Below are 57,129 nucleotides of genomic sequence, written 5' to 3' on the forward strand. Positions count from 1 at the left end.
GAATTTGCGCCTGCACCGGAGCCCCCATCACCAGGAGGGAACTCACCAGCAGCGGCCATCTGCAGCACTTGGTCATCAACACCCCCACGGTGTGGCGGCCCGGATCGCTCGCCCCTACGGCACGCACTAGGGAATCCTCGTGCCGCGCCCGATGACGTTGTCGCTCGGCCCGCGGATGTCAAACCCGGTCGCCCGCCCGTTTACGACGGTGAACTCGAAGACGACGTCGGTCACCACGTCAAACAGGCTGCCGTCCACCATCGCGCCGAGATCGAACCAGTCCTCGGCCACCGGGACGAAGGTGAGATTGTTCCAGACCGGGAACGGAGCCCCGCTCCACTTCCCGAGCAGTCGCCCCTCCTTTGCGGTCACCGTCAACTCGCTCGCATTCGACTCCGCCACCCACCACATCTTGTACCGCCCGACATACCGTTCCCCCACCCCGGCCGCGAGCGGCGGGATCTCGACCGGCGGTACCGTGATGTGCAGCGAGACCGCCTTGCCGGCCCACGCCATCTCCAGCGTCGTCCCCGTCGGCGAGAAGGAGGTGAACGACCAGGTCAGCACATCCGGCCCCTCGATGTCGGTGGGCGTAACCTGGAAGCGGATCTGGGCGCTGTCCGGCTTGGGATGGGCGATATGGAAGAGCTTGGCCCGCGGGTCGAGAATAACGGTCCATTCGGTCGGCTGCACCTCCATCCAGACCGAATACTTTCCCTTCTTCAGGGGATGGCCGTCGATGGAGACGTCGTGATCAACCTCGAGGGTGGTGGCCCAGTTGGCCCCCGGCGTCCACACCTCCCCCCAAGGGATTTGCCCGCCATACATGGGAGACCGCCCCCGCAACACCGGCCGGCTGTATTCGACCGTGATCCTGGTGCCGTTCACCACCTGGAAGGTGCCGCCGCGCTCGCTCGCGCGCACCTGTGCCTCTCCCGCCGACGCACCTGTCAGCAACGCAATTGTCACGACGCTCCAAGCCCTGGTCCACCGCATCGCGCCCTCCCGGGTCAGGTCAACCGTACCGCGCGTCCACAGCTTCGCGGATCTCATCGAGGGACTTTCCAGCCTTGTGGAGGCGGGCGGCCAGACGGCCCTGTCCCTGGCAGATTTCGCAGATGCGGGCCATGCCGGCCCCCTCGTAACACGAGAGGAGAGAATAGAACCCCGGAATGTCCGCGCAGCCGCAGTGACACCGAATCCCGTCGACGATCTGGGGAATCTCGCGAATCGCCTCGAAGGCCGATTGGCACGAGGGATACTCCACCAGTTCGGAATCCGGCAGGACATTCGCAGCCGTAATGCCCGGCCGGGGGGTCGGATGTGTGGGGTCCCCACCCCGTCGACGCGAGGCACCCCAGAGGGGGCCCGCCATGCCGACAGCGGCGGCGCCGCAGCAGGCGGCGAGGAAGTGACGTCGGGAGCAGTTGGAACCGTGCTTCACAAGTCCTCCGCCGGTATGCGTGCGGTATCGTGGGCGAGCGATCGAGGATTGGGCTATTCCTGCAACATACGGCGCGCGCGCGCAAAGCGAAACCGGCGCCCCAGCAAACCGTCAGGCCAGGTCGACGGTGACGACCGTGCCCCGCCCCTCCTCGCTCTCAACCTGCACCGCGCCTCCCCAGCCCTCCACCAGCCGCTTCACAATCGCCAGCCCCAACCCCGACCCGCTGGTCGTCGTCGAGAATCGTGGTTCGAAAATCCTCGGCAACAGCGCCTCCGAAATGCCTCGCCCGTCGTCGTGCACCTCCAACCGTTGCGGCAGTACCTTGACCACGATGTGATGGGCACCGGCCTGCCGGGCGTTTTCGAGCAGATTGACGAGGACTTCCTTCACCTCATCTGGATGCGCCCGACCCCAGGCGGCGGGGTCGGACTCGAGCAGGACTTCGGTTCCCTCCCCGGCCAGCCGGTAGAGGTGAACGACCTCGTTGGCGATCGGCGCCAGCCGCATCTGGTCCGGGGCGATCGTCGGCCCTGACGGGGCGGCGAAACGGCTGAACGCCCGCGCGATGGTGTCGAGTCGCTCGATCTCCGAGAGAATGCGCTCGGAGGTCTCGTCCAGCGCCGACCCGAGCGCCTCGGGCCGTTCCCGGTGGACCCGGCGCAGGTGCTGGATGCCAAGCCGGATCGGCGTCAGCGGGTTCTTGATCTCGTGGGCCACCTGCCGCGCCATCTCTCCCCAGGCCAGCACCCGCTCCACCCGGGACAACTCCGTCACGTCGTTCACGGCAAGCACCGCCCCCCCGATTTCGGGGCCGAGCGGAGCCAGGGCCACGGCGAGCCTTCGCGTGCCGTCCGCGAGCTCCGCCTCCGTGGGTGCCGAGTCCGGCTGAGCCAGGAAGGCATCCACCGCCACCACCAGTGAGGGCCACTCGCCGCGGAGCGCGGCGTTGAAGTTCGCCCCCAGCGCGAGGGGGCCACCGAGCAACTCCTCGGCGCGCGGGTTGGCCACCATCACTTCGCCGCCCGGCCCGATGCCGACGACCCCGGTGGAGACCGTGGCAAGCACCGCCGCCGTGGTGCGCCTCGACTCCTCCAGGGCGATCCGACTCTGCCGGATGTCCTGTGTCATTCGCGCGAACGCCGCAACCACCGGCTCAAACTCCAGGGGCGGAGGAGCCGAGCTCCTGGGTTGCGGTTCGCCCCGACCGAGGGCGAGCGCCGCGCGTCGCAGGTCTGCGACGGGCCGGGCGAGTGCCTCGGCAACCCCGCGGGCCGCGGCCACGGCGGCGGCCAATCCAAGGACGGTCGCCAGCAGGAGAAGCCAGCCGAGGTCGGCCTGGCTTGCGGCGAGACGGGTCACCTCGGCGCCCCGGGGGGCAGCCAGCACCACGAGCTGGTCTCCCCGACCGGGACGCTCGACCCGGTAGCCCACCCGGCCGCCGCGACCGAGCAGCGGTTCGTCGGCGGCCGATTCGACTTCGCCGTCGAACGCCATGACCTGAAAGGCCGCGGCATCCTGCAGCGGCGCCAGGATCGCCAGGTCCGCGAGCACCGAATCGGTGGCGGCGATCCGCGCCCCACCCCGGTACACGGCGAGGTCGGAATGGAACCGCCCCGCCAGACGGTCGAGCGCCGCCCCCGGCGGCACCGGGGCGGCGGTCGGGTCGGTCGAGACCGCCACGACGTCCCGCAGCACCTGCGTGATGGCGTCGTCCCGTTGCCGGGCTGCCTCGGTGTTGAGCCGTGAAAGCTCCCAGACCGAAAAGCCGACGGCTGGAACGAGGAAGAACCCCGAGAGGGCGATGGCCACGCGGACACGGAAGGAACGCCGGAGGCGCTGCCAGCTCGGGAGTGCGGGTGGCATGCCGGCGATGGCCTCGGCGAGCAGCCAGATCAGTGCGAGCACCACGGCATCGAGCACGACAACCAGCGCGCCACGGACCAGCAAGGGGAACGGGCCGCGCAAGTCAACGTCGGCGTGGGCGCCGCGCACCCCGTCAGGCATCTGCACGGCGCGCTCACCGTGGACCGACCACCCTTCCCGCCGCCACCGGAGGCGCCGTGCATCCGGCGTCAGCCCGGGGGTCGGTGGCGAAAGCGCCATCCGGTACGACGGCTGTGCCAGCGCCGTGGGATCGAGGAGCGAGCCGAGTCGGTCGGGGACGAGCAAGTTGGTCTTCGGCCCGATGGAGACGGTCAGCAGGTCCTCCGAGGCCAGCCGAAGCGTCAGCACCTGGTAGACCCCCGGTACACCCCGCACGGTGGAGATCCGCATCGAATCGCCGAGCGGCAGCCCGGTCGCCAGGGCCGCCACCGAATCCTCCGGCAGATCAAGCGAATCGAGCGCGAGGGTGGCGGAGACCGTGCCATCCGGCCGCCGGAGCGCAAGCCGGACTGGATACCCAGCCAGATCGGTCCGCGCCTCCAACCACCGAACGTAAAGTTGCGACGCGTTTTGCGGCGCCGGCGTTTCCCGGAGCCTGGCCCCAGCGCGATCGAGCAGCGGGACCACGACAGGATCCACGCTCGGGCCCTGGCGCATGGCATCCTGCTGCGCGGCCTCCAGACGGCTGTCTGTGATAGCGCCCCACGTCAGCAACGCGGCCGCACTGCCCGCCACCGTGGCAATGCCGATGATCGTCACCATCCGCGCGGCCGGCCTCGTCACCAGCAGCAGCCCGGGGAGCCAGAGGAAGATGTACCACCCCTCCCAGCCGGTACCCGGCTGCCAGACGTACAGGCCCGCTGCCGCCGCAACGATCGTCAACGCCATCCCGATCCCGACCGCCATCGGCGAGCCGCTCCGGTCGGTCGTCCCTCGGAGGAGCGCCGCCGCGATCACCGCGGGCGCCATGGCGGCCAGGGCAAGCGTCAGCTGCCAGCCGAGCCAGAGGCCGAGCGAGACGCCCGCGGCCGGAGGCGTGATGCCGCGCGAGAAGTAGCGCAACACGACGGGAGCCACGAGCAGGAGCAGGATGCCCACCGGAAGGGAGAACCACCGGCGACGCAGGGGACGGTTCCAGAGCGCCACGGAGAGGAGCGTGCAGAGGAGGGCCAGGATCGCCAGCGAGCCCGCCGAACTTCCCATCGGCCCGAGCGCGGGGCGGTAGAACGACATCGGGGAGAAAAAGTCCTCGAGGCCCAGGAGGGAGCCGATCGGCGCCCGCGCGAGAACCCCCACGCCGAGCGCGAGCACCGCATACCGTGTCACCGCGGTCGCTGAGACGACCACGATGAGGATGAGGGCGAGCAGCAGAACGCAGGCCGTGACCCGGGCGCCCTTTTCTCGCGCCGCCGCCGTGGCCTCCTCGAGGACCGGCGGCACCGGCTGCACGCTGAAGAGCAAGCGGGGGCCGGCGGTGGTGGGTTCCGAATAATCGAAGACGTCAGGCGTGTCCGGCGCAGTGCCGACCGGATACACGCGGAGCCCGACGCCCGTCCGCGCCCGGAAGTCCTCCGTCACGGATTGCACCCGTTCCGGGACCGCCGAGGAGGCCCAGACCACGACGGAGCCCACGGCTCGCCGCTCGAGTGGCGCCTCGCGGGTGACCTCGAGCACCAGGTAGAACGGGTTGTCCGTGGTCGACACCGGGCGGCCGTCGCCCTGTGGGGCCAATCGATGCGAGCCTGCCCATGCCTGGACCTGGCCGGCTTCGTCAAGCAGCGCGACGCCGGCCTCCAGGTCGGTGTGGCCCACCGCGTGTTCGAGCGCCGGGAAGGTTGCCTGCAGATTGGAGGGGGCGGCGCTCGCTTCATCCGCGAGGCGGTTCGCAAGCAGGTACGCGGCGTGGAGGTCGCCGGCCAGCCGGTCGGTGGCCCGGTCGACACGCGACTGCTGGATCGTTGACCAGTGGGTCTCGAGTTGCGCGAGTCGCCACTCGGTGATCAGCGGGATGAGGGCGAGGAGGGCGAGCGCCGCGCCGACCACCCGGGTCCGCCAGCCGCTCCACGGGCGGCGCACCCAGAGGGCGAGGGCCGCGCTGAGGCATGCCACGAGCACCCACCCGAGCGTCGGCGTGCGCAGCCATTCCCCGGCGGCGATAACCGTCAGGGCGGCCGACGGCAGCCACCAGCGATGCGGGGAGGGGTTCACCCGCGTATTATACGCAGGATGAGTTCGACTTTGCCCTGCCGGCTCAAGGAAATGCTCCCTGCCGAGGTGGAGCGCTGCCTCGCCCGCCGGCCGACGCTGATCCTGCCGGTCGGATCCACCGAGCAGCACGGCGCCCACCTCCCGCTCGGGATCGACACGATTCTCGTTGAGCGGCTCGCGGACGACCTCTCCGCGCGCTTTGGGGTCGTGCGAGCCCCGGCGGTCGAGTACGCAGCCAACCGCGACCCGCATCGCCCCCTGCCGGGGAGCGCGCCACTGGGGCGGAAGACCCTCCATCGTCTCATGAACGAACTGGTGGAGGCGTGGGAGCTTGGGAGCGGTGTGTTGGAGTTCATCATCCTCACCGCGGAAGGGCACGAAGCCCACCAGGAGGCCCTGAGCACCCTTCTGGTCAAGAATGCAAAGGTTCAGGTTGTGGACATCTTCTCGCTCGATTTTGGCTCACTGCTCGAGGAACCGGGCATGCCGGCCCACGGCGGGGAACTCGACACCTCACTCCTGATGCACCTCGCGCCGCACCTCGTGCGCATGGAAGTTGCGGTGGATACACCTCGCGCGATGCCCTCGCTGTCGACACCCGAGAAGGGGGCCCGCCTCTACAAGTTCATCCTGGACCGGATTGCGGTCCGTTGCCTGCACCAGGAGTCGTGATGCGAATCTGGCACCTGCTGCTCTGCGCCCTCTGCAGCGCGTCCGTTCTCAGCGCCCAACAGGCTGACCGGGGAGTCTTCAGCATCCAGCGGGGCGAAACGCCGCTGGGACGGGAGGAGTTCACCTTCCAACCCGCCGCCGACACGAGCGGCGGGGGCATGCTGGCCTCACTCGCCCGCTACCCCGCCACCGCTCCGACGGTCCAGATCCAGGCCATGCTTGAGCAGGGTCCGGGGGGAGCGGTCGTCGCCCTCCAGATCGACACCCGCAGGCCGTCGGGAGTGAATCGTGTCCTCGGCGCGGCGCTCAAGGACAATCTCACGATCCGCCATTCGACCTCGGCGGCGGAGACCGTGCGCGAATACCCCCGGGCGGCGGGCATCGTCATTCTCGACGACAGCGTCTTCGCCCTGTACCAGGTCGTGGCCCGACGGGCCACGGCGGCGGGCGCGCGCATGCAGGTGCTCTTTCCAAGGTCGGGCCGCCGCGGGCAGCTCACGGCCACCCTCTCCGATCCGAAGACCATCGATCTTACCGGAGCGGTCGGCGGTACCCTCACCGTTGATGCCTCAGGCCGGCTGATGCGCGTCGTACTCTCCGACGGACTCACCGCGATTCGCCAGTCGAAGTAGCGCCCCCTTCGTAAGTCGTTATTTCGTAGTATCTTCCCTCCAGTTCGTCCCAAGCTGAAACTCAACCTGTGCCCCCTCCGTAGGGGGCGCACGATCTTCTCTCTGGCCTGACGACACTGGGGATTACTTCATGACGCATTGGAAGCGGTTGCTCGCGCTCGGCCTTTTCGTTCCGAGCCTGGCCCTCGCCCAGCAGCCCACGACGCCAACGGCGACACTGGAACCGGCCCCGACCGCCGGCATTTCGCTCCAGGACGCCATCAGTTCCGCCCTGGCCAAGAATCCCGGCTACCTCCAGTGGCTCAACAATGAGAGCCCGGCAAACCTCGCGGTGAAGAGCGCCTATGCGAGCTTCATCCCGAGCGCGAGTGTCTCGGGTGGCTTCAACTACACCGGGTCCGGCTCCTCCAACTTCGGCGGTACGAACGTCGTCAAGACGTCGGCGTCGGTCGGTTCCAACTACAGCATCGACCTCAATTGGACGCTCGATGGCCGCGTGCTGAACACCCCCGGCCAGACCCGGGCCAACCTCCGGGCCACCAAGGAGCAGATTGCGGCGGCCAACGTCCAGCTCCGCGCCGCGGTGAACACGGCGTACCTGAACGTGCTGCAGACCAACGCACGCATCGAGGTGGTCACCCAGCAGGTCGCCCGGAACCGCGTGTTCCTCGACCTCGCGAAGGCGCGCTACCAGGTGGGACAGGCGACGATGCTCGACACCCGGCAGGCCGAGGTGACCCTCGGCCAGTCGGAAGTGGACCTGCTGGTGGCCAGGCAGCAGAACGCCGACGCCCGGCTGGAACTCTTCCAGTTGATGGGCGTCACCGCGCCAGAGGGGTTCGAGACCATCGCCCTGACCGATTCCTTCCCGGTGACGGAGCCCTCGTACTCGCTCAACGACCTGCTCAGCAAGGCGTCAGAGGTGAATCCAAACCTCAAGGCTGCCGTGGCGTCGGCCGACGCGAGCGGGTACAACCTGAGCGCCGTCAAGAGCGAGTATTTCCCGTCGCTGCGGGCCAGCGCCAACTGGAGCGGCTACACGCAGGAGTACACCGACGATCAGTCGCTGGTGAACCAGGCGTACGCCAGCGCGAGCGGCGCGGCGGCCAACTGCACCTTCCAGAACCAGATCATCCAGGGCCTGACCTACGGCCCGGGCGGGATTCCCGGCCAGCCGAATGGCGGGATCATCCCCGACTGTTACGCCTATTCAGGGTTGAACGCCACAGGCACGGCGCTCGATCCGATCGTGTCCCAGCAGATCATCGACAACAACAACACCTTCCCGTGGAACTTCACCACGCAGCCGTTCCAGATCTTCGCCGGCATCTCGCTGCCGATTTTCAACGGCCTGCAGCGTGAGACCCGCGTCTCCCAGGCCAAGGCCCAGCGGGACGACGCCACCGAAGAGGTGCGGGCCCAGTCCCTGCTCGTCCGGAGGCAGGTGACGAGCCGCTACCTCGCCATCGGAGCCGCCTACCAGGCGATCGGCGTCGCGGAAGAGAACAAGGCCGCCGCCGCCGACCAGCTCCGGCTGGCGCAGGACCGGTACCGGCTCGGCCAGGGCACCGCGCTGGAACTCTCGGACGCCGAGGGTGCGGTGCAGCGCGCCGATGGAACGTATGTCGACGCCATCTATGGTTATCACAAGGCCGTGGTCGCGCTTGAAGAGGCGGTCGGGCAACCCCTTCGTTAATCCCGAGGATGCACATGTCACGTCGCACCAAGTTCGGACTTATCGCCGCCATCCTGATCGTCGTGGTCGGTGGACTGTTCTTCCTCACCGCGGCCAACCGCAACAAGCGGGCGGTCGAGGTCCGGTTTGACACGGTCCAGCCCCAGGACCTCGTCGCCTCGGTCACGGCCAGCGGTCGCATCGAGCCGAAGACGAAGGTGGACATCAGCGCCGACATCACCGGGCGTGTCACACAGATTGCGGTCAAGGAGGGCGACTGGGTCAAGAAGGGGCAGTTCCTGCTCCAGATCGACCCGGCCCAGTATGAGGCCGCCGTTGCCCGGACCGAGGCGTTGCTCTCGGCCTCCACCGCCTCGTACGTCCAGGCGAAGGCCAACTACGACCAGGCCAAGCGGACGGTCGATCGCGCCAAGGAACTGAGCGCCAGCAGCCCGAACCTGATCTCGACCGAGGCGGTCGAGCAGGCGCAGACGGCCTTCGAGGTGGCCGAGGCGAACCTGAACGCCTCCAGCGCCCAGATGGCGCAGAACCGCGCCACGCTGCAGGACGCCAAGGATCAGCTCTCGAAGACGCGACTCATCAGCCCCCTCGACGGCCGGGTCACCCGGCTGAACGTGGAAGTGGGCGAAGTCGCCGTCCCCGGTACCTTCTCGCGAGAGACGGCGTTGCTCATGACCGTGGCCGACCTCTCCGTGATCCTGGCCAAGGTGCAGGTCGACGAAACTGACGTGGTGCGCCTGGCCCTCGGCGACTCGGTGCGCGTGACCATCGACGCCTTCCCCGACACGGGCTTTGTCGGGCGCGTCACCAAGATCAGCAACAGCGCGCAGTTGACCGCCACGGCCACGGCCGGCGGATCCTCCGACCGCGCGGTGGACTTCGACGTGGAAATCACGCTCGAAAATCCGCCCGAGGACATCCGGCCCGACCTGAGCGCCACCGCGAAGATCGTCACCGACACCCGCACCCAGGTGCCCAGCGTGCCGATCATTGCACTGACGGTCCGCCAGCATGAAGTGATGCCGAACGAGAGCGCGCCGGCCGGCAACCAGGCGGCGGACAGCTCGGAGAAGAAGATGACGGACACCGAAGGGGTGTTCGTGGTGCGGGATGGGATCGCCACCTTCACGCCGGTCAAGGTGGGCATCGCCGGTGAGGAGTACTTCGAAGTGGTGTCGGGTGTGCAGCTCGGCGACTCGATTGTCGCCGGCACGTACCAGACGATCCGCGACCTGCAGGACAGCGCCAAGGTCCGCGCGGCCAAGATGCCCGCGCCGGGAGGCGTGAAGTAATGAGCGACCTCGTCATCGCCGTCCGCGCGCTCACCCGCTCCTATGAGATGGGCGCCGAAGTGGTTCAGGCCCTCCGGGGCCTCGACCTCGAGATCCGCCGCAACGAGTACGTGGCCATCATGGGGCCGTCCGGCTCGGGCAAGTCCACGCTGATGAACATGATCGGCTGCCTGGACACCCCGTCGAGCGGCGAGTACTGGCTCAACGGGCAGGAAGTGTCCCGCATGGGCGACGACGCCCTGGCCCGGGTACGGAACAAGGAGATCGGGTTCGTCTTCCAGACCTTCAACCTCCTGCCCCGCGCCACCGCCCTGCACAACGTGGAGCTGCCGCTGGTGTACGCGGGCACCACCGCCCGCGAGCGGCGGGCCCGTGCGGAAGAGGCGCTGACGCGGGTCGGCCTGAAGGACCGCATGCATCACCGGCCAAACGAGCTCTCCGGCGGCCAGCGTCAGCGGGTGGCCATTGCCCGTGCACTGGTCAACCGGCCCTCGATCCTGCTGGCGGACGAGCCGACCGGCAACCTCGACAGCTCCACCAGCGACGAGATCATGCAGGTCTTCGAGCAGCTCCACAGCGAGGGGCAGACCCTGGTCATGGTGACCCACGAGCCGGACATCGCGGCACACGCCGAGCGCGTCGTGGTGTTGCGTGACGGCCGGGTCGAAAGCGACGTCCTCAACCGGACGAAGGCGGCCTGAGCCGATGCCACTCTGGGAAGCGGTCACGATGGCACTCCGCACGATCCGGGCGCAGAAGCTGAAGAGCTTCTTCTCCCTCATCGGCGTGCTGATCGGGGTCATGTTCCTGATCGCGGTCGTCTCGATCGTGCAGGGCATGAACGTGTACATGGAAGACCAGTTCGCGAACCGGCTCATCGGGCTCAACGTCTTCCAAGTGCGTCAGCGACCGAACTTCACCACCGGCAACGTGACCCGGGAGACCTGGCTCAGCTGGCGGCGCCGGCCGCGGATCACGTACGCCGACGCGGACTACATCAAGGCGCGACTCAGGACGCCCGCGACCATCGCGATGTATTGCGCGGACCGGATGGCGCTGACCTACAATGGCAAGACGGCCAAGGATATCGACCTGGTCGGGACCGAGGAGACGTACTTCCAGATCAAGAATCTCGAGATCGCCAACGGACGGGCCTTCTCCGCCCAGGAGGTCCGCGCGGCGCAGACCGTCGTGGTCATCGGCGACCTGGTGGCCGAGAAGCTCTACCCCGGCCAGGACCCTGTCGGCAAGGAGGTCACGATCGCGGGCCTCCCCTACCGGATCGTCGGCGTCGCGGCCAAGCAGGGGACGATGTTCGGCCTCTCGATGGACAAGTTTGCGATCATGCCATACACCGCGCCGGCCCGGCGGTACATCTGCCCGATCAACATCCTGGACGACATCCAGATCCAGACGGCGGGTCCGAGTGACATGGTGGCGGCGATGGCGGAGGTCGAGGCGATGATGCGCATCCGCCGGCAGCTCAAGCCCGCGCAGGAGAACAATTTCTACCTCCAGACGGCGGAAGGTGCACTCGAGGGGTGGAAGCGGTTCTCCAAAATCCTCTTCATGGCGCTCCCAGGGCTGGTGGCGATCTCACTGGTGGTGGGCGGCATCGTGATCATGAACATCATGCTGATGGCCGTGTCCGAACGGACCCGGGAAATCGGCATCCGGAAGGCGCTCGGCGCCAAGCGGCGCGACATCCTTGCCCAGTTCGTGGTCGAGTCGGCCACCCTGTCGGTGGTGGGCGCCATCTTCGGCATCGGGGCGGGTATCGGACTGGCCTTCGCCGTGCGGGCGCTCTCTCCCCTGCCGGCCGCCGTGGCCCCCTGGTCCATCCTGGTGGGCGTCACGCTGGGTATCATCGTCGGCGTCGTGGCGGGCGTGTACCCGGCCACGCGCGCCAGTCGTCTGGATCCCATCGTGGCGCTCCGCGCCGAATAGCGAGGCGACTCCATGTCCCAGAGTTTCAGCCGGGCCTTCGAGGGCATCGGCATCGCACTCGACTCGCTGCGGGCGAGCAAGGTCCGCGCGGCGCTGACCATTCTCGGCGTGGCCATCGGCGTGATGGTGGTCATCGCCATGGCCTCGGCCATCACCGGTATCAACCGGGCGCTCGAAAAGGAGCTGGAGTCGGCTGGCCCACGGACCTTCTTCGTGCAACGCTTCTTTCAGGGCGGGATCAACATCTCCGACGGCTCTGATGAGCTCTCGCCGTGGCGAAAGAATCCCTGGATCACGGTGGAGGAGTCGGAGATGATCCGGCAGCTGCCAGCCATCCAGGAGGTGTCCATCGACGAGGGCACGCAGGGACCGGTGAAGTACGGCGACACCGAGCTGCCGAGCGTCGGCATCGCCGGGTTTGGCCCGGCGTGGGTGTACGTGACCGGCGGCGAGATCGTGGCGGGACGGAGTTTCACCGCCATGGAGTATGCGGCCGGCGCCCGGGTGGCCGTCATCAACGACAAGGTGGCGGAGGCGCTGTTCCCGGGGCTCGACCCCATCGGCAAGACGATCAAGATCTTCGGGCAGCCCTTCCAGGTGATCGGCCTGCACGTGGCCGCCGCCTCCCTTTTCGGCGGCGGCGACCAGGCCCGGCTCGCAATTCCGCACACAACGTTCGAGAAGGTCGCGGACTACTGGAAGGGCTGGATGAGCATCTCCGTCATGCCGGTCGACGAGGTGACGGTGGAGGAGGCGCAGGACCAGGTGGTGGCGGCGCTGCGAGGTAGCCGTGGGCTCAAGCCGTCGCAGGAGAACAACTTTGCCATCCTCACCCAGGACCGGATCCTCGAGACGTTCGACAGCATGACGAGCGCCTTCTTCCTGGTGATGCTGGCGCTCTCCAGCGTGGGCTTGATGGTAGGTGGCGTCGGGGTGGTAGCCATCATGATGATCTCGGTCACCGAGCGCACCCGGGAGATCGGCGTCCGCAAGGCCCTTGGCGCCACCCGACGCGAAGTACTCTTCCAGTTCCTGGTCGAGGCCGCTACCCTCACTCTCGTGGGCGGCGTGGTCGGCATGATGCTCGGCGGCCTGATTGCGCTGGGCATCAACAAGCTGACCCCCATCCCCGCCGCCGTCCCCCTCTGGTCGGTCGTGGTGGCGCTGCTGGCATCGATCGTGACTGGCATCATGTTCGGCATGTATCCCGCCAACAAGGCCAGCAAGCTGGATCCGGTGGAGGCGTTGCGGTACGAATAGCGATGGCGGGGAGGCGGGAAAGCGCGGGGAAGGCCGCCGTGCCCCGCCTCCCCCGCTTTCCCGCCTCCCCGGTGCCCCGCTAGTTTTCCGACATGCCCCTCCGTGAAGCCTTCCGCCTCGCCCTCCAGTCGATCCTCGGCAGCAAGCTGCGGTCGTTCTTCACCCTGCTGGGCATCATCGTCTCCGTCGGCTTCCTCGTGGCGGTGGTGGCGATCATCCAGGGGATGAACGCCTACGTGAAGGAGAACATCGCCGGCGCCGTCATCGGGACCAACGCCTTCCAGGTCCGCCGGACGCCGGTGTCCGTGGGGTTGATGGACGACGAACAGGTCCGAGCCATCGCGAAGCGCCCCCTCGTCACCACCGACGATGCCGAAGTGGTCCGGCGCGCCCTCCCCGACGCCCAGGCGGTCGCCTTCCAGTCCGGGTGGCCCACCCCGACGAGCGACCTGACCTACCGCAACCAGCGTATCGGCGACGTCCTCGTCTTCGGCATCACCCCGGACTACCAGATTGTCCGCGACTACGTGTTTGCCGCCGGCGAACCGATGAGCGACCCCGACGTGGACGGGCGCCGCATGGTGGCGGTGGTCGGCTTCGACGTCGCCGACAAGCTGTTCGGCGACGCGGAGAAGGCCATCGGCAAGTCGATCCGCATCGCCGGCCGCGAATTCACCATCAAGGGTGTGGTCGCGAAGAAGGGGAAGGTCCTCGGCCAGTCCTTCGACGGGTTTGCGCTCGTGCCCTACTCCACGTTCGAGTCCATCTACGGCCGCCGAAAGACGACCGTGGTCTCGGTCAAGATGCGCGACGCCGACGAGGTGGAGCCCGCCATGGCGCGCGCACAGGAAGCGATGCGGCTGGCGCACCGGCTGCGGCCCAACGAACCTGACGACTTCACGGTGGACAAGGCCGATGCGCTGGTCGCCTTCTGGAAGAGCCTGACACGGATCCTCTTCACGATCATCCCCGCCGTGGTGTGCATCGGCATCGTGGTCGGCGGCATCGTGATCATGAACATCATGCTCATGACGGTCAACGAGCGGACCAGGGAAATCGGCGTCCGCAAGTCCCTCGGCGCGACGCGCCGCGACATCCAGCGCCAGTTTCTCGTGGAGGCTGCCACGCTCTCCTTCTTTGGGGGCATTCTGGGCGTCGCCGCCGGGTGGTCGCTGGCGTTCATCGTCTCGTCCGTCACGCCGCTCCCGGCCCGGGTCACCCTCTGGTCGATTTCGGTGGCGCTGGCGCTCGGCGTCGGGACCGGCCTGCTGTTCGGCGTCTATCCCGCTTCGCGCGCCGCGAAGCTCGACCCGATCACCGCCCTCCGCGCGGAGTGACGCCATGATTCCGCTGAGCCGGGTCGGTGAGGGCGTCCTGATGGCGCTGGATGCCATGCGCGCCAACAAGTTGCGCTCCGCGCTCACGGTGCTGGGCGTGATCATCGGGGTCGCGACCGTGATGACCATGGCGTCGATCGTCCAGGGGGTGCGCTCGCAGATCTTCAACGCCATCGAGGTGGCCGGCCCCACGACGTTCTACGTGATGCGGTACTTCTCCCAGACGCCCCTCAATCCGGACAACCTGCCCTATGAAGTGCGCATCCGTCCGGTGCTCCGGGAGAGCGACGCCGAGGCGATCCGGCAGGTGCCCGAGATCCAGTACGCCGGCATGTGGATCCAGGTGTTCGCACGGCTGGAGTACCAGGGGACGCAGACGCAGATGATCACGGTGTGGGCGGCCGACGACCACTACATGGAGCTGCAGGGCGGGACCCTCCTCCGCGGGCGCTTCTTCACCCGGGCGGAGCTCACCGGCGAACAGGTGATGGTCATCGAGGAGAAGACCGCCGACCACCTCTTCGGGCGGCTCGACCCGATGGGGAAGACTGTCCGGGTGAACGGGGTGCCGTTCCGGATCATCGGCGTCTACCTGAAGCCGGACAACATTTTCGAGCCGCCCGGACAGGAGACGGCGGGCATCATCCCGTACCGCGCGGCGAAGTACAATCTGCGCTATGACGAGACGAACACCCTCTGGATCTCGGTCAAGGGACGCCCCGACGTCAGCGTGGCGAAGGCCCAGGATCTCGTGACGGTGGCCCTCAGGCGCGAGCGCAAGCTCCGCCCCGGCGTGCCGAACACCTTCGACCTCATCACGCAGGACCAGATTCTCGACATTATGGGCAGCCTGACCACCGCCTTCTTCGGTGTGATGGTGGCCCTGTCGGGCGTGGCGCTGCTCGTGGGCGGCATCGGCGTCATGGCCATCATGATGGTGTCCGTGACCGACCGCACCCGGGAAATCGGCCTCCGGAAGGCCCTCGGTGCCACCCGGCGGGAGATCCTGCTCCAGTTCCTCGTCGAGGCGGCCACCCTGACCCTCATGGGCGGGCTGCTCGGAATCGTGGTGGGGCTCGGCCTCGGCCAGGTGCTGAAGCACGTGCTCAACCTGCAGTCCTCCGTGCCGCTCTGGAGCGCCGTCGTGGCCACGGCCGTCTCGGTGGGGATCGGGCTCGGGTTCGGGCTCTACCCGGCCAACAAGGCCGCCGCAATGGATCCCATCGAGGCGCTGCGGCACGAGTAGGCGGGGAGGCGGGAATGCGGGGAGGACGGCAGACGGCTAAATTGTCACGCATGAGCGTAGATATCCTGGCCATTGCGGCCCACCGTGACGACGTCGAACTGACCTGTGCCGGTACCCTGCTCCGTGCCATCGATCAGGGGCACACCGCCGGCATTCTCGACCTGACGGCCGGCGAGAGCGGTACCCGCGGCAGCGCCGACCTGCGGGCCGCCGAGGCGGAAGCGGCCGCGACAATTCTCGGGGTGTCCGAGCGCCGGAACGCCGGCCTCCCCGACGCCCACCTCCAGAATTCGGAAGAGGCGCGGCGCCTCGTGGTCTCGCAGATCCGGCATTTCCGCCCGCGGGTGGTCATCCTCCCCTTCCCGGTCGGCCGGCACCCCGATCACCGGATCGCCTCCGAACTGGGCCGCGATGCCTGTTTCCTCGCCGGGCTGGCCAAGTACGATGCCGATGGCCCACCGCACCGGCCGCACAAGGTCCTCTATGCGCTCAGCTATCGCGAGGACCCGGTCAAGCCGACCTTTGTCGTGGACATCAGCGCGCAGTTCGAGCGGAAGCTGGCCGCCATCCGGTGCTATGCCAGCCAGTTTGACGGCGCCAAGGCGGCCGGCGAGATCTTCCCGACCGGCCAGGATCTCTACTCGCTCGTCGAGACGCAGAACGCGCACTACGGCTCGCTGATCCGCACCCGGTTCGGGGAGCCCTATTTCACCCATGAGACCGTGCGGATCGACGACGTGCTCGCGCTCGACGTCTCCAGCATGTAGGAAACGCGCCGACCATGACGCCTTCTCCCGTCTACCTCGACCACGCCGCCACGACACCCGTGCGCGCCGAGGTGCTGGAAGCCATGCTCCCCTATCTCGGAGCCTCGGCCTTCGGCAATCCCGCGAGCGCGCACCGGTTTGGGCGCGCGGCCCGCGCAGGGGTCGAGGAGGCGCGCCGCCAGGTGGCAACGGCCGTCGGTGCGGAACCGAGCCAGGTCATCTTCACCTCCGGCGGCACCGAGGCGGACAACCTGGCGGTGGTTGGCGCCGCCCTCGCAGCCGGAGCGGCGGGCCGCCCGATGCACGCGGCCGTGTGTGCCACGGACCACAAGGCCGTGCTCGCCGCCGCCCACGCCGTGGCACGGCTCGGCGGATCCGAGACGGTGCTCCCGGTGGACAGCCACGGCGTCCTCGACCTGGCCGCGCTCGACGCCGCCCTGACCAACGCGCCCGCCGTCGTGTCGGTCATGTGGGTCAACAACGAGGTCGGGACGGTGCAGCCGGTCGAAGAGATCGGCCGCCGGTGCCGTGCCGCCGGGGCGATGTTCCATACCGACGCCGTGCAGGCCTTCGGCAAGCTCCCGGTCTCCATTGATGCCGCCGACGCCACGCTCCTGACGCTGTCGGGGCACAAGATTGGTGCCCCAAAGGGCGTCGGCGCGCTCGTGGTGCGGAGCCGGGCGGCGGTCGAGGCCATCATTCACGGCGGCGGCCAGCAGTTCGGGCTCCGGCCCGGCACCGAGAACGTTCCCGGCTCCGTGGCGCTCGGCAAGGCGGCGGAACTCGCCGCCGCGGAGCAAGCGGCCAAGGCGACGCGGCTCGCCGCGCTCCGCGACGAATTGGCGGCGCGCATTCGGAGCGCCATCCCCGACATGATCTGGATTGCCGAGCGAGGCCCGCGCGCGCCGCATGTGCTGAGCGTGGCGATTCCCGGCGCCGACGCCGAGGCGCTGCTGATGCATCTCGACCTCCAGGGCATCGCGGCGTCGGGGGGCTCGGCGTGCAATACCGGCGCGGCGGAACCATCGCATGTGTTGACCGCCATGGGCGTCCCGCGCGAGGTGGCGCTCTGCACCATCCGCTTCTCGATGGGCGCCGAGACCACACAGGGCGACATCGACCGGACGGCCGAGGTGCTCCCGACGGTGGTGGCCAAGGTGCGCAAGCTGGCGGGGGTGCTCGGTCGTGCCTGAGCGGGTGCTTGTGGCCATGTCAGGCGGCGTGGACAGTTCGGTGGCCGCCGCCCTGCTCGTGGAGCAGGGGTATGACGTGGTGGGCGCCACCATGAAGCTCTTCTGCTACGGCGACTCGGTGCCGGACCGCCCCTGCTGCTCCCTGGATTCGATCAACGACGCGCGCGACGTGGCGGCCAAGCTCGGCATTCCGCACTATGTGCTGAACCTCGAAGACCGCTTCTCGTTGCACGTGATCCAGAACTTCGTGTCGGAGTACAGCCGCGGGCGGACCCCGATCCCCTGCGTGCGGTGCAACTCGTTCACGAAGTTCCGCGACCTCCTGGCCCACGCCGACTCCCTCGACTGCAACTACATCGCCACGGGGCACTACGCTGTGGCCCGGGACGGCGCGCTGTACCGGGGCCAGGACCTGAACAAGGACCAGAGCTACTTCCTGTGGGGCATCGACCAGGCGGTGGTGGCGCGGATGCTGACCCCGGTCGGAAGTTCCACGAAGGACGAGACCCGGGCGCTGGCGCGGCGCCTCGGCCTGGCCACCGCGGACAAGCCGGAGTCCGTCGAAATTTGTTTCGTGCCCGACGATGACTACGTCGGCGTGCTCGAGCAGCACCTTCCCGCGGATGCCCCTGCGCTGAGCCGGGGACCACTCACCACCGTCGCCGGCGACGTGATCGGTGAGCACGAGGGATTTGCCCGGTATACCGTCGGACAGCGCCGCGGATTGCCGGGCGGGTTTGCCGAGCCGATGTACGTCGTGGCCATCCGGCCCGAGGGTCGCGAAGTGGTCATTGGCCCGGAAGCGGCGCTGGAGGGAAATCGCCTGGCGCTGGCGGAGGTGAACTGGCTGGGCCCGGCGCTCGCCGTCGGCGACCGATGCGGCGTGCAGATCCGCTACCGCGCCCGGGCCATCCCGGCCACCGTGACGGCGCGGGGCGACGACGGCATTTCTCTCCTCCTCGATACTCCCGGGCGGGCCATCTCCCCGGGACAGTCCGGCGTCCTGTACGGCGCCGACGACCGCGTCCTTGGCGGCGGAGTGATCCAATGAGACGAACCCTGTGGTGCCTGGCGTCAGCGGGGGCGCTGGCGGCGACCGCCAGCAGCGCATCCGCACAAGCAGCGCCGGCCCCGATGACCATCGACAAGTTCCTCGAGGTGCGCGCGGTCTCCGACCCGCAACCCTCGCCGGACGGCCGGCTGCTGGCGTTCACCGTCTCCCAGCCATCGCTGGAGGACGACCGCAACCAGAGCCGCATCTGGCTTGCAGACCTCGGGTCGCGGGAGACCTGGGAAGCGACCTCGGGCTCGGGAAGCGAGCGGTCCCCGCGCTGGTCGGCGGATGGCAAGACGCTGTCCTACATCTCCACCCGGGAGGATGGCGCCCAGATCTGGCGCCTTCCCATCCGGGGTGGCGAGCCGACGCGCCTCTCGTACGTCCCCGGAGGCATCTCCGATTTCTGGGTGTCGCCGGGCGGCAAGGCGATGTTCTACGTCAAGGACGTCTCGTGGCCCGCGCAGCAGGAAGTCGTCCAGCGCAACGGCCCCTACCCGACCGAGGCCAAAATCTGGACGGAGCTCTTCTACCGTCACTGGAACGAGTGGCGCGTCGGCGTGCGGACCCACGTCTTTCGGCTTGAGCCGGGCGATTCCGTCGGAACCGACATCACCCCCTTTGACCGCGACGTGCCGACACTGGCTCTCGGCGGGGTCGGTGTGGCGCTGTCGCAGTTCGGCACCGAACTGGCCGTGGTCTACAACCCCGACTCGTCGCTCGCGACCAGCACCAACAACGACATCTTCGTGATGGGGCCCGACGGCACCGGCAAGCAGGCGATCACGACCAACCCCGCCAACGACAACTCCCCTGCCTACTCCCCCGACAGCCGCTACGTGGCCTACCTGGCCATGACGGTGCCCGGCTTCGAGGCCGATCGCCAGCAGGTGATGATTTACGAGCGGGCCACCGGGCGCCGGCGGGCCCTGACCCCGGAGTGGGACCTCTCGGTGGACGCCATCACCTGGACGCCCGACTCACGCGCGCTCATTGCCGAGGTGCCCGAGCGCGGCGGGGTGTCACTGTATCGTATCGACGCGGCCAGCGGCCGCCGGTCGCTCCTCGTCTCGGGAGGGGTCAACAGCGCCGTCCGCGTGCCGCCGCGCGGCGATGAGATGGTGTTCCTGCGAAGCACCGCGGACCGCCCGGCCGAGGTCTGGGCCGCGAACTGGAACAGCGGGGACGGCCTGCGCCAGGTGACCGCGCTCAACGACGAATGGCGGAACGGGGTGCAACTCACCCCGCTGGAGCCGTTCGGGTTTGTCGGCGCGCTCGGCGACTCGGTCTTCGGCTGGCTGATGAAGCCTCCGGGCTTCGATCCCTCGAAGACGTACCCCGTGGTGTATCTCATCCATGGCGGCCCGCAGGGCGCCTGGAACGACGAATGGCATCCTCGCTGGAACTACGCGATGTTCGCGGCGCGTGGGTACGTGGTGGCCGCGGTGAACTTTCACGGCAGCACCGGCTACGGCCAGGCGTTCACCAACAGCATCTCCCTCCACTGGGGCGACTATCCCTACGACGACCTCATGAAGGGGCTGGACGTCGTGGCGGCCAACCCCTGGGTGGACGGCAGCCGGGTGGGCGCGGCCGGCGCCTCGTACGGCGGGTACATGATCTACTGGATGGCCGGGCAAACGAACCGGTTCCGCACGCTGGTGGCGCACGACGGGATCTTCAATCCGGTGAGCTTCAGCGGCACCACGGAAGAACTCTGGTTCCCGATCCATGAATTCGGCGGGACGCCGCTCATGCCGTCGGCCCGCGCCACGATGGAGAAGTGGTCGCCAGCCAATTACACGTCGCGCTGGCAGACACCGATGCTGGTGGTCCACGGGCAGGAGGACTACCGCGTGGACCTGTCCGAAGGACTCCAGGCGTACACCGCGCTGCGGCTCCGGGGCTTGCCGGGGAAGTTCCTCTACTTCCCCAACGAAGGGCACTTCGTCCTCCGCCCGCGGGACCGGCGCCTCTGGTGGGGCACGGTGCTCGACTGGCTCGACACCTCGCTCCGCCCAACGCCGTAGTGCCGAACTCCTGACTTCGCCCGAGGTCCCATGAAATCGTTCTTGATCCGGTGGATGATCAACACCATCGCCCTGTCGGCGGCGGTGCAGGTCATTCCCGGCATTCACTTCACCGACGGCCCCCTGCAGCTCCTGGCGGTCGCGCTCGTCTTTGGGGTGGTGAACGCGGTCCTTCGGCCGATCCTGACCGTGCTTTCCTGTCCGCTGGTCCTGCTGACGCTGGGGCTCTTCACCCTGGTCATCAACGGGGTGATGCTGATGCTGACGGCGCGCCTGGCCGCCATCTGGAACCTCGGGTTCCGCGTGGACGGCTTCATGCCCGCGTTCTGGGGCGGGCTCGTGGTGGGTCTGGTGAGCCTCGCCCTGGCGCTGCTGGTCAGCGGCGACCAGCGACCGGGGCCGGGGTGATAGGAGGCGCTTAACGTTTCGGGGAGGTCCTCGTCTATGGGGCGTAGTGCCCAACTGACCTGACCAACTCGAGGAGTCTCTCCCATGCGAATCCCTACCACCGCCCTCCTGGTGGCCACGGCCTTCGCTGCCGCAGCCTGCAGCGACGCACCGACCGGCAGTTCCAGCGAAGAGACCGCGGTCCAGCAGGCCTATCTCGATGTCGATGCCGGCTATTTCGACGAAAACCCCGGCGGCGACGACATCCTCGCCTCCCCCATCCTGACCTCCAATTCCACCCTCTTCTCCGCTCCAGGCGACCCGTACATCGCACCCGAACGCTGGGGACGGCGCCGTGCCGACGAGCGCCCCAGCCGCGAGCGCGTCGTCGTCATCGAGGGCGACACCGCCAAGGTGGCGGTGGCGGTCCGGTTCCGCGGGGTGTTCCTCGTGGACACGACCTTCGACGGCGTGGTCAATCCCGGCGCCAAGCGGATGCATGAGACGTTGCGGCACCACGCCGTATTCGTGCGGGATGACACCGCACCACGCGGGTGGCGGCTCGTTGCGATGAGCATCGGCAACATCGTGGATACCGACCCTGCCCGGCGGACGGTGGAGATCACCTCCCTGACCGTGACCGTCAACGGCACCGACGTCGGCACGGTCTCCGACCCGAATCAGCTGTTCCGGGTGCAGGGTGGCGTTCCCGAACTGCACGTCGGTGACAGCGTGGTAGTTACCGCGGCGGTGCGCAACGCGACCGGTACGGACCTGGTGCCTCCGACCCAGGTGTTCCTGCACGTCCGCCACCACCGGGCCAACGCCGACACCTGGGGTCGCATCCAGATGCAGCCCAACGAGGATGGCACCTGGAGCATCGGGTGGACCGTTCGCCGACCGGGTATTGCCCGGATGGCGGTGGACGCGATCGACTCGGAGGCACTCCAGACCCAGTCCGGGGACAACTACCGCGCAAACATCTGGGCCTTTCCGTACCGCGCCATTCCCTGAGCGATCCACCGATCTGAGCGGCGCCGGTTCCGGGTAGCCCCCCGGGACCGGCGTTTCTCTGTCTAAGGGCTTTTACCACAATATGTTACACGTTTGTGACATCGCTTCCCGATGCCCTGCCGCCTCGCTACATTCCATGCCTGATGACCTCGCCAACGACCGTGCCAGCCAGCCCCACGCGGCCCGACCTCAAGCACGCCGGGCTCTATTTCAACCGGGAACTGTCCTGGCTGGAGTTCAATCGGCGCGTCCTGCATGAGGCGCAGGATCCGCGGACGCCGCTCCTGGAGCGCCTCAAGTTCCTGGCCATCTTCGCGAGCAACCTCGACGAGTTCTTCCAGGTGCGCGTGGCCGGACTCCGCCGCCAGGTGGACGCCGGCTACAGCGAACGCACGGCGGACGGCCTGACCCCCGATGAGCAGCTGCGCAGCATCGCGGAACTGGCGCGGGAGATGGTGGCGGCCCAGTACCGGTGCCTCCTGGAGGAGGTCGTGCCGGAGCTGGCCCGGGCGGGCGTGCATCTGTTGCTCGACCTCGCGGAGGCCACCGAGGAGGACCGCGCGCACCTGAAGGAGTACTTCCAGCGGAATGTGTTCCCGGTGCTGACGCCGCTGGCGGTGGACCCGGTCCATCCCTTCCCCTACATCTCGAACCTGAGCATCTCGATTGCCGTCTTCCTGCGCGGATCAGACGGCGAAGAGCGCTTCGCGCGGGTCAAGGTGCCGAAGATCCTGCCACGGTGGGTGGCGCTGCCCGGCACGCACCGGTACCTCCCCCTCGAACAGCTGATCGGCGCCCACCTCGAGTCGCTGTTCCCCGGCGTCGAGATCCTGAGCTGGCACTCCTTCCGCATCACGCGGAACACCGATCTCCAGATCGACCACGACGAGGCGGAGGACCTGCTGAGCCTGATCCAGGAGGAGGTGCGGAACCGGCGGTTCGCCGAGGTGTCCCGCCTTGAGGTCGGGGCCGGCACACCGACGGCGCTGCGCCAGCTGCTGCTGGCGGAGTTCAACGCCTCGCAGGAAGAGGGCATCGAGCTGACGCTGGACGACGTCTACGAGGTGCCGGGGCTGCTCGACTGCTCCGACCTGATGGCGCTGGCGACGCTGGACCTCCCGGAGCTCCGGGATCCGCCTTTCCTCCCGGTCACTCCCGCAAGGCTCGCCTCCGGCCGCAGCGTCTTCGACGTGATCCGGGAGGGCGATCTCCTGCTGCACCACCCCTATGACAGCTTCCAGACCTCGGTCGAACGATTCCTCCAGCAGGCGACCGACGATCCGGACGTGCTGGCCATCAAGCTTACCCTGTACCGGACCGGCGGCGATTCAAGCATCGCGCGCCTGCTGGCGCACGCCGCCGAGCGGGGGAAGCAAGTCGCGGTGCTGATCGAGCTGCAGGCCCGGTTTGACGAGGAGAGCAACATCATCTGGGCGCAGCGACTGGAGGACGTCGGGGTGCACGTCAGCTACGGCGTGGCCGGTCTCAAGACACACACCAAGATCATGCTCGTCGTCCGCCGCGAGGGGAACGACATCCGCCGGTACGTGCACATCGGCACCGGCAATTACAACCCGCGCACCGCGCGGCTCTACACTGACTTCGGCCTCTTCTCCTGCGATCCCGCCCTCGGTGAAGACCTGACGGACCTCTTCAATGAGCTCACCGGCTTCGGCGTGACGGAGCGGTTCCGGAAGCTGCTGGTGGCCCCGCGGACCATGCGTGATCGTTTCGTGGAGATGGTCCGCCGCGAGTGCGACCATGCGCGCGCCGGACGCCCGGCGCGCATTGTGGCCAAGATGAACGCCCTGGTCGATCCCGGCATGATCCACGAGTTGTACGAGGCGTCGCAGGCGGGGGTGCAGGTGCAGCTGATCATCCGGGGGATCTGCTGCCTCCGGCCCGGCGTGCCCGGGGTGAGCGACAACATCGAGGTCATCAGCATCGTGGGGCGCTTCCTGGAACACAGCCGGGCGTTCTGGTTTCACAACGGCGGGGCGGACGAGGTCTACATCGGTTCCGCCGACTGGATGCCGCGCAACCTTGACCGCCGTGTGGAAGCGGTCGCACCCGTGGAGGACCCCCACCATCGGCGGGCCATGTGCGACGTGCTTGAATTGATGTGGGAAGACAACCGCCAGGCGTGGGAACTCCTGCCCGACGGGACCTATCGCCAGCGCCAGCCGCCCTCGCCCGAGGAGGAGCGCTCGACACATCGGCGGCTCCTCGACTCAGCGGGCCACTGACCTCAGTACTTCAGACCCGCCGACTCCGCCAGCTGCCGCGCCAGCTCCTCCTGCTCCGGCGTCAGCTTCTCCGGCAGCTCGACTTTGACCGCCACGATCTGATCGCCGCGACGCCCACCACGCTCGAGCCCCTGCCCCTTGATCCGGAACTTCCGCCCTGGCTGCGTGCCGGCCGGGACCTTGAGCACGATCTTCTTGCCGTCGAGCGTGCGCACCCGGAGGCGGGTGCCGAGCAGTGCCTGGGCGAGGTTGACCGGAACTTCGCATAGCAGGTCGAGGCCGTCGCGCTGGAAGAACCGATCGGGCTCGACCGTAAAGACCACGATCAGGTCGCCGGCCTGCCCGCCCCCACGGCCCGGCTGCCCCTGGCCCTTGAGCCGGACCTTGGTACCGGTCTCCGTGAGCGGTGGCACCGATATCAGGACACGCCGCTCGGCTCGAATGTCGCCCGCGCCACCGCAAGTCGGGCACCGCTCCGACGGGACCGTGCCTTTCCCGCGACACTTCGGGCAGGGGCGGTTGACCGCAAATCCCCCCTGCCCAAACGAGATGGATCCGCGCCCGTTGCACTCGTCGCAGGTGGTGATCCTGGCTCCCGGCGCGGCGCCGGTGCCCTTGCAGGTGGGGCAGGCCTCCGTCACCGGCAGGGTGACAGGCACCTTGCCGCCGTACATCGCCACGCGGAACGGCACCTCGACGTGGGCCTCGAGGTTCTCCGCGACCGGCTCCTCCCGGCGTCCGCGTCCGAAGATCGACGAGAAGATGTCGCCCAGCCCACCGAGGTCCCCGAACTCGAAGCCCTCCATCCCCGACTGCCCCTGCCCGGCTGACCCCCTGGCACCCTGCCCCGCCCCGCGGCCGGCCGGCCGCGGTTCGAAGGCGCCCAGCCGCCGCATCTGATCGTACTTCTTCCGCTTCTCGGCATCGGACAGCACGGCGTGCGCTTCGGAGATTTCCTTGAAGCGCTCCGCGGCAGCTGGATTGTCGGGATTGGCGTCGGGATGGTGCTGCTTGGCAAGCCGGCGATAGGACTTCTTGATCTCGTCCGTCGTCGCCGAATCGGGGACGCCCAGGACCTGGTAGAAGTCCCGCTGCGCCACCTAGGCCTGCCCCGGATCGGAATAGACCTGGACGCGGGCCGGCCGCAGGAGGGTGCCCTTGAACCGGTACCCGACCTGGAAGGTGCGGCAGACGGTGTGATCCTGCTCCGGCTCGGTCGGCAACGTGGTGGCCACGGCCTCATGCTCCTCGGGATTGAAGGGGAGCCCGGCCGGGTCGATTCGCTCGAGGCCCACCAGCTCCAGCTCCTTCCAGAGCTTTCGCCCCAGCAGTTCCATCCCCTGGTAGAGCGACTCCACCGTCATGGCCGCTGGATCGCCAGAGAGGAGCCGCTCGATATCGTCCAGCTCATCGAGCAGGCGGCCGGCGAACGCCCCCTGGGCGCGCGACGTCAGTTCCTCGCGCTCCTTGAGCGTCCGCTTCCGGAAATTGTCGTACTCGGCGGCCAGCCGGGCGAACCGGTCCTTGAGCGCGTCGTTCTCTTCCTCGAGGCGACGAATCGCCTGCGCGGGAGGCTCGAGAGGCATGCCACCGGCGGGGGCCGGTTCGGTGACCTCTTCGAGGTCGTCCAGGTCATTCTGGCTGGCGGTCACCTTGGGATCCGTTGGAGTGTCCATAGACGAAAGCTAATAGCAACCGGCGTGCCTCGGAGGTGGGTCAATCTGGCAGGCATTTCAGGCGCCGCCACAGCTGAAAGAGCGCCTGGTGGGCCGCGCGCCCGCGAATTTCGGCCCGCGTCCCCACCAGCCGGGCCAGCTTTGCGTCCGCGCCACCGGGAAGGGCAAATCCGAGCCAGACCGTCCCGACGGGCTTCTCATCGGAGCCGCCGTCAGGGCCGGCGATGCCGGTAATCGAGACCGCCACATCGGCACCCAGCGCCCGGGTCGCCCCGATGGCCATCTCGCGCGCCACAGGCTCGCTCACGGCGCCGTGCGCGCCCAGCAGATCCCTCGGCACCCCCAGCAGCCGATGCTTCGTCTCGTCGGCGTACGCGATGATCCCGCCGAGGAACTGGCTCGAGCTTCCTGGGACGGCAGTCAGTCGGCCGCCGAGCAGGCCGCCGGTGCACGACTCCGCCACGGCGATGGTCCACTTGCGACGGCGCAATTCTGTGAGGACGACCGCGGCGAGGTCGTCGTCCCCCCGACCGTAGGCGTAACGGCCGGCGCGTTCGGCCAGGAGATCGGCGGCGGCCTCCAGCCGGCGGTCGGCCTCCTCGGGCGGGAGGTTCCACGCGGTGGCCCGCAGGTCGACGCTGCCGATTCCCGGGAGGTAGGCAAGCGTGAGAGGGGCGATGACCTCATCGATGTCCCCCAACTGCTCCGCCAGGGTGGACTCCCCGATGCCGGTGGTCCGCACCGTCACCGACCGGATCACGCCCCCACCCCGCCCCCGCTCGGCGAGTCGGGGCGCCACACCGGTGGCGAGCAGGTTACGCATCTCCACGGGCACCCCGGGCAGCATGATGACCAGCCCCGCCTCCCCTTCCAGCCAGAGGCCGGGGGCGGTGCCCCATTCGTTGACGAGCACGACGGCGCCCGTCGGGACCTCGGCCTGTCCCCGATTGCTGGGGGTCGGGGTGCGGCCAAAGCGCGCGAATCTGGCCTCAACCGCGGCCCAGACGGCGGGGTCGAAAACGAGGGGCGCCCCGAGGAGGTCGGCGACGACCGATTTGGTGATATCGTCGGCGGTCGGGCCAAGCCCGCCAGTGGTGATGACGGCGCCGGTACGCTGCAGGGCGGTGTGTACGGCGTCGCGGATGGCGGCCCGGTCGTCCGGGACCGCGGTGCGCCGGACGACGCGGATGCCGAGGGCCGAGAGGGTGCGCCCGATCTCGGCGCCATTGGTATCCACGGTGAAGCCGAGCAGGAGCTCGGTGCCGACCGTGACCAGTTCGATGTTCATGGAGGGACGGCAGTCCTACTCGGATCGCTGGGAGAAGAGCGCGCGATACCGGTAGAGGTAGACGAGGAAGGAATAGACGGTCAGGGCCACCGCGATCAGGAGGGTGAGGGCCACGAAGCCGCCGTGAAACCGGCTCCACCACGCGAAGAAGGGGGTGTGCTCCCACCCCAGCGGGCGCCCGGCGTCACGAAAGGCGAACCAGAGAAAGATGCCGCCGATGAAGATGCTCTGGAAGGCGGCCTTCAGCTTGCCGGCGCCCCCGGCGGCGATGATGATGCCACGGCGCTTCCCCCACCAGCGCAGCACGGTCATCGCCAGTTCGCGTCCGAGCATGAGCAGGCAGACCCAGAGGGGGATGCTGCCCCAGACCGGAATGTCGTAGAGGTCGTGCCGGGTGCGGGAGATCCAGTAGATCGGGATGAGGCTGGCAACGAGGAGGAGCTTGTCGGCGAGGGGATCGAGCAGTTTGCCAAGGTCGGTGATCTGGTTCCGGCTCCGGGCGAGGTACCCGTCGAGCACGTCCGTCAGCGCGACGGTCACGAACACCAGGAAGGCGATGAATTTCGGCCAGTACCCCTCGATGAACGGGAGCAGCGCCACCACCGGCGTCATCGAGATCCTGATGAGCGTGATGATGTTGGGCAGGTTCCACATCTGCCCCGCCCCCTAGCCGAGGGTCTTGAGCACGAGCTTGCTGACTGCCTTCAGGGTGTCGAACACCCCTTCGCCGTTGACGGCCACCGCCTCGAAGTAGGTGGCGCGCTCGATCCACTCTCCGTCCTGGGTCCGGCCGACGAGGAACTCGCCCTCGTGGTAGGGATCCGCGAGGGGGCGCTGGCGCGCGGCCTCCTCGACCGGCCAGCCGGGATTCAGCGCGGCCTGCAGGTCGAGAATGGAGGCGGCGTTTGGCAGGTCCCGCTTGTTGTACTGGATGATGAACGGAATCTTGGTCAGGTCATAGCCGTGCTCGGCCATGTTGTCGTACAGGTTCTGCATCGCCTCGATGTTGGCCTCCATCCGCTCGATCTGGCTGTCGGCCACGAACACCACGCCATCCACGCCCTTGAGGATCAGCTTCCGCGAGGCGTTGTAGTACACCTGGCCCGGCACGGTGTAGAGGTGGAAACGCGTCTTGAAGCCGCGGATGGTTCCGAGGTCGACGGGGAGGAAGTCGAAGAAGAGGGTGCGCTCCGTCTCGGTGGCGAGGGAGATCATCTTCCCCTTGGCCCCCGGCGCGACCTTGTTGTAGACGTGCTCCAAATTGGTCGTCTTGCCCCCGAGACCGGGGCCATAGTAGACCAGCTTGCAGTTGATTTCGCGGGACGCGTAGTTGATCATCGACATGCGCGCGTGCCTTCTATTCGCCGAAGAGTTTGTCGATTTCGTCCTCGGCATCGCCGAGGAAGTCCTGCTCGACCCGCGGCGCCACGCCGCCGTCCCGCGCGAACATTTCCGTGAAGACCTGCGAGAGGTCTCCCACCGTCCCGCGGACCCGCAGCTTGACCAGGCCGAGCGTCGTGCGGGTGTCGAACAACACCACGAGGATCACCCGCCGCGCGATGTCGGCGAGGTACATCGAGGCCGTCTCTCCCTGGTGGAAGAGGCTGCCGAATTCCGGTTCGCCGATGAGGCGGGCGAGCTGGTCGTTGGCGCTGAAGTCCGCGGCTGCCAGCGACGCGAAGGTCGTGGGGTCGAATTCGGGGGGCTCCCCCGCGGTGGCCACCATCTGGCCGGTGCGGTCCACCAGCAGCGCCGTCCGCGCGTTCGACTCGCGCAGGAACGCGTTCAGCATGACCACGATCCTGTCGTGATCCGCCTCGGCGAGTGACCAGCTGGACGCACCGGACATGCAGGCTTCCTATCCGAGGGAGACTTCGAGTCGCCGCAGCAGCGCGGCGGCGCGCCGGCGAAGGCCGGGGTCCGTTTCCCACACCAGGTAATCGTGGAGCACCCGTGCCGTCTCGGGCGAGCGCTCCCCCGCCAGGTACGCGAGGGCGTCCGACCGGCGGCTCTCGACAGGGCTGAACAGCTCGGCGCGATGCCGACCGAGCCGGCGCTGCGCCAAATGCCACCCGACCGCCAGCCCGGCCAGCGCGCCACCGAAGAGCAACAGCCCCCGCGCGCTCATCCCGCCACGTCCTGACGGGCCAGGAGCGCGTGCGCCAGGGTCACCCCATCGACGTACTCCAGGTCGCCTCCCATCGGGAGACCACGGGCCAGGCGCGTCACCCGGAGCCCCTCGCCGGCCAGCACTTGATGGAGATAGGTCGCGGTGACTTCTCCCTCCATCGACGGGTTGGTGGCGAGGATCACCTCGCGCACGCCCCCGGCCCGCACCCGTTCCAGGAGACTGTCGATGCGGAGCGATTCCGGCCCGATCCCGTCGAGCGGCGAGAGCCGCCCGCCGAGGACGTGATAGCGGCCGCGAAACTCCGTGGAGCGCTCCACCGCCTGCACCGACGCCGCTTCCTCGACAACGCAGATCAGCCCGGCGTCCCGACGGGCGTCGCGGCAGAACTCGCACCGTTCCTCTTCCGCCACGTAGCCGCACTCGGCGCAGGCCCGCACGGTGCTCGCGACGGTGTCGAGCGCGCGCGCGAGCCGGGTCGACTCCTCCGGCCCCTGCTGCAGGAGGTGAAAGGTCAGGCGCTGCGCGGTCTTCCGCCCGATGCCGGGAAGCCGCGCCAGCTCGGTGACCAGCGCCTCGATGGCCCGCACGGACTAGAGCCCCAGCCCCGCCGGACCGGGCTGCACCTTCCGCATTTCCGTCTGCGCCATGTCGGCGGCCTGCCGCTGCGCCTCGGCGACGGCGCTCATCACCAGGTCGGCGAGGAGTTCGGCGTCGCGGCCCTCGAAGGCCTCGGGATCGATCGCAATGCCACGGACCCGTCCCTGGCCGTCGACCATTGCGCGAACCAGTCCCGCGCCCGCGGTGGCCTCGACGGTGCGACCGGCGAGTTCAACTTGAAGTTGCTGCAGCCGGCCCTGTACCTGCTGGCCCAGCTGAAAGAGCTGCTGAATGTCTGCCATTCCACACCTAAGTCGCTGTCAGAGTGCAAAGTACGGGTGCCCACACCGGGGTGCAACCCGGGTTCCTACTCCAGGACCTCGAGGTCCAGGACGGTGGCCGCCACGTCGAGGGAGGGGTCCTTCTTCCGGACCTTGGTCAACCGCTCGGTGCGCACCGCCTCTTCAGTCAATCGCTCCGGACGCGCCGCGGTGACCGGTGGCGCCACCTCCACGCGCGCCGGGGCGCCGACGACGGCCGAGATGATCTCGTCGACCGCGCCCGACTGCCGGTCGAGCGCCTCGCGATACATCGGATTCTCCTCAGTCAGTTCCAGCCGCACCACATTGCCCTGGATGCCGACCGGGCTGCAGACCAGCAGCGCGGCGCCGAGGAAGCTGCCCTGGTCCCGCCCGCGCGCGACGACAGAATCCCACGCGGTGATCAGCGCATCGAGGTCGAGGCCGGTCGACGCGGCAGGGCCGCGGGGCCGCGGGGCCGCGGGGCCGGGCGCGGGTGCGGGCGCCGGCTGCGCTGCGGTCGAACTCGACCCCGGCTTGCGCCGTGGTGACGCCGGCGCGGCATCCGCCGGGCGGGGAGGCCGCGGGGCCGCGGGGCTGGCCGGTGGTGCACCGGAGAGCACCGATGCGAGATCCACCGTGCGGTCCATCATCGTCCAGCGGAGGAGCAGCGTCTCCACCGACAGGCGCGCGTTGCCGCTGCGGCGGACGGCGTTTTCGCTCTCGGCGAGGAGGCGGAGCATCCGGAGCACGTCGCCTTCGGTCAGCTGTTCCTTGTATTCCTCAAGCGCGGCGCGCAGCGACTCGGTGATTTCCTCAGGTTCGACGCCGACCTGCAGCATCATCAGCGCGCGCAGCATTTCGCCGGTGCCGTTCAGGAATTCGGCGAGGTCGGCGCCGGCGTCCAGGAGCCGCGCCACCAGCGGGAAGACCCCGGCGGGGTCCCGCGCCGTGACCACCTTCAGCACCTCGGCGTACTGCTCGTCGCCCACGAGGCCCAGGACTTCGCGCACCCGCTCGGCGGTGACCGCGCCCTCGCCGAAGGAGAGGCACTGGTCGAGGACGGAGAGGGCGTCGCGCATCCCGCCGTCGGCGTGCCGGGCGATGAGCGTCAGCGCGTCATCATCGGCGGCGAGCTTCTCCTCGGCGAGCACCTGCGCGAGGCGGGTCCGGATGGCGGCAGGGCCGATGCGACGGAAGTCGAAGCGCTGCAGCCGCGAGAGCACGGGGGCCGCGGTATTGAAGATCTTGGCCGGCTCGGTGGTGGCGAAGACGAACACCACGCCCGGGGGCGGCTCCTCGAGGATCTTGAGGAGGGCGTTCCACGCCTCGCGGGTGAGCATGTGCGCCTCGTCCACGATGTACACCTTGTGGTGCCCCTCCTGGGAGGCGGCGTACATGGCGCGTTCGCGGAGCTCGCGGGCGTCGTCGACCCCGCGGTTGCTGGCCGCGTCGATTTCGACCACGTCGAGGTTGGCGGAACCGTTCCAGATGCGGAGGCAGTTCTCGCACTCGCCGCAGGGCTCGCCGGCGGGCGTGACGGTTTCGCGGCGCTCGCAGTTGAGCGCCATGGCGAGGATACGCGCGGCGGTGGTCTTGCCGACGCCGCGGGGGCCGGTGAGGAGGTACCCGTGGCCAAGGCGTCCACTCGCGATGGCACCACGGAGCGCGGCGGCGACGTGATCCTGCACCAGGAGATCGGCGAAGCGCCGTGGGCGGTACCGGCGGGCGAGTGCGATGGCCATGGCGATACGACCTGCGGAAGGACGGGAGAGGAAAGAAAGTTGCCCCAGGCGACCCGCAGCGACACCGGACATCGCTTAGCGCTGCTACCGGCGAGGTCCTGACGCGGTTCGCGCGCCGGCGCCCTGTGGACCTGGGGCGAGGGGAATATAACAGGGGGGCAGCGGGGCTGGGAGGCAGCGGGGCGGCGGGGGAGCGGGACGAAGGCAGTCCCTGCGCGGAATGGTGAAAGAGATTGCGGGCCGCCGGCTAAACCGGGCTCGCAGAATGCAGGAGTTCGCTGGCGGGCCGATGTACCGGGAGGCTCCGAATTGTGGACGGCCGTGGCGACAGGCGCTGCATTCGAGCCCCTCGCTGAACGGCCTCCCTGCCCCGCGGCCCAGCTGGCCTTCCGGGGAGCCGCGCAGACGATTGCGCGACCCCCCGGTCGAGTGTTATAATTGCTTCCGCATCAAGGGGTTACACGCTGCGCTCGCAGGCATCGGATTCCGGAGCGAAATGTCAAAGCATTTGACAGACGTGGCACTCATCTATCCTCAAGTCCGATATGGACTTGCCCTCATTTACCATCGCAATATTCGAAATTAATTGACGCCAGGATATCGAGCGCCACTATCGGCACGCACCTTGCTTTTGAGCGGGTGGATGGGAGTCCCCCAGCCTGGGACTCGGATTCTTCATTTCTCGTGACTTCGCGCAGTGTGTAGTTGAGCAGCCGTTTCCTTCACAAAGGACCAGCATACCATGAACACCGCCTCCAAGCTGTCCCTCACCGTCGTGGCGCTCCTTGCCCTCGGGGCCACCGCGGCCCAGGCGCAGACCGCCAACATCACCGCGACCGCCACGGTCCAGACCGCCCTCACGGTCACGAACGTCCAGAACCTGGACTTCGGCGCCGTCTTTCCGGGCCAGGGCGACCAGACCGTCGCTCCGACGGATGGAACCTCCGGTCGGTTCTCCCTGGCGGGCGAGCCCGGTGCACAGATCAACATGACCTTCACCCTGCCCGCCAACCTGACCGGCCCTGGCACCCCGATGACTATCGGCACGTGGACTGGCCTGCAGGGCAACAGCGCGACGCCCGTCGGCGCGGCTTTCGATCCGACCGCTTCGCCCGTCGCCGCCACGCTCGACGGGACGTCCGGAGACTGGTACGTCTTCCTCGGCGCGACCCTGACGGTTCCTGCGGTCCAGACCGCCGGTACCTATAACGGGACGATCACGCTGGACGCAGTCTACACCGGTAACTAGGCGGACACCGTGAGGCGGTGGTACCGGCGGCGTGGGCCTGTGCCTGCGCCGCCGGTGCGCCCTTCCGGACCCATGTCTCGACGTCGATACTCCCGGCTTGTCGTGCTCTGGGCGGCGCTCCTCGCCTCCCCGGGGGCGCTGCCTGCCCAGACGGTAACGGGCATCCGTGACCTCACGTTCGGGACGGTCATCCCCGGCGTCCCGACGACCATCCTGCAAACCGATGCGGTGAATGCCGGGCAATTTCGCATCGCCGGGGTGTTCATCCGGAACGTGACCATCACGTTCACGCTTCCGACGGTGATGAACCGCACCGGACCCGGGCCGGCCAGCGCGACCATGCCGATCACGTTCCTGAACAACAGCGCCGGATACACCACGTTCTTGCAGGGAAATACGCCCTTCAACCCGAACGCGCCCTATGGCGAGACAGTCATCTTCAACGCGACGATCACCCTCGGCGGACGCGTCAACCCGTCGCCGACGCAGTTGGGCGGCAGCTACGCCGCCACGATCGTCATGACCGTCATCTTTCTCTGAGTTCGACAGGCCGATGAACTACACTCGCCGCATGCTGGCCGCCTTGCTGACGCTGACGCCCGCCGCCGCCCTGGCGCAGGGAGTCGTCGTGGCGCCGCATGCCGTGTACATCGACCACGCCACCCGTTCCGGTTCGCTCACGCTCTACAACCCGGGGCAGGACCCGGTCGAGGTGAGCATCTCCTTCGGCTTTGGGTACCCCACCACCGACTCCGCAGGGACCGTGGGGCTGGAGCTGTTGGACTCCGCGCCCTCCGGGGAGCCGAGTGCGATGGACTGGATCCAGGCCTTCCCTCGCCGCGTGACGATCACCCAGCAGCAGCGCCAGACGATTCGCCTCCTGGCGCAGCCGCCGGCGAATCTCCCGGATGGAGAGTACTGGGCGCGAATCATCGTGGCGGCGAAGGGCGGACAGGTGCCGGTGGCCGGGGTTCCCGATTCCGGCGAAGTCCGGGTCGGCCTCACCCTCGAGGTCCGTACCGTGCTGGCCGTGGTGTACCGAAAGGGCGCCCTCACGACGGGCATCACGCTCGCCCCCATCAGCGCCTCGGTTGCGGCGGACACCGTCGCCGTGCGGATTCCGATGACCCGGACGGGCACCGCCGCCTATCTCGGGACCGCCATGGCCGAACTGGTTGACAGCCGCGGTGATGTCGTCGGTCAGGCCGAACGGGCGATCGGGGTCTACTACACACTCGACCCGCGACTTGAGATTCCGGTCGATTCACTCGCCCCAGGGACCTACAAGGTCCGGGTCAGCGTCTCGACCGCCCGGCCCGACCTCCCACCCCGGACCGCGCTCCCGGCGCCACAGGTTCGGGACTCCGTGGAACTCTCCATCCCGTGAGACGCATGCTCGCGGGTTTGCTCATCGCGCTGGCACCAGCCAGTGTCGCCGCCCAAAGCGCGACGATGACGAGTGTTGCCACGGTGCGGGTGATCGGGACGCCGATCACGTTCCTCAACCTGCAGAACCTGGACTTCGCCACGGTGACCCGCGGCGTGCCCAAGACGGTTGTTCAGAATACGGCTGCCGCCGGAAAGGTTCGCGTCACCGGGCAACCGAACGCATTTGCCCAAGTGCGGTTCACCCTGCCCACGCAGCTGGAGAACACCCAGGCGCTGCCCGGCATCACGATGCCGATCAGTTTCGCCGCGAACTCGGCCCGCTGGCGGCGCCGGCTCGACCGGGTCAACGGCGGTGTCATTTTCAATCCGGCCGTCGGCGTGAACGACGCCCGGTTCGGCGGGAATGCCAACCCATACTTCTTCGTGTATCTTGGTGGCACCGTGACTCCATCACCCTCGCAGGCTGCGGGCATCTATCAGGGAACGATCATCCTGACCATTACCTACCTCTAGCATGCTGGTGGGGCTCTTGGCCAAGCTGGTCGCAGCACTGATTTTCCTTCTCATCGCCGTCGGCGTGTTTGTCGGCGGGGAGAAGTTTGTGTCGCTGATTGATCGCGCCGCCGGCCCCACGCCCCCCACCGCCGTGCGCGCCGTCCCGGACACGGTTCCCCACGCCAGCGTCGACCCAGCCCCCGTGCCCGTCCCCGAGGCGCAGCGCCGCCCGCCGCCGTCGGTCGCGGTGCTGACCCCGTCGGCGCCACCCGGCCGCCCGACGCCGTCGCAGCGGGGTGGCGAAGCCCCGGCGCCGAGGCGCGGCGCGCTCCGGCCCAGCCTGGAACCCGCGACTCCGCGTGCGGCACCGGCGCCACCGCCTCAGCGACGCACGGAAGTCGCCCCGCCGCCGGACGCACATGCAGACGCAGCTCCTGTCACCGATCCAACTCCATCGCGCGAATCCCCCACCCCGCCACAGCCTGTCGCACCGCCAATCACGCCGGCCGCCGAAGTCGACGGGCTCGAGCCTGTCCTCGTCGAACTCCAGATCGGGCGCCTGGCGAGCCGGACGGTGGCAGCGTATCGCGATGGCGGGGTGGCCCTCATCCCCCTGACCGCGTTCTTCGACCTGGCCGAACTCGGGTATGCCACGACGCCGGCAGGGGGCGTGACGGTCCGCCTCGAACCACGGGGAGAGGATGTCCGAATCCAGGCAGGGAGCGACAGCGCCTCGGCCGGAAACCGCCGGGTGGCCATCGGCCCGGGCGCCTTGTTCCTCCGTGACGGCGTTCTCTACATGGACACCAACCCGCTGGGGGAGCTGCTCAATCTCGAGCTCGCGGTGAACTGGCCAGACCTGACGGTCTCCGTGCTCAATCCGGACTCGCTCCCCGTGGCATTGCGAATCAAGCGGGACCAGATGCGCGCGCGCCTGGCCCAGCGATACGGCGCCACACCTGACACCACGTTGGGCCTCCCGAGAAGCAAGTGGGACGGAATGGTGTTGGACTACAACGTGGCCTTTCCGCTCTCCGACAATCTCGTCGGTGGGAGCACCTACCAGTTCAGCCTGGGGGCGCAGGTCGCCGGGGGAGCGCTTGAGGTCGGGGTGCGCAGCCTGGGGACCGTCGACTACGGCAGCGCCGAGTTCGCGGCCACATGGAAAGGCGTCTGGATCGACAACACCTACGTCAAGCAGCTGACCCTCGGGACGACGACGCTGACCGGTCCCCGCTACGCGGGCATCCGCGGCGTGGCGGTCACCAATTCGCCCTATATTCGGCCGACCTACGTCGGGCAGCTCGACTACTACGGCCGCCTGGATCCGGGGTGGCAGCTCGAAGCCTACTCCGGGGGCCAGCTGGTGGCGTTCGACTCCATCGGCGCGAACGGCGACTACTCGATCAGCCTGCCCGTCGGCTACGGCGAAAATCCGGTGGACTTCATTGCGTACGGGCCCACCGGGCAGGTGCGGCGCTTCAACCAGACGTATCGCGTGGTCAGCGAACAATTGCCGTACAAGCGGTTTGAGTACGGCGTCGCAGCTGGTGAGTGCGTTGCGACCCTCTGCAACGCGGCGCTGAACGCCGACCTGCACTACGGACTCTCCCGTCGTGTCACCGTGCGCGGCGGCGTGGAGGGCTATTCGCGGGACAGCCTCGCCGACCTCGTCCATCCCTACGGCGTCGTGACCGGCCTGATCGGGAACAGCATCACGCTCGAGGGAGAAGCGGTCGGCAGCGGATGGCTTCGCGGCGCGATCCGGTTCGAGCCGTCGGTCAATTTCCGGCTTGCCACCGGCTACACCACCTTCGACGAGACGGTGACCCGCTCGGTCATCGCGCCAGCGGGGCGCCGCTCGCAATGGCTTGCCGACGCCTTTCTCCGCCCCCGTCCCTCCCTGTCCTCGTTCTACTTTCAGGCGATGGCCGAACGCGACGAGGGGGTCGACCTCGACATGACCCGGGCGCGGGTCCAGGCCTCCGTCCAGGCGGACGGGGTGCGGCTCTATCCCTACGTGCGCTTCGAACGCTTCGTGCCGAAGATTGGCGACGCCGCACACGCCGAGTACGTGGGACTCTCGGCCTACCTGAGCGGCCACCCGTCGTGGGGTGCGATCCTCGGGGGCCTCTGGTTCCGGGGTGATGTAGAGTCGGGCGGAGGGAGCGGGCTCAATCTTGCCGCAGCGACGGTATCGCGGAGCTTCGGACCCGCGCTCCGGATTGAGGGCGGGGCGGCCTGGCGCCGAGATGTTCCCGGTACCACGTTCACATTCTCAGTCGTCTCCTACCTCCCGACCGTGCAGGCCAGGACCACCGCCATCGCGCCGACCATCGGCCCTGGAGGCGTGCAGCAGCAGGTACAAGGCGCCCTGGTCTACGACAATAACCAGGGGCGTGTGACCGCCAATCCGAACCCCGGCATTCAACGCTCCGGTGTCTCCGGCACGGTCTTCATCGACGACAACGCGAACGGCCTCCAGGATCCCGGCGAACCGGGTGCGCGCAACGTACGCGTGATCGTCGGCTCAAACTCCACCCGCACCGACAGCGCCGGCGAATACCATGTCTGGGATATCAACGCCTTCGACCCGGTGCTGGTACAAATTGACACCACCTCGCTCGACAATCCGCTCTACGTGCCGGCGTTCACGTCCGCGAGCCTGCAGCCGCCCCCCAACGCCTACCGTCAGTTCGACCTGCCGCTGGTGACGGGTGCCGTGCTCGAAGGCCGCGTCCTCTACGACGGCGCGCCGCTGCCAGGCGTGACGCTCGTCCTGACCAACACCTCGAATGGGAAGGCGACGTCCATCCCCACCTTCACGGATGGCAGCTTCTATGTGCTGGGGGTCAAGCCGGGGCACTACACCCTCGAGGTGGACACGCGCGACCTCTCGGCGCGGCGCCTGGTCGGCACGGTGCTCCAGATCACCGCGCAGCCGAACATGCCGGACCAGCTGAGCAACCTGGTGGTGCAGGTGCGGAGCGCGACTAAGTAAGAATCGCCCGCTGCTGCTGTTGCATGGTCCGCAGTTGCCAGGTCTCCGCCACGATCCCGCCCATCAGGAACACCAGCGCCGTATACCACACCCAGAGCACCGTCAGGATGAGCGCCGTCAGGTGGAAGTCCACCGAGACGGTCTGGACCATCGCCACGCGCCCCAGGTACATCGCGAAGAGCCGCTTGGCCACTTCGAACGCGAGGGCGCCGAAGGCCGACGCCACCAGCGCGGCCTGCGTGTCAATCCGTCGGAGCGAGGAGTACTTGTAGAGCAGGAAGAACAGCGTGAAGGTGAGCGTCAGGCCCAGCACCTCGGGAATCCACCGCCCGAACGAGGAAAAGAAGAAGCCCACCAGCGGCGAGTCGACTTCTCCATACGCGCGTGCGACGCGGATGCCCGCCGTGACGGCCGTGGTGAGCAGGAAGACGCCCAGCGTGAGGATGACCATCCCGACGTCGCGGAGCTTGCTGAGGAGATAGCCCACGAGAAAGTGGCGTCGCTTGGGCGGGCGGACGCTCACGTCGTACATCTGGTTGAGCGCGGTGCGGATGCTGGCAAAGAGCCGGGTGCTGAACCAGAGGAAGGCGGGCACGGCGTAGAGCGAAATCTTGCCGCCGTAGAGCGCGATGTTCCCCAGGATCTCCTCGAGCAGGAAGAAGGGATCGTGGCCCGCCGTCATGTCGTGCCTCGGAAGGAACGACTCGAAGAAGTGCGGCAGGTCGATGGCCCCGGAGCCCGCCCAGGGCTGGGCCAGCTCGGTCAAGCCGATGAGCAGGAGCAGGACAAAGGGCACGGCGGCCAGGAGCGCGTCGAAGGTGAGCGCGCTCGCCAAGAAGGGAACGTGGTTCTCGTCGGCCACCTGCAGGGTGCGGCCGAGGAAGCCGCGGAACGAGCCATGCCAGCCGCGAATCTGTTTCTGGTTCAGATGACCGGTTCCTCGTCGTCGGCCATCGCGGCTGCGCGCCGGCGGACCCGCGCGTCGGCCAGCCGCCGCTCGAGTTCCTCCCGCGCGGAGTGGCCGGCGCCGCGGACGGCATCCCGCGCGTCACTGGCCCGTTCCCGCACGTCGTCCACCCGGTCTCGCACCGCGTCCCGGACCCGCTCCGCCTCGTCACGCACCCGATCCTTCCCCTCCTCGAACCGCTCCCCCAGGTCCTCGAGCCCGTCCTCGGCGAGATCGCGCAGGTCGCGCGCCTTGCGCTGGATGATGCGCCGCGTGTGCTCACCGCTGTGCGGGGCGAAGAGCAGCGCAAGCGCACCGCCCAGCGCCGCCCCGGCCAGGAACCACTTCACGCCGGAACCGCCGTCTTCTCTCACGTAGACCACTTCGTCGTCCTCATGTCGTGCCATGTCATTCTCCCGCGTCGGGGTCGTCCTCGGCGGAGACCGACACCTTCTCCAGCGAGGCATGATGCTGCACCGGCGCATGAATGAACCGGTCCACCAGGGTGTCGGTGCCGTTGACGTTCAACTGCTCGAAGAGAAACCGGAACGTGCTCTCCAGGTCGGCGGCGATCGCATCGCGCACCGCCTGGGGCAGCGACCAGCACTCCTCCTTGAACGGCCCGATGGCCTTCTTGCGCGCCTTGTAGTAGAACTGCTCGTCCGAATCCTTCGGCCCCCGGTCGCCCTGCGCGTTCGCGTCCACCCACGCGTACATCCGCGCGCGCAGTTCGGCCGGAAACTTCGGGTGATCGTAGATGATGTTCTGGAAATTGGTGGCGAGATGGATTTCACACGCCTCCACCCGCGGGAAGTTCCCGAAGGCGTTGCTCGGCAGGGTGCTGGCCCCGTGCTGGACCGCGCCCGCCATGCCGTAGTCCTGCTGAGCCACCCGGCTCAGCGCGGCGAGCGCCTCGAGGTCGAGCTTCACGGCGGCGATGCTGCCGTCGGGAAGGACCACCCCGCCGTGTGACGTCCCCGTCTGGACCGAGATCTTGCTCAGCCCTTCCCCGACGCCGAGGTGGGCCAGGGTGGTCCGACAGCCGCGCATGAAGGCGTGGAGCTCCTCCACGGTGCTGTTCTTGTGACCCACCTCGCCGATTTCGCCGCCCACCGAGACGGTGATCCCCTCCGGCTCCCGCTCCCGGATAAAGGCCGTGATCTCCGCGCAGCGCTCGAAATTGTCGCGCTGCTGCTCCTCGAGCGTGGGCCGCGCGAGGTCCACCAGCGTGGAGGTGTCCACGTCGATGTTGTAGAACCCGGCCGCCACCTCCTCCGCGATGAGCTTCTTGACTTCCCCCACCTCGCCCTCGGGGCTGGCCGCATACTTTTTCGCGTTCACCTGGCAGTGGTCGCCCTGGATGAAGAGCGGGAGGGTGTAGCCCTCGCGCAGCGCCGCGCCGATGATCACCGCCACATATTCGTCCGGGCGCTGGGCGGTGTAGGCGATTTCGCTCCGGGCGATCTCGAGGATGATGGCCCCCGCCTTGCCCGCCAGCGCCGCCCGGAAGACGGCCCGTGCCATGTCGTAGGCCAGCATCCGCACGTTGATGGCCGGGACGGTGAACCCGGCGCACTCGCCACGGCCCCGGGCCAGGTACAGGTCGTGGATGGAGGCCGGCCGGGCCCCGGTGGCCTGCCCCAGCTCCCAGAGGAGCCATCGGGCCGCTTCGCGCTCCGGCTCATCACCGAAGACCGCCTGCCGCACCAGGGCGTCTGTGGCCGGGCCGCGCAGCGCAGCGGCGTTCGACAGCCGGACGCCGACCGGCCCCTGGGTCACCGCGCCGCCAAAGAGTTCAATAGCCTGTTGCACGTGGTCAGTCACGAATGTCGTCCTCGTAAGTGGGAACAGGGGCGGATGGCAAAATCTAGACCGCCGACCGCCTCAGCGCCAAACTGGTTCAGGCCGTGTCCGCGTCGGGATCCACTGGAGCCGCCGGCGGCTCGAAGCCGACCCGGCCGAGCGCCCCGAACGTGAGGCGCTTGCCGAGCTCCACACCGGGCTGGTCGAAGGGATTGACCCCGTACCAGCATCCGGCGTACCCGGTGGCCAGCTGGAAGAACATCAGCAGTTCCCCCACCGACTCCGGCGAAAGATTGGGGAGCGCGACCGTGCAGTTCATTCGGCCCATCTGCGCAAGCGCCGCGGAGGTGGCCTCGTACTCGGCCCGCAGCAAGCCCCCCAGCGTCTGCCCGCCGAGGCAGGCGACCTCCTCCGGCATCCCATCCAGTTCGGGAATCAGCACATCCTCACCGGGATCCGAGACGGTGACGAAGGTGATCAGCTTGTCGAAGGGCCCTTCCATGTACAGCTGCACCTGCGAGTGCTGGTCCGTGGCTCCGACGGAGGCGACCGGGGTAGGACCGGTATGGACCACCTGCCCCTCCCGGTCCAGCCGCTTGCCCAGGCTCTCCGCCCAGAGCTGGCGAAACCACTCCGCCACGTCGCGCAGCCGGTCGCTGTAGGGCATCAGCACGTGCACCCGGGCACCGACCTGCGTATCCGCCGCCCAGTGCAGCCCCGCATACAGCGCGGCCGGGTTCTCGATGAGCTCCGTCGCCTCGGCTTTGGCGACGGCACGCGCGGCCCCCTGCACGAGGGCGGCGATGTCGATGCCCACCAGCGCCGCCGGCAGCAGCCCGACCGGCGAGAGCACGCTGAAGCGGCCGCCGACATCGGGCGGGACCTCGAGCGTGGCAATCCCCTCACTGGCGGCCAGCGCCCGGAGGGCACCCTTCTCGGGGTCGGTGGTGAACACCAGGTGCCGGCTGGCAGCCCCACCGAGCGCGTCGTCGAGCCATTTCCGGACCACGAGATACTGCGCCAGCGTCTCGGCGGTCCCTCCCGACTTGCTGATCACGTTGACCAGGACGCGCCGCGGGTCGATGCGCCGGAGCGCCGCGCCCACCGAGGTGGGATCCACGTTGTCCAGCAGCGTCAGCCGGGGGAAGAACTCGCGCCCCTCGTCGTCGAGTTCATTCCACGCGGGGGGGCGCAGCGCCGAGAGCAGGGCCCGCGCGCCGAGGGCGGAGCCGCCGATGCCGAGCACCAGCACATGGTCGTAAGCCTGCCCGAGCCCCTCGGCGAACGCCGCGATCTGGCGGACGGTCTTCGCCTGCCTGGCCAGGCCGTAGAAGCCGTATTCTCCGGCCGCCTGCCGCTCCCGCACCTCGGCCTGGATGGCGGCGAACCGGCGGCAAAGTTCGTCCAATCGACGCCGTGGCAGGCCGTGCTCGCCGTCGAGGCGATCCTGGATGACCCTGCCGTAGTGCAGCTTCATGGGGAGACCTCCACAGTCAGTCCGTCGTGCGCGGGCGACACGCCTGCCGGAAGCCGTGCCGCCAGCTCGGCATGTCCCGTCTCGTGCGTCAGGTGGGTCAAGTAGGTCCGCTTCGCCCCGAGCGCGCGGGAGAGCGCCACCGCCTCGTCAATGCTCATGTGCGTCGGATGCGGCCGCCACCAGAGGGCGTTCAGGACCAGGACCTCGACACCCTGCAGCGCCGCCTGCTCCACCGTCCCGACCTCCTTCACGTCGGTCAGGTACGCGAGCGGGCCGAACCGGTACCCGTATACCCGAAGATGGCCGTGCGGGAAGGCCAGCGGGAGGACCGGGATCCCCGCCACGGACGTCGCCACGCCGGGTTCGAGCGGATGCGGCTCGAGATGCGGCTTGGAGGTTCCCTCGAAGGCGGTGACGCCGGGGTCGAAGATGTAGCGATAGGACGACGCCAGTCGTTCCAGCGTCTCAGGGGGGCCGTAGATGGGGAGGTGACGCTTGCTCCGGATCGTGAAGATCCGAAGGTCGTCGATCCCGGCGGTGTGGTCGGCATGCTCGTGGGTGTAGAGCACGGCCGAAAGCGTGGAGACCCCCTGCCCGAGGAGTTGCAGCCGGAGTTCCGGCGGGCTGTCGAGGAGCAGTGTCGTGTCGCCGGACCGGAGCAGCGCCCCCGTGCGGGTGCGGCGGTCGCGTGGGTCATCGGACCGACAGACAGCACACCCGCAGCCGACCTGCGGCACGCCAAAGGATGTGCCGGTGCCGAGGAAGGTCAGGCGCATTCCGCTACACGGTCTCGATCTTGAGAAGGTTGGTGGTGCCCGGCATGTCGAAGGGCACGCCGGCGGTCACCACGACCCTGTCGCCCTCTTCCACGAGCCCCTGGTCCAGGAGCGCCGCGCGGGCCACGAGGATCATCGCATCGTAATTAGGGACGCGGTCGACCAGCACGGGCGTCACCCCCCAGACCATCGCGAGCGCACGATAGGTGTCGGGTTCCGGCGTAACCGCCACGATCGGGACCGAGGGGCGGAACGAGGCCACGGTGCGCGCGGTGAAGCCGCTCGACGTGAAGCAGGTGATGACGCGGGTGTGGAGCAGTTCCGCGGCGGCACAGACTGCCACGGCGATCGCGTCCTCGGTCCGGGCCTCCCGCGCCTCGAACCGGTTGCCCCCTCCGCCGCTTCGCCGCCCCACCGCCAGGTCGAAGGCGGCGCTCCGCCCCGTCCGGTGGCTCTCGACCTCGCGGGCAATTCGATCCATCGCCTGCACCGCCTCCAGGGCGTAATCACCCACCGCCGTCTCAGCGGACAGCATGACGGCATCTGTTCCGTCCAGGATGGCATTGGCCACGTCGGACGCCTCCGCGCGGGTCGGCCGCGGGGCCTTGACCATCGACTCGAGCATCTGGGTGGCGGTGATGACCGGCTTGCCGCGGAGGTTGGCCTCCCGAATGAGGCGCTTCTGGACCAGGGGCACCTCCTCGAAGGGCAATTCGACGCCGAGGTCGCCCCGGGCCACCATGACGGCGTCGGTGGCATCGAGAATCGACTCCAGGTGCCGCAGCGCGGTGTCCTTTTCGATCTTGGCCACCAGCTGGATCCGCTTGGGGACCATGGTCCTGAGCTGGTTCAACTCCTCGGCCCGCCGGACGAAGGAGACGCCGATGTAGTCGACGCCGAGCTCGATGGCATGCGCCACCTCCTCCTGGTCCTTCTCCGTCACCGCGGGCGCGCTGACATCGACGCCCGGAAGGTTCATCCCCTTGTTGGCCCGCAGCAGCCCGCCATACCGGACCACACCGTCGACCCGGTCCCCCCGGACGCCGGTGACCTCGACCGAGAGGAGACCGTCGTCGAGGAGGATCTTGGAGCCGGGGTGCATGTCCCGCGCGAGGCCGGCGTAGGTGGTGGGAATTTCGGTCCCCGTCGCAACCCCCTCAGGCGCGAAGGTGACCGAGTGCCCCTGGGCGAGCTCCAACGGCTCCGCCAGCTGCCCCACCCTGATCCGGGGGCCGTGCAGGTCCACCAGGATGGCGACGGGGCTCTTCCGGCCCTTCCGGACCCGCTGCAGATCCCGAATCCACTTTCCCCTCAACTCCGGTGTTCCGTGCGAGGCATTGACCCGGACGACGTTGACCCCGGCATCGAGCAGCTGGACCATCCGATCGGGATGGCACCAGGCTGGGCCGAGGGTGGCGACGATCTTGGTCCGGCGGATGGAGGAGGTCGGCAAGAAACGGCTCGGGGTTGGGGTCCGGAGGGCTGCTGGTGGATTCTAACCGATCGAGGCGGGGTGGGACAGCGGGGAGGCAGGGAGGCAGGGAGGCGGGGAGTCAGGGCACTCGAGTGAGCCCGGCTCGTGCCGAGACATCAACCGGCAGGACTTGCCCCCTTCCGGTTTTCCACATCCGCCCAGCTGACCGATTTCCGACCATCCCGCGATGGACTCCTCCGGCCTGCCAGCCCGGCCCTGATATCCCCATTTGGGGATGATGTTCATATATCATATCCACCTTCCAACAGCGGGTTCGGCGGACGCCAGTTGGCGGGTTCGCGGATTATCCACGCGGGTGTGGAATGGGTAAACTTTCCCTCAATTCCGGCGTGGAAAGCGTGGAAACCCCGACTTTAGTCATTGCAGGACAAAGCACTAGAGGTGTAGTTAACTTTCCACTTTAAGTGGAACTCTTAACTTTATTATTAACATCACTTAGAACGTCGGATAATATGTGGAAAATAGACTGGTGACAGTGTCGTTACCGGGGCGGGAACATGCGTAAATGATGCATAAAGAGGCCCCGGAGCACCTCAATCGTGGTGTCGCCGGGGCCCATCGCATAACGGTCTGTGGAGAACCGAAATTCAGTCCAGCAGTTCCAGGTCCAGCTCCTGACCTGCGCGAAGGCCGAGCTCCTTCACGATACGTTCGGGGAGGGTCACCCCTGCCCCGCTGCTGAAGCTCCAGCCACGGGTCTTGAAGCGCTTCCCACCGACCTTCACGGTCACGGGAACGCTCTTCCCCAAGGGAAGACTGCCGGCCGGGAGGAAGACCTTGGCGTAGGTGCTGGCGCCGTACCGTTCGAGGACGATCCGCTGGTGGACGAGGGTGGACATGGCTGCTCCCTGCGGGGGAGGGGCTAACCTACCCCCCTTCCCGCGGAGCGCCAGAGGGAGGCTAGCGGTAGAACTCGATCCGGGCTTCCCCGCCCCACTGCATCGGCCCGAACATCCGGATCGGGGACCCCTTGAGGGCCTTGGCCAGGTCGTCCTTGCCCTCCACATGGAACACCCCGGGGAGGGTGCGGGTCCATCGCGGGGAGGTGTGGACCGTCGCATTCCAATTGATGGTCCGCCTGCCCTCAAACATCTGGGAAGTGGACCCCGCTTCGGTGTCGGCGGTCGAGTCCCGACCAACCATCTCCCCGGTCCAGGAAATGGCAGTCTTCCCGATACTCACCGAGTAGCTCTGGCGGCTGGTCTCGGGGACGGGCACGAACTTCCGTTTGAACACCTTGACCGGGATGAACGCCGCCTGAGTCTTCTTCTGCACCCGCCAGTCGTTGGTCCAGTAGCCGGCCACAAACCAGCGGTCGAAGGTCGGCGCACTTCCGGCGCGGGTGGCGGCGATGCCCCAATACCCCACTGCCTCCTGCATCCCCATCTTGTTGGTGGGGGAATAGAGGGCGTCCCCGGAGGTCATGGCGGGCGCCTCAATGATGCAGAACTGTGCCGGAATCATGGCACTCTTGGCGGAATCGCCCTCCACTTCGCGGCTCAGCGCCGGAGAGAGCGGCGTGAAGCTGCTGGCGGGAATGACCTGGAAGCCGGCCGCGAGCTGCTTCTCGGCCGCCTCCCTGTCCATGAGGAAGTCGACGCAGGCCGAGAAGCTGACGTCCCGGAACGCCCAAACGTACCCGCTCCCGGCGGCATCCTGGGCGGGGGCGGATGTCGCCAGAGCGCCCAGAAGGCCCAGAGCCGGCAGTATCCGTCGTGGGGTCACGACTTCCCTCCGGCGTTGGCGATCGCCTGCTGGAGGCGATCGTAGCCCTTCGGGTCGGTGGCGTTGAACTGCATTTCCCGCCAGGCCACCTTCCCGTCCTTCCCGATGACATACACGACCCGGCGCATCTGGGCCCCGGAGCCCTTGGCCCCATACTTGGCCGCGACCCGCTGCCTGGGATCGGAGAGAAGCTTGAACGGCAGCCCGAGGCTCTGGGCGAAGCGGACATGGGTCTCGAGACTGTCGATGCTGATCCCCACCACCACCGCCCCCGCAAACAGCACGTCGTACTTGTCGGCAAAGGTCCGCATCTCCGCCGTGCAGCCGGAGGTGAAGTCCTGGGGGTAGAAGGCGAGCACCACCACCTGCCCCTTGAGCGCCGCCAGCGAGAAGGGATCCTCCGACGAGCCGATACCGTTCTTGTCGGCCCAGGGGAGCGTGAAGTCCACCGCCTTCATACCGGGTTCAGGGCCGGTGACGAGGATGGCCGTGGCGGGCCCCAGTGTGGCGGCGGACGAGTCTTGCGCGGCAATTGGGCCGACGGCCAGGGCGAGGATCACGAGCGAACCGAATAGAGACTTCATGGATGGACCTCGATCGAGTTACTTGGCAGTGGCTCGGCGGAGGGCGGCCCCGAAGGACTGCTTCCCGCCAACCCCAGTATAGACAATGCGGCCGGCGCGGTCGATGATGACCACGTAGGACGTTTCCGCGACATCGTAGGCACGCTGGCTTGCCCCCTGGTCGTCGTAGAGAACCAGCCACGGCGGGTTGTGGCGCGCCACCCAGGCACGCACTGAATCGCGGGGGTCGCCGACGGTAATGTTGACGCCGATGAACTGGACCTCCCCGCCATAGGCCGCCTTGGCGGCCTCGACCGCCGGCTCCAGCGCAGCGCACGAGGTGCACCAGGTCGCCCAGAACTGCAGGAAGACCGGCTCCTTGCCGATCCACTGGCCGAGGTCGACCGGCCGCCCGTCCAGATCGTGGACAGAGAGTACCGGCGCGGCGTCGCCGACCCCGGGGGTCTGGGCCGCGAGTCCCGGGCTCGCGGTCAGCGCGAACACCAGGGCCAGGAGGGCCAGCCCTTCCCTGCCCCGCATCTAGCGGGCGACCGGTTCGGCGGGAGCGTACCGCTGCTCGACGTACTCCTCCAGCAGCGCCAGGAACTCGGGCACGATGCGGTCGCCGCTGAGGGTGACGCGCAACTGCCCGTCCACATACACCGGCGCCCGCGGGTCCTCCGCGGTGCCGGGCAGCGAGATCCCGATGTCGGCGTGCTTGGACTCGCCCGGCCCGTTCACGACGCAGCCCATCACCGCGACCCGCATCGACTCGACGCCGGGGCGCGCCTCGCGCCAGACCGGCATCTGGGCGCGGAGATAGCGCTCGATGTCCTGCGCCATCGACTGGAAAAAGGTGCTGGTGGTGCGCCCGCATCCCGGGCAGCTGGTGACCTGCGGCGTGAAGCTGCGGAGGTCGAGCGACTGGAGGATCTGCTGCGCCACCTGCACCTCTTCGGTGCGGTCGCCGCCAGGGGCGGGGGTGAGAGACACGCGGATGGTGTCGCCGATTCCCTCCTGCAGGAGGATGGCGAGTCCGGCGGTGCTGGCCACGATCCCCTTGGTGCCGAGGCCGGCTTCGGTCAGGCCAAGGTGCAGCGGGTAATCGCCCCGCTCGGCCAGGAGTCGGTAGACGTCCACCAGGTCCTGCACCGCCGACACCTTGGCGGAGAGGATGATCCGGTCGTGGGCCATTCCCGTCGCCTCGGCGAGCGCCGCCGATCGAACGGCGCTTTCCACCATGGCGTCGAGCGTGACCGCCCGCGCCTCGCGCGGCACCGCCAGCCGGTGATTGGCATCCATCAATTCCGTCAGCAGCGCCTGGTCGAGCGAGCCCCAGTTGACCCCGATCCGCACAGGGCGGTCGTGCCGGAGGGCGACCTCGATGATGGCGCGGAAGTGTTCGTCGCGGCGCTTCCCCCCGACGTTGCCCGGGTTGATGCGGTACTTGGCAAGCGCGGCAGCGCAGGCAGGGTACTTGGTGAGGAGAATGTGCCCGTTGTAATGGAAATCGCCGATGACCGGCACGGCGACACCGATCCGGTCGAGCCCCTCGACAATCTCCGGGACCGCGCGCGCCGCCTCCTCGGTGTTGACCGTCACCCGCACCAGCTCGCTGCCCGCCCGGGCGAGGGCGGCCACTTGCCGCACCGTCCCGACGACGTCGGCGGTGTCGGTATTGGTCATCGACTGGACGACAATGGGGTGACAGGAGCCGACACTGACTGACCCGATGCGGGTCGTGACGGTCTGGCGGCGGGTGGGAGGCATGGGGGCAAATATAAATGGAAGCGGAAGCAGAAAGGGACTTGGCTCTTTCTCCTTCCTCCGCCGGTCAGCTTCTGTCAAACTCCGCTTCGTCGAGGTCGCGCATCTCCTGCGGATCAAGCCGCAGCTCCCCGGCGGCCACACTGTCGAGCACATGCGGCACAGTCCGGCCCCCGGGAATGACGATCACGTTGGACGCCTGCTCCAACACCCAGGCCAGCACCACCGCATGCGGGGAGACGCCTCGGCGATCCGCGATCGACTTCACCACCGGGTGCCCCGGCAGCTTCTTGTTGAGGCGGCCGCCGCCGACAGGGCTGTAGGCGAGAAAGCCGATGCCGAGATTTTCGCAGTGCGCCACCACGCCCTCCGTGAGCGCCTCCCGGAAGTACGGGTTCAGGCGGTTCTGCACCGTCACCACCTCGACGTGACGCCGCGCGGCGTTGACCTGGTCGACGGAGACGTTCGACAGCCCGATCCAGCGGATCTTCCCGGCCTGCTGGAGCTCCGCGAGCATTCCCACGCTTTCCGCGAACGGGACCCGCGGGTCGGGGACATGGTACTGGTAGAGGTCGATCCGGTCGACGCCCAGCGCCAGGAGGGATCGGTCGCAGGCGCGCCGGAGGTGCTCGGGGCGGCCATTGCGATCCCAACTGCCCTGCGGGCGCGTCATCCCCCCCTTGGTGGCCACGATCACCTCGTCGCGCGGCCCGTTCCATTCCCGGAGCGCCCTGGCCATCAGGCGCTCATTGTGCCCGAGGTCCTCGTCGGAGAGACAGTAGACATCGGCGGTATCGAGGAGCCGGACCCCGGCATCGAGGGCGGCGTGGATGACGCGGACACCCTCGGACTCATCGGGACGGCCGGCGGTAGAAAGCGGCATGCCCCCGAAACCAACCGGGGGCACGCGTGGAGCGCCGGGACCCAGAGGGCGCTCGATCACACCAGCCCAAGCTTCTTGGTCAGCCGATAATGTTCTTCGGGGCGGAGGGTGCCGTCGGTGGCGAGGGGAGCCAGCGCCTGGAGGATGTCGGCGCGCGACGCGTCGATCCGGCGATCGCGGAGCTCCCCGATCATGCGCGCAAAGCGCGCCTCGAACTGGTCGGCATTCATTTCACCCTTGGCCCGCATGTCGCTGATGTTGTGGAGTTCCTCGAGCAGGCGTTCCACGGTGATGGGCGTGAGTTGGGGGGTCTCGGACATCGTGTCGACCTCGATGAAGCGGAGTGAACAATCGATCCTTGGCAGTGCAATATAGCGGCGCCCACACGGCGCCGCCCCGTCGGGTCAGCCAGTCGCCTCCCGGCGCGGCTCCACCGAGGCGGCGTCGTAGGCGCGGGTGCGAAGCGGCGAGGCGCCCCCCCGCGTCCATCCGCCCCGAAACTCGAAATGCTCCTCCGGCAGCAGCCGGTCGCCGAGCGGAATGGTGCCCGCCAGTTCCAGATGCCAGAAGAGCATGCGGGCCCCGACCTCGGCGGCCGGCATCCATTCCCCCGGCTTGAGCGGCGGGTAGTGTTCCGCGAATTCGACGCGGAGCCTGGCCATTCGGATTTCCATGTCCATAGGTACGGTCAACCCCACCGCGAGAGAATGGCACCTGCCACTGCAAAATACACACACTGGTACGGCGCGTCGATCAACCGGGCGCCCATCGCTGGTCCACCGCGGACCGCCTCGCCCCAGGCACGGTCAGGAGCCGCCGGGGGCTGACGACCGGAGTCAAATGGGTCCACACGCGTGCACAGGGGGTATGAGAGGAATCTGCGCCCTTCGGCGGCAATGTCAAATCGGGAGCCGTCACGGAACGTAGCGCCAGGCGCGATTGGTGGGCCCCTGCCCTCTCCCGTAGCCGCCGGAAATCAGCGCGCCCCCGCCCGGGAGCAGCGCCGCCGCGGAAAACTGACCGGGCATTCGGGGGCTCCCGCCGACCATCGCAAAGCGGCTGGTCTCTGGATCGAAAACCTCGGAGTGCTCAGCCCCGCCGGCAATCAGAATCTTCCCCGACGGAAGGACGAGCGACGTCCCGCGATGCTTGTACCGGGCCAGGTGCATGTCGCCCCCGGCCGCGAATCGTCCCGTGTCCGGGTCATAGAACTCGGTGCTCTTGAAGGTGCCCTCATCGTCCCGCTGGTCGGCCCCGCCGTTGATCAGGACCCGTCCGTCCGGCAAGAGCACGCCATCGTGCTTGTGCCGGGGGATGGTCATCTCGCCGGTGCCGGCAAATGTGCCGGCGGCGGGATCAAACACTTCGGCGCTGGCGTAGATGGTGATCTGGGTGCCCCGCCCGCTGTGGCCCCCGGCCACAAGCACCCGTCCATCCGACAGCCGCACGGCCACGTGACTTTCGCGGGGCACGCTCATGCTCCCCGTCGGCGAGAAGCGGCCCGTCGCCGGGTCGAAGATCTCGGCGCTGGCGAGAAAGAGCCAACCCCTCGAAACCCCGCCGATCAGGAGCACGCGGCCGTCGGCAAGGAGGACCGCGACATGGTCGGCGCGCGGCGTCCCGAGCGGGCCGGTCGGGGTAAACCGACCAGTGGTGGGGTCGTAGATCTCGGCCGATGACAGGTAGGCTCCCGACTCGGCGTACCCTCCGGCCAGGAGCACTCGGCCATCGGGGAGCACCGTCGCGGAATGGCTGAATCGCCGGGTCCGCATCGGGCCGGTCACCTTGAAGCGGTTGCTGGCCGGATCGAACCGAACCGCGCCCGCCACCGGCTGTCCCTCGCCGCCCATCCCTCCCGCCACGAGGATGGTGCCATCCGCCAGCGGCGACGCCGAGTGGGAGGCGCGAGGAGCCTCCATCGCCCGCGCAAACCGCAGCGTGCCGACGCCCGGATCTGCGGAACGCGCCCCCAGGGTCAGGAGGAGCAGGCCGGCAATCCAGCCGCCTCGTGGCGTCGCCCTCATCTTGTCACCGCTTCAGGTCGAGGTCGATGCTTCGCGGTGCGGCCGCGCCCGAGTCATCCACCAGCCCGGTGTGCAGTGTCGGGATCCGGATTTCCCGCGTCGCCGGAAACATCTCGAAGTAGGCCTGGATCGTCTCATTGGTGCCGCTGAGGTAGACGATGTCGCCGTCGCGCACCTCGAAGGTCTCGTCGAAGTCCACGATGATCACCGCGCCCCGCTCCACGGCAACAACGGAGCAGCCGGTCCGGTCCCGGATCCAATGCTTGAGCAGCGGCCGGCCGACGAAATTCCCCGCCGCCGTGGCCACGATCTTGATCTTCCCTTCGAGCGACACCGCCGATTGCCCGAGGAGGTGGTAGGAGAGCAGCTGCCCCGCCACCTGGCTCATCGACAGCGCAAAGTCGGCACCGGCGCGGTGAATCCGGGCCACGTTCTCCGCCTGGCGCACCCCGGCCATGATCATCGCATCGGGTGAGAGGCTCCGCATGACCGCCGTGGCGAAAAGCGTCCCGCTGTCGGAGTCGAGCGCCAGGATGATTCCCTGCAGCCCGCCGACGCCGACCTGCTCGAGGACCTTGTTGTCGAGGTGGTCGCCCACCACATCCACCCCGGGCGCCGGCGCCGATGCGAGCAGACGCACGGTTTCCCCCGCGTCGCGGAGAAACTCCGACACCTTCCGCCCAATCTCGGTGTCGCCGACGACGAGGAAGGCGCCTTCCCTGGGCACCGGCGTGGCCAGGGCGCCGAGCCGGTCGATCGAGGTGTGGCTGCCGATGGCGACGATGATGGTGCCGACGTTGAGGCGACTGTCGAGCTTTGGCTGGGCGGAGAGAACACCGCCAACCCAGAGCCCGATGATGGTGGCGCCGGTCTGTTCGCGAATGCGGGCCTCGCCGATGGTCTTCCCGGCAAAGGGGCTTGCCGCGTGGACCCGGAGTTCGGCGACCTCCAGGTGTTCGCCCAGGTGCCGGACCCCGGCGACGCGGGGACTGATCTTCATGCTGGCGCGCGCGGCGAGCGCGGCCGCGAGCACGTGGGTCGGAGTAAACGCCGTGGTGGCGCCGGCCCGCACCATCGGCGGCCGCCGATTCGGATCCTGCACCATGGCGACGATCTTGCCCGTGTAGCCGTAGTACCGGGCGTTCAGGGTCATCGCGGCGTTGTAGTCGTCTTCGCCGTTGAGGACCAGTCCGCGTGCGCCAACCAGCTTGGACAGGTCGGGGTCCTCCTCGCGGAGATTGCCGAACACGACCTCGAGCCCGCGCTCCCGCAGGCGCCGCGCCGTGGCCTCGTCCTCCTCGAAGACCACGGCCTCCACCCCCTCGTGGTCGAGCAGGTCGAGGAGGGAGGTGACCGCCGGTCCATACCGATAGATGAGCACCCGGCCCGCCATGGGCGGGAGCACCCGTGGCAGACGCGCCTCGAAGCGTTCCTCGAAGAACGGAATGAGGAAGACCGGAAAGACGAGGAAGATCAGCATCGTGCCCACGAACTGGACGGCGACCACGTAGGCCACCATCATCGGATGGACCCAGTGCATGTCCCGTCCGTAGCCGGTGGTCGTCAGGCTCTCCGCCGCCCATTCAATGCTGTCGAGGAGGCTCCGGGGTTGTCCCTCGAGGTAGAACATGCCGAGCTGGTAGACCAGCCCCAGCACGACGAGCAGGACCGGCAGCGAGAGCACGAGCAGCAGGAGCCTGCGGTAGGAGCGCGGCAAATTGCGGATCACAAACGACCTCATTCAGCGAGCTCGGGGACGCCCGGCGGAAAAGCGCGCACCTTGCCTGCGTACCACGCGATCCCCGGCTGCGCCGACACGCCGTGCAGGACGATGCTCATCAGAATCGTTGCCACCACAACCCCGCGGATGGTCGGGTCGCCCGGGGTGCCAAGTTCGCGCTCGACCACGAGGAGCCCGAGCACGATCGAGGCAAGCCCGCGCGGACCAAACCACCCCATGAAGACCACCGTGGCGCGTTGCAGGCGAGCGCCGAGCAGCGCCACGGCCACCGGCAGCATCCGGATGACGGTCAGGCTGAGGATGCCGTACAAGAAGTAGATCGGCGACAGCAGATCCAGCGAGCGTCCGATGGCCAAGCCGAAGAGAAAGAAGACGGCGAGGTTCAGCACCTGGCCCGACTGTTCGGAGAAATCCACGGCATGCTTCCCCGCCCCGGGGAACATCCGCTGGGCAGCGAGCCCGGCCACGAACGCGGCGATGAACATGCTGGCTTGGAGCCGCTCCGCGCCGACAAAGCAGAAGAAGGGGAGGGCGATCAGTCCACGGGGGGCGAACGACTCCGTCAAGGAACCGGCCCGACTGGCGCGCTGCAGCAACCAGCCGCCTCCCAGGCCAATGCCAAGGCCGAGCAGTGCGCCCAACCCCAACTGCAGCCCAATGAACCGGGTGAGGGTGGCGTCGGTGCTGCCGCCGCCCGCCTCGAGCATCGCGAGAAAGAAGAGCAGGAAGGGGACCGATAGACCGTCGTTGAGCCCCGCTTCCACGTTGAGGGCCTGGCGTATCCGCGCCGGCACGCGCGGGCTCTCGACCACCACCTGCCCCAATCCCGCATCGGTCGGCGCCAGGATCACGGCGACGAGACACGCCTCCCAGATCGACAGGTTGGGGAAGATGAAGACGGCGACGACAGCGCCGAGCGCGATGGTCAGCAACAGGCCCGGGCCGAGCAGCCGGGCCGGCAGATCCCGGATTTTCCGGAGGAGCGAGAGATCGGTGCGCGTCGCGTCGGTGAAGAGGAGCAGCACAAGCCCGGCTTCCGCGACCCACAGGAACCGGGTGAGCTCGAATCCCGAGGCGTTGAATTCCGGGACGACGACCGGCAGCAGCAGGCCGGCCATGGTAAAGACGACGGGCGCCGTCGCGACCCGTTCCACACGCTCGGAGACGAGACTGTAGAGAAAAACAATGGCCACGAAGAGCGCGAGGAAGGTCATGGCCGGACTCCCGGCTTCGGAGCGTGGGCGTGCTCCGCCGGGAGGAGGAGTCGGTGCAGGATCGCGAACAGAATGGCCGTGGACCACCCCGCCATCAGGATGCCGGTGAGCCCCTCGATTCCCGCGAGCAGGTGCCACCGGTCCGGGAGCAGCACATCGCCGTAGCCGACCGTCGTATAGGTCACTCCACTGAAGTAGAACGCGACCATGGGCTCCGGCAGGGCCCCGATCCAGATGTAGGCCAGGGCCCACATGGCGATTTGGACGAGGTGCGCGATGACCACCCACCATGCCACGCGGACCAGCAGCCAGGCACTACGCAGGAGCGGGAACGGCCGCGGCGTCCGGAGCGTGCCGTACCACCGCATCAGGAGGACGATCATCGAGGCTTGCACGATCACGCAGGCACCGAGCAGGCAGAAGGCGAGCGCCAGCGGGAAGAAGGGGAGGGAGGTCACGTGCCCTCCCCGCGAACACGCTCCGGCGCTGTGAAATGGGGGTCGAGCACGTTCCCCGTGTTTCGCACCCCGGCCGGCTCGAAGAGCAGCACCGACGCTTCGGTATCGGCCACCGTGCGGTGCTCCACGCCTCGGGGAACGATCAGGAACTCCCCGGGGTCGAGAGTCACCGCCCGGTCGCGGAACTCGACGCGGAAAGTGCCTTCGACACCGAGGAACAGTTCATCGGCATCGTCATGATGGTGCCATGGGAAGGTACCGCAGAACTTGGCGAGCTTGACCTCCTGGCCGTTCAACGCGCCGACGACCACGGGCCGCCAATGCTCGGCGATGGCCGACAACGCATCGGCCAGCACCACCTTGTCATTCATGCGCCCCCCTGGTCGAGGCTGGCAGGAGCAGTCTTGCTCAGCAGCCGCACGTCCGCGCGAAGAATCCCGTCGGTGGCGGCCCGATCGAAGGCATCCACGAAGCGCGCCCCGAAGCGGACTTCGTCGCCGCGGTAGGAGGTGCGCGCGAAGACCGTCTGGCTGAACGTCTCGTCCACCCCGGAGAGCAGCACGATGAATTCGGGGTCGCAGGACTGCAACGACTCGGCGTCGTCCCCCCAGAGCGGGCTGGTCTCGGTGATCGGGTGCACGATCGTCCACATGAGCGGGAAGAAGGCCACCTCGGAGCGCTCCAGCGGGAGTTCGAAGAACTCGCGTACCGCTCCACCGTCCCGGGTCCGGCGGGCAAGCAGCACTCGGGCGTGCACGTCAAGGATCTGATTCTGCCGGGCGTTGCTGGTCCGGATCATCAGCGCTCGCCCGCCCTGGTACGGGGCCACGACCGCGTGCTCCGAGAAGATGAAGCGCCCGACAGGACGTGCGAAACGCGCGAAGGTGATGCCACTGACGAGCGCAAACCCGACGAGACCCGCGACCGATTCCGCCGCCACCAGGATGTTGGCCGGCAGGGTGGCGGGACTCACCACCCCATACCCGATGGTGGCAATGGTCTGCACACTGAAGAAGAAGGATTGCAGGAAGCGGTCGGCGGCCGGGACCTCCGCCGGTCCGTGCAGTGCCGCCGGGCCGAGCAGATAGTAGGCGAAGGCAAACATCAGGTTGGCCGCCAGGTAACCCAGGGTCACGAGCCCGAGGAAACGGGTCCAGGAGGTGCCGACCAGGGTGTGGTACACCGACATCGAGCTGTACCAGGGAATCCCCTCGCGCGCGACGTTGAAGCTGCCGTCTCGGTTGAGGAGGCGTCGCCTGCTCTCACGTGACACCACGCTCCCGAAGCCGAGGTCGTTCGACGGTACGCGCCGCTGGCGGGAGGAGTTGAGGAGCATACACCCAACCTATCGCCGAGCGGCGGCTCGGGGGAGGGGTGGCAAGGGCTCATCCCATCGTCACCGAATTGTCATCCGCCTGCCGAGGCTGCTGTCAGGTCGGCGTGCCATCGTGGAGGCACCTCTCATCAGGAGCGCCCCCATGTTCGAGATTCTCCCCGCCTCTTCGGCCGGTTCCGAAGCCTCGCCGACCCATGCGCTGCTTTCCGTTCTGGTGCACGGCGGCCTCATCGCCACCGCCGTGCTGCTCACGGCACAGGTCACCACGGGCCCCGGGGTTGGAGCGCCGATCGACCAGATGATCTACATCCCCGCGCTCCCGTCCCTGCCCGCCCCCGTCGGGGCTGTCCCGCCTCCCGGCAACGGCGGGCTCCCTGAAGCGCCAGTCGATGCGAGCCTCCCGCTGCCAGTCGGCGTGCCGGTCGGACTTCCGCTGCCGGCAGGCATCGCCGCGACTGGGGGAAGCCCGAACGCCGGTTCCGCAATCGGGATCGGCCCCCCGACCTGGCTCGAGGGCCCGGCGACATCGGGGGCATGGGCCGCCGCCGAGGTGGATGAACCGGTTCGCGTCCTCACGGCCGGCCACCTCGTGTACCCGCCGGTTCTCGAACGGGCCGGCATCACCGGCATCGTGATGCTCGAGTTTGTGGTGGATACGCTTGGGGTGGTGGAGGCGTCGACCATGCACGTGGTCTCGGCCACGCAGGAAGGGTTCAAGGCGGCGGCGGTCGAGGCGGTG

55 protein-coding genes (2 of these 55 cut by a window edge) are annotated in these 57,129 nt (G+C 68.2%); 22 read left to right on the forward strand and 33 right to left on the reverse strand.

Annotation, left to right across the window (positions count from 1 at the left end; genetic code table 11):
* The 3 genes from R2910_11260 to R2910_11270 form a co-directional block, all read right to left on the reverse strand.
* Positions 1-127, reverse strand: the beginning of a protein-coding gene (locus R2910_11260) for a DUF2911 domain-containing protein (GenBank protein MEZ4413553.1). 857 nt of this gene lie to the left of the window's left edge; the window shows 127 of its 984 coding nt (coding positions 1-127); it begins with the start codon at positions 125-127; its stop codon lies beyond the left edge, outside the window.
* Complete coding sequence (locus R2910_11265) at positions 127-1,053, reverse strand: DUF2911 domain-containing protein (GenBank protein ID MEZ4413554.1); 927 nt, start codon at positions 1,051-1,053, stop codon at positions 127-129. Before R2910_11265 ends, R2910_11260 begins: the two co-directional genes overlap by 1 nt.
* A 502-nt stretch (positions 1,054-1,555) precedes the next feature.
* Positions 1,556-5,539 carry an ATP-binding protein gene (locus tag R2910_11270; GenBank protein ID MEZ4413555.1) on the reverse strand — a complete coding sequence of 1,328 codons (3,984 nt, stop codon included), beginning with the start codon at positions 5,537-5,539 and terminating at the stop codon, positions 1,556-1,558.
* Positions 5,540-5,557: 18 nt separating this feature from the next.
* On the opposite strand from R2910_11270, the gene R2910_11275 reads away from it, so the two are divergent.
* The 16 genes from R2910_11275 (at position 5,558) to ppk1 (ending at position 24,312) form a co-directional block, all read left to right on the forward strand.
* Positions 5,558-6,211 (forward strand): creatininase family protein, encoded by a 654-nt coding sequence (locus R2910_11275; GenBank protein MEZ4413556.1) that lies wholly within the window; start codon positions 5,558-5,560, stop codon positions 6,209-6,211.
* Complete coding sequence (locus R2910_11280; GenBank protein ID MEZ4413557.1) at positions 6,211-6,843, forward strand: hypothetical protein; 633 nt, start codon at positions 6,211-6,213, stop codon at positions 6,841-6,843. Before R2910_11275 ends, R2910_11280 begins: the two co-directional genes overlap by 1 nt.
* Positions 6,844-6,973: 130 nt before the next feature.
* Positions 6,974-8,539, forward strand: coding sequence for a TolC family protein (locus R2910_11285; protein ID MEZ4413558.1), 1,566 nt, complete (start codon positions 6,974-6,976; stop codon positions 8,537-8,539).
* Positions 8,540-8,553: 14 nt separating this feature from the next.
* On the forward strand, positions 8,554-9,831 hold the full coding sequence (locus R2910_11290) for an efflux RND transporter periplasmic adaptor subunit (protein ID MEZ4413559.1): 1,278 nt from the start codon (positions 8,554-8,556) through the stop codon (positions 9,829-9,831).
* Positions 9,831-10,532, forward strand: coding sequence for an ABC transporter ATP-binding protein (locus R2910_11295; protein MEZ4413560.1), 702 nt, complete (start codon positions 9,831-9,833; stop codon positions 10,530-10,532). Before R2910_11290 ends, R2910_11295 begins: the two co-directional genes overlap by 1 nt.
* A 4-nt stretch (positions 10,533-10,536) precedes the next feature.
* Positions 10,537-11,778, forward strand: a complete 1,242-nt coding sequence (locus R2910_11300; protein MEZ4413561.1) for an ABC transporter permease — start codon at positions 10,537-10,539, stop codon at positions 11,776-11,778.
* A 12-nt stretch (positions 11,779-11,790) separates the two neighbouring features.
* Positions 11,791-13,038 (forward strand): ABC transporter permease, encoded by a 1,248-nt coding sequence (locus R2910_11305; GenBank protein MEZ4413562.1) that lies wholly within the window; start codon positions 11,791-11,793, stop codon positions 13,036-13,038.
* A 92-nt stretch (positions 13,039-13,130) separates the two neighbouring features.
* A complete protein-coding gene (locus R2910_11310; GenBank protein ID MEZ4413563.1) occupies positions 13,131-14,375 on the forward strand; it encodes an ABC transporter permease in 1,245 nt (414 codons plus the stop codon).
* A 4-nt stretch (positions 14,376-14,379) separates the two neighbouring features.
* Positions 14,380-15,621 carry an ABC transporter permease gene (locus R2910_11315; GenBank protein MEZ4413564.1) on the forward strand — a complete coding sequence of 414 codons (1,242 nt, stop codon included), beginning with the start codon at positions 14,380-14,382 and terminating at the stop codon, positions 15,619-15,621.
* Positions 15,622-15,671: 50 nt separating this feature from the next.
* Positions 15,672-16,388, forward strand: a complete 717-nt coding sequence (gene bshB1, locus R2910_11320; protein ID MEZ4413565.1) for a bacillithiol biosynthesis deacetylase BshB1 — start codon at positions 15,672-15,674, stop codon at positions 16,386-16,388.
* A gap of 14 nt (positions 16,389-16,402) precedes the next feature.
* A complete protein-coding gene (locus R2910_11325) occupies positions 16,403-17,581 on the forward strand; it encodes a cysteine desulfurase family protein (protein MEZ4413566.1) in 1,179 nt (392 codons plus the stop codon).
* Complete coding sequence (gene mnmA / locus R2910_11330) at positions 17,574-18,632, forward strand: tRNA 2-thiouridine(34) synthase MnmA (GenBank protein ID MEZ4413567.1); 1,059 nt, start codon at positions 17,574-17,576, stop codon at positions 18,630-18,632. Before R2910_11325 ends, mnmA begins: the two co-directional genes overlap by 8 nt.
* Positions 18,629-20,665, forward strand: a complete 2,037-nt coding sequence (locus R2910_11335; protein MEZ4413568.1) for a S9 family peptidase — start codon at positions 18,629-18,631, stop codon at positions 20,663-20,665. The genes mnmA and R2910_11335 overlap by 4 nt, the downstream gene beginning before the upstream one ends.
* 30 nt (positions 20,666-20,695) lie before the next feature.
* Complete coding sequence (locus tag R2910_11340) at positions 20,696-21,073, forward strand: phage holin family protein (protein ID MEZ4413569.1); 378 nt, start codon at positions 20,696-20,698, stop codon at positions 21,071-21,073.
* A gap of 84 nt (positions 21,074-21,157) precedes the next feature.
* Positions 21,158-22,066, forward strand: a complete 909-nt coding sequence (locus R2910_11345) for a hypothetical protein (GenBank protein MEZ4413570.1) — start codon at positions 21,158-21,160, stop codon at positions 22,064-22,066.
* Positions 22,067-22,209: 143 nt separating this feature from the next.
* A complete protein-coding gene (gene ppk1 / locus R2910_11350) occupies positions 22,210-24,312 on the forward strand; it encodes a polyphosphate kinase 1 (GenBank protein ID MEZ4413571.1) in 2,103 nt (700 codons plus the stop codon).
* 2 nt (positions 24,313-24,314) lie between these two features.
* Here ppk1 and R2910_11355 read toward each other — a convergent pair whose 3' ends face one another.
* The 10 genes from R2910_11355 to dnaX all read right to left on the reverse strand — a co-directional run bounded on the left by R2910_11355 (position 24,315) and on the right by dnaX (position 32,048).
* Positions 24,315-25,412, reverse strand: a complete 1,098-nt coding sequence (locus R2910_11355; protein MEZ4413572.1) for a J domain-containing protein — start codon at positions 25,410-25,412, stop codon at positions 24,315-24,317.
* Positions 25,413-25,964 (reverse strand): nucleotide exchange factor GrpE, encoded by a 552-nt coding sequence (locus R2910_11360; GenBank protein MEZ4413573.1) that lies wholly within the window; start codon positions 25,962-25,964, stop codon positions 25,413-25,415.
* Between the two features lie 64 nt (positions 25,965-26,028).
* On the reverse strand, positions 26,029-27,276 hold the full coding sequence (locus R2910_11365) for a competence/damage-inducible protein A (protein ID MEZ4413574.1): 1,248 nt from the start codon (positions 27,274-27,276) through the stop codon (positions 26,029-26,031).
* Positions 27,277-27,291: 15 nt separating this feature from the next.
* Positions 27,292-27,930, reverse strand: coding sequence for a CDP-diacylglycerol--glycerol-3-phosphate 3-phosphatidyltransferase (pgsA, locus tag R2910_11370; protein ID MEZ4413575.1), 639 nt, complete (start codon positions 27,928-27,930; stop codon positions 27,292-27,294).
* A gap of 12 nt (positions 27,931-27,942) precedes the next feature.
* Positions 27,943-28,620, reverse strand: coding sequence for a GTPase domain-containing protein (locus R2910_11375; GenBank protein MEZ4413576.1), 678 nt, complete (start codon positions 28,618-28,620; stop codon positions 27,943-27,945).
* 13 nt (positions 28,621-28,633) lie between these two features.
* Positions 28,634-29,125: a roadblock/LC7 domain-containing protein gene (locus R2910_11380; GenBank protein ID MEZ4413577.1), complete on the reverse strand. Its 492-nt coding sequence runs from the start codon at positions 29,123-29,125 to the stop codon at positions 28,634-28,636.
* Between the two features lie 9 nt (positions 29,126-29,134).
* Positions 29,135-29,404, reverse strand: a complete 270-nt coding sequence (locus R2910_11385; protein ID MEZ4413578.1) for a hypothetical protein — start codon at positions 29,402-29,404, stop codon at positions 29,135-29,137.
* Positions 29,401-29,994: a recombination mediator RecR gene (gene recR / locus R2910_11390; GenBank protein ID MEZ4413579.1), complete on the reverse strand. Its 594-nt coding sequence runs from the start codon at positions 29,992-29,994 to the stop codon at positions 29,401-29,403. Before recR ends, R2910_11385 begins: the two co-directional genes overlap by 4 nt.
* A 3-nt stretch (positions 29,995-29,997) precedes the next feature.
* Positions 29,998-30,306, reverse strand: a complete 309-nt coding sequence (locus R2910_11395; GenBank protein ID MEZ4413580.1) for a YbaB/EbfC family nucleoid-associated protein — start codon at positions 30,304-30,306, stop codon at positions 29,998-30,000.
* A 65-nt stretch (positions 30,307-30,371) separates the two neighbouring features.
* The gene (dnaX, locus tag R2910_11400) at positions 30,372-32,048 is read right to left on the reverse strand and encodes a DNA polymerase III subunit gamma/tau (GenBank protein MEZ4413581.1); all 1,677 of its coding nucleotides are present in this window, start codon (positions 32,046-32,048) and stop codon (positions 30,372-30,374) included.
* Between the two features lie 742 nt (positions 32,049-32,790).
* Here dnaX and R2910_11405 point away from each other — a divergent pair.
* The 5 genes from R2910_11405 to R2910_11425 all read left to right on the forward strand — a co-directional run bounded on the left by R2910_11405 (position 32,791) and on the right by R2910_11425 (position 38,182).
* Positions 32,791-33,297, forward strand: coding sequence for a DUF4402 domain-containing protein (locus tag R2910_11405; GenBank protein MEZ4413582.1), 507 nt, complete (start codon positions 32,791-32,793; stop codon positions 33,295-33,297).
* 72 nt (positions 33,298-33,369) lie between these two features.
* Positions 33,370-33,837 carry a hypothetical protein gene (locus R2910_11410; GenBank protein MEZ4413583.1) on the forward strand — a complete coding sequence of 156 codons (468 nt, stop codon included), beginning with the start codon at positions 33,370-33,372 and terminating at the stop codon, positions 33,835-33,837.
* Positions 33,838-33,850: 13 nt separating this feature from the next.
* On the forward strand, positions 33,851-34,684 hold the full coding sequence (locus R2910_11415; GenBank protein ID MEZ4413584.1) for a hypothetical protein: 834 nt from the start codon (positions 33,851-33,853) through the stop codon (positions 34,682-34,684).
* Positions 34,681-35,199, forward strand: coding sequence for a hypothetical protein (locus R2910_11420; protein ID MEZ4413585.1), 519 nt, complete (start codon positions 34,681-34,683; stop codon positions 35,197-35,199). The genes R2910_11415 and R2910_11420 overlap by 4 nt, the downstream gene beginning before the upstream one ends.
* Positions 35,200-35,215: 16 nt before the next feature.
* Positions 35,216-38,182 carry a hypothetical protein gene (locus tag R2910_11425; GenBank protein ID MEZ4413586.1) on the forward strand — a complete coding sequence of 989 codons (2,967 nt, stop codon included), beginning with the start codon at positions 35,216-35,218 and terminating at the stop codon, positions 38,180-38,182.
* Here the strand turns inward: R2910_11425 and R2910_11430 are convergent.
* From R2910_11430 to R2910_11525, 20 genes are all read right to left on the reverse strand, one after another.
* Positions 38,175-39,044, reverse strand: a complete 870-nt coding sequence (locus R2910_11430; GenBank protein MEZ4413587.1) for a YihY/virulence factor BrkB family protein — start codon at positions 39,042-39,044, stop codon at positions 38,175-38,177. The genes R2910_11425 and R2910_11430 overlap by 8 nt on opposite strands.
* A gap of 62 nt (positions 39,045-39,106) precedes the next feature.
* Complete coding sequence (locus tag R2910_11435) at positions 39,107-39,535, reverse strand: YtxH domain-containing protein (GenBank protein MEZ4413588.1); 429 nt, start codon at positions 39,533-39,535, stop codon at positions 39,107-39,109.
* 1 nt (position 39,536) lies between these two features.
* Entirely contained in the window at positions 39,537-40,952 is a 1,416-nt protein-coding gene (locus R2910_11440) for a class II fructose-bisphosphate aldolase (protein ID MEZ4413589.1), read from the reverse strand.
* A gap of 76 nt (positions 40,953-41,028) precedes the next feature.
* The gene (locus R2910_11445) at positions 41,029-42,408 is read right to left on the reverse strand and encodes a glucose-6-phosphate isomerase (protein MEZ4413590.1); all 1,380 of its coding nucleotides are present in this window, start codon (positions 42,406-42,408) and stop codon (positions 41,029-41,031) included.
* Positions 42,405-43,184 carry an MBL fold metallo-hydrolase gene (locus R2910_11450; protein MEZ4413591.1) on the reverse strand — a complete coding sequence of 260 codons (780 nt, stop codon included), beginning with the start codon at positions 43,182-43,184 and terminating at the stop codon, positions 42,405-42,407. Before R2910_11450 ends, R2910_11445 begins: the two co-directional genes overlap by 4 nt.
* A gap of 4 nt (positions 43,185-43,188) precedes the next feature.
* Positions 43,189-44,637: a pyruvate kinase gene (pyk, locus tag R2910_11455; GenBank protein MEZ4413592.1), complete on the reverse strand. Its 1,449-nt coding sequence runs from the start codon at positions 44,635-44,637 to the stop codon at positions 43,189-43,191.
* 629 nt (positions 44,638-45,266) lie between these two features.
* Positions 45,267-45,518, reverse strand: a complete 252-nt coding sequence (locus R2910_11460) for a hypothetical protein (GenBank protein MEZ4413593.1) — start codon at positions 45,516-45,518, stop codon at positions 45,267-45,269.
* 61 nt (positions 45,519-45,579) lie between these two features.
* A complete protein-coding gene (locus R2910_11465) occupies positions 45,580-46,404 on the reverse strand; it encodes a hypothetical protein (protein ID MEZ4413594.1) in 825 nt (274 codons plus the stop codon).
* Positions 46,401-46,988, reverse strand: coding sequence for a peroxiredoxin (locus tag R2910_11470; protein ID MEZ4413595.1), 588 nt, complete (start codon positions 46,986-46,988; stop codon positions 46,401-46,403). Before R2910_11470 ends, R2910_11465 begins: the two co-directional genes overlap by 4 nt.
* Positions 46,989-47,006: 18 nt before the next feature.
* Positions 47,007-47,507: a TlpA disulfide reductase family protein gene (locus R2910_11475; GenBank protein MEZ4413596.1), complete on the reverse strand. Its 501-nt coding sequence runs from the start codon at positions 47,505-47,507 to the stop codon at positions 47,007-47,009.
* On the reverse strand, positions 47,508-48,737 hold the full coding sequence (gene ispG / locus R2910_11480) for a flavodoxin-dependent (E)-4-hydroxy-3-methylbut-2-enyl-diphosphate synthase (GenBank protein ID MEZ4413597.1): 1,230 nt from the start codon (positions 48,735-48,737) through the stop codon (positions 47,508-47,510).
* 64 nt (positions 48,738-48,801) lie between these two features.
* Positions 48,802-49,677 (reverse strand): aldo/keto reductase, encoded by an 876-nt coding sequence (locus R2910_11485; protein MEZ4413598.1) that lies wholly within the window; start codon positions 49,675-49,677, stop codon positions 48,802-48,804.
* A complete protein-coding gene (locus R2910_11490; protein ID MEZ4413599.1) occupies positions 49,674-49,937 on the reverse strand; it encodes a hypothetical protein in 264 nt (87 codons plus the stop codon). The genes R2910_11485 and R2910_11490 overlap by 4 nt, the downstream gene beginning before the upstream one ends.
* 84 nt (positions 49,938-50,021) lie before the next feature.
* Positions 50,022-50,279, reverse strand: coding sequence for a hypothetical protein (locus R2910_11495; protein MEZ4413600.1), 258 nt, complete (start codon positions 50,277-50,279; stop codon positions 50,022-50,024).
* Positions 50,280-50,531: 252 nt separating this feature from the next.
* Entirely contained in the window at positions 50,532-51,641 is a 1,110-nt protein-coding gene (locus tag R2910_11500; protein ID MEZ4413601.1) for a kelch repeat-containing protein, read from the reverse strand.
* 4 nt (positions 51,642-51,645) lie between these two features.
* The gene (locus R2910_11505) at positions 51,646-53,370 is read right to left on the reverse strand and encodes an NAD-binding protein (GenBank protein ID MEZ4413602.1); all 1,725 of its coding nucleotides are present in this window, start codon (positions 53,368-53,370) and stop codon (positions 51,646-51,648) included.
* 8 nt (positions 53,371-53,378) lie between these two features.
* Positions 53,379-54,596: a cation:proton antiporter gene (locus tag R2910_11510; protein MEZ4413603.1), complete on the reverse strand. Its 1,218-nt coding sequence runs from the start codon at positions 54,594-54,596 to the stop codon at positions 53,379-53,381.
* On the reverse strand, positions 54,593-55,054 hold the full coding sequence (locus tag R2910_11515; GenBank protein ID MEZ4413604.1) for a potassium channel family protein: 462 nt from the start codon (positions 55,052-55,054) through the stop codon (positions 54,593-54,595). Before R2910_11515 ends, R2910_11510 begins: the two co-directional genes overlap by 4 nt.
* Entirely contained in the window at positions 55,051-55,425 is a 375-nt protein-coding gene (locus R2910_11520) for a cupin domain-containing protein (protein ID MEZ4413605.1), read from the reverse strand. Before R2910_11520 ends, R2910_11515 begins: the two co-directional genes overlap by 4 nt.
* Entirely contained in the window at positions 55,422-56,390 is a 969-nt protein-coding gene (locus R2910_11525; GenBank protein ID MEZ4413606.1) for an ion channel, read from the reverse strand. The genes R2910_11520 and R2910_11525 overlap by 4 nt, the downstream gene beginning before the upstream one ends.
* A 142-nt stretch (positions 56,391-56,532) precedes the next feature.
* Between R2910_11525 and R2910_11530 the strand changes: the two genes are divergently transcribed.
* Positions 56,533-57,129, forward strand: partial view of a TonB family protein gene (locus tag R2910_11530; GenBank protein ID MEZ4413607.1) — the 5' portion only. Its footprint extends 93 nt past the window's final position; 597 of the gene's 690 nt are visible here — the first part of the coding sequence; the start codon lies at positions 56,533-56,535; the stop codon falls past the right edge of the window.

The sequence above is a fragment of the Gemmatimonadales bacterium genome, from assembly GCA_041390145.1.
Classification (GTDB): Bacteria; Gemmatimonadota; Gemmatimonadetes; order Gemmatimonadales; family GWC2-71-9; genus SPDF01.

What these genes read in the sequence shown, in the direction of transcription:
- R2910_11380 (MEZ4413577.1), bottom strand. Translation starts at nt 29,125, where the DNA reads ATGTCCGGTGCGTCCAGCTGGTCACTCGCCGAGGCGGATCACGACAGG.
- R2910_11405 (MEZ4413582.1), top strand. Translation starts at nt 32,791, where the DNA reads ATGAACACCGCCTCCAAGCTGTCCCTCACCGTCGTGGCGCTCCTTGCC.
- R2910_11310 (MEZ4413563.1), top strand. Translation starts at nt 13,131, where the DNA reads ATGCCCCTCCGTGAAGCCTTCCGCCTCGCCCTCCAGTCGATCCTCGGC.
- R2910_11375 (MEZ4413576.1), bottom strand. Translation starts at nt 28,620, where the DNA reads ATGTCGATGATCAACTACGCGTCCCGCGAAATCAACTGCAAGCTGGTC.
- ppk1 (MEZ4413571.1), top strand. Translation starts at nt 22,210, where the DNA reads ATGACCTCGCCAACGACCGTGCCAGCCAGCCCCACGCGGCCCGACCTC.
- R2910_11305 (MEZ4413562.1), top strand. Translation starts at nt 11,791, where the DNA reads ATGTCCCAGAGTTTCAGCCGGGCCTTCGAGGGCATCGGCATCGCACTC.
- R2910_11475 (MEZ4413596.1), bottom strand. Translation starts at nt 47,507, where the DNA reads ATGCGGGGCAGGGAAGGGCTGGCCCTCCTGGCCCTGGTGTTCGCGCTG.
- R2910_11450 (MEZ4413591.1), bottom strand. Translation starts at nt 43,184, where the DNA reads ATGCGCCTGACCTTCCTCGGCACCGGCACATCCTTTGGCGTGCCGCAG.
- R2910_11460 (MEZ4413593.1), bottom strand. Translation starts at nt 45,518, where the DNA reads ATGTCCACCCTCGTCCACCAGCGGATCGTCCTCGAACGGTACGGCGCC.
- R2910_11510 (MEZ4413603.1), bottom strand. Translation starts at nt 54,596, where the DNA reads ATGACCTTCCTCGCGCTCTTCGTGGCCATTGTTTTTCTCTACAGTCTC.
- R2910_11520 (MEZ4413605.1), bottom strand. Translation starts at nt 55,425, where the DNA reads ATGAATGACAAGGTGGTGCTGGCCGATGCGTTGTCGGCCATCGCCGAG.
- R2910_11490 (MEZ4413599.1), bottom strand. Translation starts at nt 49,937, where the DNA reads ATGTCCGAGACCCCCCAACTCACGCCCATCACCGTGGAACGCCTGCTC.
- R2910_11445 (MEZ4413590.1), bottom strand. Translation starts at nt 42,408, where the DNA reads ATGAAGCTGCACTACGGCAGGGTCATCCAGGATCGCCTCGACGGCGAG.
- R2910_11410 (MEZ4413583.1), top strand. Translation starts at nt 33,370, where the DNA reads ATGTCTCGACGTCGATACTCCCGGCTTGTCGTGCTCTGGGCGGCGCTC.
- R2910_11340 (MEZ4413569.1), top strand. Translation starts at nt 20,696, where the DNA reads ATGAAATCGTTCTTGATCCGGTGGATGATCAACACCATCGCCCTGTCG.
- R2910_11495 (MEZ4413600.1), bottom strand. Translation starts at nt 50,279, where the DNA reads ATGGCCAGGCTCCGCGTCGAATTCGCGGAACACTACCCGCCGCTCAAG.
- R2910_11345 (MEZ4413570.1), top strand. Translation starts at nt 21,158, where the DNA reads ATGCGAATCCCTACCACCGCCCTCCTGGTGGCCACGGCCTTCGCTGCC.
- R2910_11500 (MEZ4413601.1), bottom strand. Translation starts at nt 51,641, where the DNA reads ATGAGGGCGACGCCACGAGGCGGCTGGATTGCCGGCCTGCTCCTCCTG.
- R2910_11290 (MEZ4413559.1), top strand. Translation starts at nt 8,554, where the DNA reads ATGTCACGTCGCACCAAGTTCGGACTTATCGCCGCCATCCTGATCGTC.
- R2910_11275 (MEZ4413556.1), top strand. Translation starts at nt 5,558, where the DNA reads ATGAGTTCGACTTTGCCCTGCCGGCTCAAGGAAATGCTCCCTGCCGAG.
- R2910_11525 (MEZ4413606.1), bottom strand. Translation starts at nt 56,390, where the DNA reads ATGCTCCTCAACTCCTCCCGCCAGCGGCGCGTACCGTCGAACGACCTC.
- R2910_11335 (MEZ4413568.1), top strand. Translation starts at nt 18,629, where the DNA reads ATGAGACGAACCCTGTGGTGCCTGGCGTCAGCGGGGGCGCTGGCGGCG.
- R2910_11265 (MEZ4413554.1), bottom strand. Translation starts at nt 1,053, where the DNA reads ATGAGATCCGCGAAGCTGTGGACGCGCGGTACGGTTGACCTGACCCGG.
- R2910_11415 (MEZ4413584.1), top strand. Translation starts at nt 33,851, where the DNA reads ATGAACTACACTCGCCGCATGCTGGCCGCCTTGCTGACGCTGACGCCC.
- R2910_11285 (MEZ4413558.1), top strand. Translation starts at nt 6,974, where the DNA reads ATGACGCATTGGAAGCGGTTGCTCGCGCTCGGCCTTTTCGTTCCGAGC.
- R2910_11435 (MEZ4413588.1), bottom strand. Translation starts at nt 39,535, where the DNA reads ATGGCACGACATGAGGACGACGAAGTGGTCTACGTGAGAGAAGACGGC.
- R2910_11470 (MEZ4413595.1), bottom strand. Translation starts at nt 46,988, where the DNA reads ATGAAGTCTCTATTCGGTTCGCTCGTGATCCTCGCCCTGGCCGTCGGC.
- R2910_11295 (MEZ4413560.1), top strand. Translation starts at nt 9,831, where the DNA reads ATGAGCGACCTCGTCATCGCCGTCCGCGCGCTCACCCGCTCCTATGAG.
- R2910_11385 (MEZ4413578.1), bottom strand. Translation starts at nt 29,404, where the DNA reads ATGAGCGCGCGGGGGCTGTTGCTCTTCGGTGGCGCGCTGGCCGGGCTG.
- bshB1 (MEZ4413565.1), top strand. Translation starts at nt 15,672, where the DNA reads ATGAGCGTAGATATCCTGGCCATTGCGGCCCACCGTGACGACGTCGAA.
- R2910_11300 (MEZ4413561.1), top strand. Translation starts at nt 10,537, where the DNA reads ATGCCACTCTGGGAAGCGGTCACGATGGCACTCCGCACGATCCGGGCG.
- dnaX (MEZ4413581.1), bottom strand. Translation starts at nt 32,048, where the DNA reads ATGGCCATCGCACTCGCCCGCCGGTACCGCCCACGGCGCTTCGCCGAT.
- R2910_11280 (MEZ4413557.1), top strand. Translation starts at nt 6,211, where the DNA reads ATGCGAATCTGGCACCTGCTGCTCTGCGCCCTCTGCAGCGCGTCCGTT.
- pgsA (MEZ4413575.1), bottom strand. Translation starts at nt 27,930, where the DNA reads ATGTGGAACCTGCCCAACATCATCACGCTCATCAGGATCTCGATGACG.
- ispG (MEZ4413597.1), bottom strand. Translation starts at nt 48,737, where the DNA reads ATGCCTCCCACCCGCCGCCAGACCGTCACGACCCGCATCGGGTCAGTC.
- R2910_11365 (MEZ4413574.1), bottom strand. Translation starts at nt 27,276, where the DNA reads ATGAACATCGAACTGGTCACGGTCGGCACCGAGCTCCTGCTCGGCTTC.
- R2910_11395 (MEZ4413580.1), bottom strand. Translation starts at nt 30,306, where the DNA reads ATGGCAGACATTCAGCAGCTCTTTCAGCTGGGCCAGCAGGTACAGGGC.
- R2910_11315 (MEZ4413564.1), top strand. Translation starts at nt 14,380, where the DNA reads ATGATTCCGCTGAGCCGGGTCGGTGAGGGCGTCCTGATGGCGCTGGAT.
- R2910_11325 (MEZ4413566.1), top strand. Translation starts at nt 16,403, where the DNA reads ATGACGCCTTCTCCCGTCTACCTCGACCACGCCGCCACGACACCCGTG.